Origin of the sequence: Halococcus saccharolyticus DSM 5350, assembly GCF_000336915.1 — an archaeon.
Lineage (GTDB): Archaea > Halobacteriota > Halobacteria > Halobacteriales > Halococcaceae > Halococcus > Halococcus saccharolyticus.
The window spans coordinates 1-55,749 of the sequence record NZ_AOMD01000021.1; the positions used below are offsets into that span (position 1 = coordinate 1).

61 protein-coding genes and 2 tRNA genes (1 of these 63 only partly in view) are annotated in these 55,749 nt (G+C 65.2%); 31 read left to right on the plus strand and 32 right to left on the minus strand.

The genetic code is table 11. From position 1 onward, the window contains the following. From C449_RS08290 to C449_RS18305, 6 genes are all read left to right on the plus strand, one after another. Nucleotides 1-315, plus strand: a 315-nt coding sequence (locus C449_RS08290) for an HPr family phosphocarrier protein (RefSeq protein WP_006077538.1), incomplete at its 5' end; no start/stop codon positions are given. After that, on the plus strand, nt 312-1,988 hold the full coding sequence (gene ptsP / locus C449_RS08295) for a phosphoenolpyruvate--protein phosphotransferase (RefSeq protein WP_006077539.1): 1,677 nt from the start codon (nt 312-314) through the stop codon (nt 1,986-1,988). The genes C449_RS08290 and ptsP, both read left to right, overlap by 4 nt. Nucleotides 1,989-2,226: 238 nt before the next feature. Further along, nucleotides 2,227-3,228, plus strand: a complete 1,002-nt coding sequence (dhaK, locus tag C449_RS08300) for a dihydroxyacetone kinase subunit DhaK (protein ID WP_006077540.1) — start codon at nt 2,227-2,229, stop codon at nt 3,226-3,228. Nucleotides 3,229-3,364: 136 nt separating this feature from the next. Then, a complete protein-coding gene (gene dhaL, locus C449_RS08305; protein ID WP_006077541.1) occupies nt 3,365-4,114 on the plus strand; it encodes a dihydroxyacetone kinase subunit DhaL in 750 nt (249 codons plus the stop codon). A gap of 3 nt (nt 4,115-4,117) precedes the next feature. Next, nucleotides 4,118-4,498, plus strand: a complete 381-nt coding sequence (gene dhaM / locus C449_RS08310; protein WP_006077542.1) for a dihydroxyacetone kinase phosphoryl donor subunit DhaM — start codon at nt 4,118-4,120, stop codon at nt 4,496-4,498. A 53-nt stretch (nt 4,499-4,551) separates the two neighbouring features. After that, nucleotides 4,552-4,698 (plus strand): DUF7557 family protein, encoded by a 147-nt coding sequence (locus C449_RS18305; protein ID WP_006077543.1) that lies wholly within the window; start codon nt 4,552-4,554, stop codon nt 4,696-4,698. Here C449_RS18305 and C449_RS08315 read toward each other — a convergent pair. The 3 genes from C449_RS08315 to C449_RS18310 all read right to left on the minus strand — a co-directional run bounded on the left by C449_RS08315 (nt 4,695) and on the right by C449_RS18310 (nt 6,504). Beyond that, nucleotides 4,695-5,150 (minus strand): DUF5799 family protein, encoded by a 456-nt coding sequence (locus tag C449_RS08315; protein WP_006077545.1) that lies wholly within the window; start codon nt 5,148-5,150, stop codon nt 4,695-4,697. The genes C449_RS18305 and C449_RS08315 overlap by 4 nt on opposite strands. Before the next feature lie 386 nt (nt 5,151-5,536). Continuing rightward, complete coding sequence (gene psmB, locus C449_RS08320; protein ID WP_006077546.1) at nt 5,537-6,250, minus strand: archaeal proteasome endopeptidase complex subunit beta; 714 nt, start codon at nt 6,248-6,250, stop codon at nt 5,537-5,539. Nucleotides 6,251-6,330: 80 nt separating this feature from the next. Continuing rightward, a complete protein-coding gene (locus C449_RS18310) occupies nt 6,331-6,504 on the minus strand; it encodes a hypothetical protein (protein WP_006077547.1) in 174 nt (57 codons plus the stop codon). 295 nt (nt 6,505-6,799) lie between these two features. On the opposite strand from C449_RS18310, the gene C449_RS08325 reads away from it, so the two are divergent. Then, nucleotides 6,800-7,165, plus strand: coding sequence for a DUF555 domain-containing protein (locus tag C449_RS08325; protein ID WP_006077548.1), 366 nt, complete (start codon nt 6,800-6,802; stop codon nt 7,163-7,165). A 328-nt stretch (nt 7,166-7,493) separates the two neighbouring features. On the opposite strand, the gene C449_RS08330 is transcribed toward C449_RS08325, so the two are convergent. Next, a complete protein-coding gene (locus tag C449_RS08330; RefSeq protein WP_006077549.1) occupies nt 7,494-8,036 on the minus strand; it encodes a CBS domain-containing protein in 543 nt (180 codons plus the stop codon). A gap of 303 nt (nt 8,037-8,339) precedes the next feature. Here C449_RS08330 and C449_RS08335 point away from each other — a divergent pair, with 303 nt between their 5' ends. Beyond that, nucleotides 8,340-9,230 (plus strand): DUF7282 domain-containing protein, encoded by an 891-nt coding sequence (locus C449_RS08335; protein WP_006077550.1) that lies wholly within the window; start codon nt 8,340-8,342, stop codon nt 9,228-9,230. 69 nt (nt 9,231-9,299) lie between these two features. Then, on the plus strand, nt 9,300-10,604 hold the full coding sequence (locus tag C449_RS08340) for a DUF7405 family protein (protein WP_006077551.1): 1,305 nt from the start codon (nt 9,300-9,302) through the stop codon (nt 10,602-10,604). 203 nt (nt 10,605-10,807) lie between these two features. On the opposite strand, the gene C449_RS08345 is transcribed toward C449_RS08340, so the two are convergent. The 7 genes from C449_RS08345 to C449_RS08380 all read right to left on the minus strand — a co-directional run bounded on the left by C449_RS08345 (nt 10,808) and on the right by C449_RS08380 (nt 19,659). Further along, nucleotides 10,808-11,482 carry an HD domain-containing protein gene (locus C449_RS08345; protein ID WP_241430096.1) on the minus strand — a complete coding sequence of 225 codons (675 nt, stop codon included), beginning with the start codon at nt 11,480-11,482 and terminating at the stop codon, nt 10,808-10,810. Between the two features lie 230 nt (nt 11,483-11,712). Then, nucleotides 11,713-12,717: a phosphoribosylformylglycinamidine cyclo-ligase gene (purM, locus tag C449_RS08350; RefSeq protein ID WP_006077553.1), complete on the minus strand. Its 1,005-nt coding sequence runs from the start codon at nt 12,715-12,717 to the stop codon at nt 11,713-11,715. A gap of 66 nt (nt 12,718-12,783) precedes the next feature. After that, a complete protein-coding gene (locus C449_RS08355; protein WP_006077554.1) occupies nt 12,784-14,472 on the minus strand; it encodes a hydantoinase B/oxoprolinase family protein in 1,689 nt (562 codons plus the stop codon). After that, nucleotides 14,469-16,601 (minus strand): hydantoinase/oxoprolinase family protein, encoded by a 2,133-nt coding sequence (locus C449_RS08360; protein ID WP_006077555.1) that lies wholly within the window; start codon nt 16,599-16,601, stop codon nt 14,469-14,471. Before C449_RS08360 ends, C449_RS08355 begins: the two co-directional genes overlap by 4 nt. A 42-nt stretch (nt 16,602-16,643) precedes the next feature. Then, nucleotides 16,644-17,282 (minus strand): hypothetical protein, encoded by a 639-nt coding sequence (locus C449_RS08365; RefSeq protein WP_006077556.1) that lies wholly within the window; start codon nt 17,280-17,282, stop codon nt 16,644-16,646. 16 nt (nt 17,283-17,298) lie between these two features. Beyond that, nucleotides 17,299-18,816: a TraB/GumN family protein gene (locus tag C449_RS08370; RefSeq protein ID WP_006077557.1), complete on the minus strand. Its 1,518-nt coding sequence runs from the start codon at nt 18,814-18,816 to the stop codon at nt 17,299-17,301. 402 nt (nt 18,817-19,218) lie between these two features. Further along, on the minus strand, nt 19,219-19,659 hold the full coding sequence (locus C449_RS08380; protein WP_006077558.1) for an acyl-CoA thioesterase: 441 nt from the start codon (nt 19,657-19,659) through the stop codon (nt 19,219-19,221). 118 nt (nt 19,660-19,777) lie between these two features. Between C449_RS08380 and C449_RS08385 the strand changes: the two genes are divergently transcribed. Beyond that, entirely contained in the window at nt 19,778-20,233 is a 456-nt protein-coding gene (locus tag C449_RS08385; protein ID WP_006077559.1) for a hypothetical protein, read from the plus strand. Here C449_RS08385 and C449_RS17805 read toward each other — a convergent pair whose 3' ends face one another. Continuing rightward, complete coding sequence (locus C449_RS17805) at nt 20,234-20,377, minus strand: rubrerythrin-like domain-containing protein (RefSeq protein ID WP_006077560.1); 144 nt, start codon at nt 20,375-20,377, stop codon at nt 20,234-20,236. Between the two features lie 264 nt (nt 20,378-20,641). Between C449_RS17805 and C449_RS18315 the strand changes: the two genes are divergently transcribed. After that, a complete protein-coding gene (locus tag C449_RS18315; protein WP_006077561.1) occupies nt 20,642-20,809 on the plus strand; it encodes an HEWD family protein in 168 nt (55 codons plus the stop codon). A 137-nt stretch (nt 20,810-20,946) separates the two neighbouring features. Further along, nucleotides 20,947-21,243: a PRC-barrel domain-containing protein gene (locus C449_RS08390; RefSeq protein WP_006077562.1), complete on the plus strand. Its 297-nt coding sequence runs from the start codon at nt 20,947-20,949 to the stop codon at nt 21,241-21,243. Here C449_RS08390 and C449_RS08395 read toward each other — a convergent pair. Then, entirely contained in the window at nt 21,240-22,679 is a 1,440-nt protein-coding gene (locus C449_RS08395; protein WP_006077563.1) for a DHH family phosphoesterase, read from the minus strand. The genes C449_RS08390 and C449_RS08395 overlap by 4 nt on opposite strands. 121 nt (nt 22,680-22,800) lie before the next feature. Here C449_RS08395 and C449_RS08400 point away from each other — a divergent pair. Further along, a tRNA-Lys gene (locus C449_RS08400) sits at nt 22,801-22,874 on the plus strand. On the opposite strand, the gene C449_RS08405 is transcribed toward C449_RS08400, so the two are convergent. Further along, nucleotides 22,875-24,515: a restriction endonuclease gene (locus C449_RS08405; RefSeq protein ID WP_049913981.1), complete on the minus strand. Its 1,641-nt coding sequence runs from the start codon at nt 24,513-24,515 to the stop codon at nt 22,875-22,877. It lies immediately after the preceding tRNA gene. Between the two features lie 65 nt (nt 24,516-24,580). After that, a complete protein-coding gene (gene guaB, locus C449_RS08410; protein ID WP_006077564.1) occupies nt 24,581-26,065 on the minus strand; it encodes an IMP dehydrogenase in 1,485 nt (494 codons plus the stop codon). Between the two features lie 151 nt (nt 26,066-26,216). Between guaB and C449_RS08415 the strand changes: the two genes are divergently transcribed. Genes C449_RS08415 through C449_RS08425 form a run of 3 tightly spaced genes read left to right on the plus strand, consistent with a single transcriptional unit; the run spans nt 26,217 to nt 27,696 of the window. Then, nucleotides 26,217-26,429 carry a hypothetical protein gene (locus tag C449_RS08415; protein ID WP_006077565.1) on the plus strand — a complete coding sequence of 71 codons (213 nt, stop codon included), beginning with the start codon at nt 26,217-26,219 and terminating at the stop codon, nt 26,427-26,429. Then, a complete protein-coding gene (locus tag C449_RS08420; RefSeq protein WP_006077566.1) occupies nt 26,426-27,430 on the plus strand; it encodes a DUF5794 domain-containing protein in 1,005 nt (334 codons plus the stop codon). Before C449_RS08415 ends, C449_RS08420 begins: the two co-directional genes overlap by 4 nt. Before the next feature lie 32 nt (nt 27,431-27,462). Then, nucleotides 27,463-27,696 (plus strand): DUF5795 family protein, encoded by a 234-nt coding sequence (locus C449_RS08425; protein WP_006077567.1) that lies wholly within the window; start codon nt 27,463-27,465, stop codon nt 27,694-27,696. Between the two features lie 33 nt (nt 27,697-27,729). On the opposite strand, the gene C449_RS08430 is transcribed toward C449_RS08425, so the two are convergent. After that, the gene (locus C449_RS08430) at nt 27,730-28,158 is read right to left on the minus strand and encodes a GNAT family N-acetyltransferase (protein ID WP_006077568.1); all 429 of its coding nucleotides are present in this window, start codon (nt 28,156-28,158) and stop codon (nt 27,730-27,732) included. A 167-nt stretch (nt 28,159-28,325) separates the two neighbouring features. Here C449_RS08430 and C449_RS08435 point away from each other — a divergent pair. The 5 genes from C449_RS08435 (at nt 28,326) to C449_RS08455 (ending at nt 33,420) form a co-directional block, all read left to right on the plus strand. Continuing rightward, nucleotides 28,326-28,503 (plus strand) — tRNA-Trp (locus tag C449_RS08435). A gap of 489 nt (nt 28,504-28,992) precedes the next feature. Continuing rightward, entirely contained in the window at nt 28,993-30,354 is a 1,362-nt protein-coding gene (locus C449_RS08440) for a DNA polymerase Y family protein (protein ID WP_006077569.1), read from the plus strand. 30 nt (nt 30,355-30,384) lie between these two features. Next, nucleotides 30,385-30,945, plus strand: coding sequence for a DUF420 domain-containing protein (locus tag C449_RS08445; RefSeq protein WP_006077570.1), 561 nt, complete (start codon nt 30,385-30,387; stop codon nt 30,943-30,945). A gap of 118 nt (nt 30,946-31,063) precedes the next feature. Continuing rightward, entirely contained in the window at nt 31,064-32,698 is a 1,635-nt protein-coding gene (locus C449_RS08450; protein ID WP_193790585.1) for a hypothetical protein, read from the plus strand. A gap of 95 nt (nt 32,699-32,793) precedes the next feature. Beyond that, a complete protein-coding gene (locus C449_RS08455) occupies nt 32,794-33,420 on the plus strand; it encodes a uracil-DNA glycosylase (protein WP_049913982.1) in 627 nt (208 codons plus the stop codon). 174 nt (nt 33,421-33,594) lie between these two features. On the opposite strand, the gene psmA is transcribed toward C449_RS08455, so the two are convergent. From psmA to C449_RS08485, 6 genes are read right to left on the minus strand one after another with little or no spacing between them, the layout of a single operon-like run. Further along, on the minus strand, nt 33,595-34,344 hold the full coding sequence (psmA, locus tag C449_RS08460) for an archaeal proteasome endopeptidase complex subunit alpha (protein WP_006077573.1): 750 nt from the start codon (nt 34,342-34,344) through the stop codon (nt 33,595-33,597). A 3-nt stretch (nt 34,345-34,347) separates the two neighbouring features. Further along, nucleotides 34,348-34,824, minus strand: coding sequence for an Rpp14/Pop5 family protein (locus C449_RS08465; protein WP_006077574.1), 477 nt, complete (start codon nt 34,822-34,824; stop codon nt 34,348-34,350). Then, complete coding sequence (locus C449_RS08470) at nt 34,821-35,507, minus strand: class I SAM-dependent methyltransferase (protein ID WP_006077576.1); 687 nt, start codon at nt 35,505-35,507, stop codon at nt 34,821-34,823. The genes C449_RS08465 and C449_RS08470 overlap by 4 nt, the downstream gene beginning before the upstream one ends. Further along, a complete protein-coding gene (locus C449_RS08475) occupies nt 35,491-36,219 on the minus strand; it encodes an RNase P subunit p30 family protein (protein ID WP_006077578.1) in 729 nt (242 codons plus the stop codon). Before C449_RS08475 ends, C449_RS08470 begins: the two co-directional genes overlap by 17 nt. Next, nucleotides 36,220-36,645 carry an RNA-binding protein gene (locus C449_RS08480; RefSeq protein WP_006077579.1) on the minus strand — a complete coding sequence of 142 codons (426 nt, stop codon included), beginning with the start codon at nt 36,643-36,645 and terminating at the stop codon, nt 36,220-36,222. Between the two features lie 37 nt (nt 36,646-36,682). Then, on the minus strand, nt 36,683-36,865 hold the full coding sequence (locus C449_RS08485; RefSeq protein ID WP_006077580.1) for a hypothetical protein: 183 nt from the start codon (nt 36,863-36,865) through the stop codon (nt 36,683-36,685). A gap of 181 nt (nt 36,866-37,046) precedes the next feature. On the opposite strand from C449_RS08485, the gene C449_RS08490 reads away from it, so the two are divergent. Beyond that, complete coding sequence (locus C449_RS08490; RefSeq protein WP_006077581.1) at nt 37,047-37,604, plus strand: NUDIX domain-containing protein; 558 nt, start codon at nt 37,047-37,049, stop codon at nt 37,602-37,604. A 47-nt stretch (nt 37,605-37,651) separates the two neighbouring features. Here C449_RS08490 and C449_RS08495 read toward each other — a convergent pair whose 3' ends face one another. The 7 genes from C449_RS08495 to pyrB all read right to left on the minus strand — a co-directional run bounded on the left by C449_RS08495 (nt 37,652) and on the right by pyrB (nt 43,012). Beyond that, nucleotides 37,652-38,467 (minus strand): MOSC domain-containing protein, encoded by an 816-nt coding sequence (locus C449_RS08495; protein WP_006077582.1) that lies wholly within the window; start codon nt 38,465-38,467, stop codon nt 37,652-37,654. 73 nt (nt 38,468-38,540) lie between these two features. Further along, nucleotides 38,541-38,924: a hypothetical protein gene (locus C449_RS08500; RefSeq protein ID WP_006077583.1), complete on the minus strand. Its 384-nt coding sequence runs from the start codon at nt 38,922-38,924 to the stop codon at nt 38,541-38,543. Nucleotides 38,925-38,994: 70 nt separating this feature from the next. Further along, the gene (locus tag C449_RS08505) at nt 38,995-39,816 is read right to left on the minus strand and encodes a hypothetical protein (protein WP_006077584.1); all 822 of its coding nucleotides are present in this window, start codon (nt 39,814-39,816) and stop codon (nt 38,995-38,997) included. A gap of 44 nt (nt 39,817-39,860) precedes the next feature. Next, the gene (locus tag C449_RS08510) at nt 39,861-40,067 is read right to left on the minus strand and encodes a hypothetical protein (RefSeq protein ID WP_006077585.1); all 207 of its coding nucleotides are present in this window, start codon (nt 40,065-40,067) and stop codon (nt 39,861-39,863) included. 270 nt (nt 40,068-40,337) lie between these two features. Then, nucleotides 40,338-41,519 carry an MFS transporter gene (locus C449_RS08515; protein WP_049914017.1) on the minus strand — a complete coding sequence of 394 codons (1,182 nt, stop codon included), beginning with the start codon at nt 41,517-41,519 and terminating at the stop codon, nt 40,338-40,340. Nucleotides 41,520-41,579: 60 nt separating this feature from the next. Next, nucleotides 41,580-42,047: an aspartate carbamoyltransferase regulatory subunit gene (pyrI, locus tag C449_RS08520; protein WP_006077587.1), complete on the minus strand. Its 468-nt coding sequence runs from the start codon at nt 42,045-42,047 to the stop codon at nt 41,580-41,582. Beyond that, nucleotides 42,044-43,012 (minus strand): aspartate carbamoyltransferase, encoded by a 969-nt coding sequence (gene pyrB / locus C449_RS08525; protein ID WP_006077588.1) that lies wholly within the window; start codon nt 43,010-43,012, stop codon nt 42,044-42,046. Before pyrB ends, pyrI begins: the two co-directional genes overlap by 4 nt. Nucleotides 43,013-43,253: 241 nt before the next feature. Here pyrB and C449_RS08530 point away from each other — a divergent pair, with 241 nt between their 5' ends. The 5 genes from C449_RS08530 to C449_RS08550 all read left to right on the plus strand — a co-directional run bounded on the left by C449_RS08530 (nt 43,254) and on the right by C449_RS08550 (nt 49,165). Then, entirely contained in the window at nt 43,254-46,319 is a 3,066-nt protein-coding gene (locus tag C449_RS08530) for an oligosaccharyl transferase, archaeosortase A system-associated (protein WP_006077589.1), read from the plus strand. Then, nucleotides 46,316-47,266: a DUF368 domain-containing protein gene (locus C449_RS08535; RefSeq protein WP_049913983.1), complete on the plus strand. Its 951-nt coding sequence runs from the start codon at nt 46,316-46,318 to the stop codon at nt 47,264-47,266. The genes C449_RS08530 and C449_RS08535 overlap by 4 nt, the downstream gene beginning before the upstream one ends. A gap of 216 nt (nt 47,267-47,482) precedes the next feature. Then, nucleotides 47,483-47,893 carry a hypothetical protein gene (locus tag C449_RS08540; RefSeq protein ID WP_049913984.1) on the plus strand — a complete coding sequence of 137 codons (411 nt, stop codon included), beginning with the start codon at nt 47,483-47,485 and terminating at the stop codon, nt 47,891-47,893. 68 nt (nt 47,894-47,961) lie between these two features. Beyond that, nucleotides 47,962-48,603, plus strand: a complete 642-nt coding sequence (gene gfcR, locus C449_RS08545; protein WP_006077592.1) for a transcriptional regulator GfcR — start codon at nt 47,962-47,964, stop codon at nt 48,601-48,603. Between the two features lie 82 nt (nt 48,604-48,685). Continuing rightward, entirely contained in the window at nt 48,686-49,165 is a 480-nt protein-coding gene (locus tag C449_RS08550) for a hypothetical protein (protein WP_006077593.1), read from the plus strand. Between the two features lie 19 nt (nt 49,166-49,184). Here C449_RS08550 and C449_RS08555 read toward each other — a convergent pair whose 3' ends face one another. The 3 genes from C449_RS08555 to C449_RS08565 form a co-directional block, all read right to left on the minus strand. Continuing rightward, complete coding sequence (locus C449_RS08555) at nt 49,185-50,561, minus strand: alkaline phosphatase family protein (protein ID WP_006077594.1); 1,377 nt, start codon at nt 50,559-50,561, stop codon at nt 49,185-49,187. Further along, complete coding sequence (locus C449_RS08560; RefSeq protein WP_006077595.1) at nt 50,558-51,787, minus strand: inositol-3-phosphate synthase; 1,230 nt, start codon at nt 51,785-51,787, stop codon at nt 50,558-50,560. The genes C449_RS08555 and C449_RS08560 overlap by 4 nt, the downstream gene beginning before the upstream one ends. 202 nt (nt 51,788-51,989) lie before the next feature. Beyond that, a complete protein-coding gene (locus C449_RS08565; RefSeq protein WP_049913985.1) occupies nt 51,990-52,352 on the minus strand; it encodes a group I truncated hemoglobin in 363 nt (120 codons plus the stop codon). A gap of 99 nt (nt 52,353-52,451) precedes the next feature. On the opposite strand from C449_RS08565, the gene C449_RS08570 reads away from it, so the two are divergent. The 4 genes in view from C449_RS08570 to C449_RS08585 are tightly spaced (at most 31 nt apart) and all read left to right on the plus strand, a layout consistent with a single transcriptional unit that may run on beyond the window. Beyond that, entirely contained in the window at nt 52,452-53,255 is an 804-nt protein-coding gene (locus C449_RS08570) for a TatD family hydrolase (RefSeq protein WP_006077597.1), read from the plus strand. Continuing rightward, a complete protein-coding gene (locus tag C449_RS08575; RefSeq protein ID WP_006077598.1) occupies nt 53,252-54,082 on the plus strand; it encodes a sugar phosphate isomerase/epimerase family protein in 831 nt (276 codons plus the stop codon). The genes C449_RS08570 and C449_RS08575 overlap by 4 nt, the downstream gene beginning before the upstream one ends. 4 nt (nt 54,083-54,086) lie before the next feature. After that, the gene (locus C449_RS08580) at nt 54,087-55,004 is read left to right on the plus strand and encodes a UbiA family prenyltransferase (protein ID WP_006077599.1); all 918 of its coding nucleotides are present in this window, start codon (nt 54,087-54,089) and stop codon (nt 55,002-55,004) included. A gap of 31 nt (nt 55,005-55,035) precedes the next feature. Continuing rightward, nucleotides 55,036-55,749: the 5' portion of a sugar phosphate isomerase/epimerase family protein gene (locus tag C449_RS08585; RefSeq protein WP_006077600.1), read on the plus strand. 135 nt of this gene lie beyond the right edge of the window; 714 of the gene's 849 nt are visible here — the first part of the coding sequence; it begins with the start codon at nt 55,036-55,038; the stop codon falls past the right edge of the window.

The window sequence follows — 55,749 nt, forward strand, 5'->3', positions numbered from 1 at the left end:
GTCCCCGAGGCCGGGCTGCACGCCCGCCCCGCGTCCACGTTCGTCCGGACTGCAAACGAGTTCGACGCGGACATCGAAATCGCGCCCATCGAGGGCGAACCGGTGAACGCCCGGAGCATGCTTGCAGTGACGGGACTCGGAGTCGAGAGCGGCGAGGACGTCAGACTCTTCGTCGAGGGTGCAGACGCGGCGGCCGCGCTCGACGCGCTCGAAGCCGTGCTCTCGACGCCGGAGGAAAGCAGTGGAGAACGCGAAGACGGTGACGGGGGAACGGACGAAGTGGTGGAAGACGGGAACGGGACGGAGAAGGGATGAGGACGCTCGACGGCGTCGGGGTCACGCCGCAGTCCGGCATAGGCACAGCAACGTGGTACGACGACCGTGCGGACCTCCCGGAGCCTCCGGACCCCCACGACATCGATCCCGAAGCAGAGTGGGACCGCTTCGAGAACGCCCGGAACGAGGCGCGGACCGAACTCGAACGCGAACGCGAGCGCGTCGAACGGGCGGTCGGCGCGGAGGAGGCCGCGGTCTTCGAGGCGCACGTCCAGTTCCTCGACGATCCTCAGATCACCGAGAACATCGAGAGCGGCGTCGAGGAGGGACTGCCGGCCGAACACGCCGTCAAGCGGGCGTTTGTCGACGGCATCGAGCAGTTCGAGAGCATGGCGGGACGGACGGCCGAGCGCGCCGACGATCTCCGGGACGTCCGTGACCGTCTGCTCCACACCCTGACCGACGGCGAACGTGTCGACCTCGCCAGTCTCCCCGAGGGAACAGTGCTGCTCGCCGAGCGGCTGACGCCGAGCGACACCGTCCAACTCGACCCCGAGAGGATAGCGGGCTTCGCCACAGCACTCGGTGGGCGGACCTCGCATGCGGCGATCTTCGCGCGCGCTATCGGCCTACCGGCGGTGGTGGGCGTCGGCGACGCGCTCGCCGACGTCGAGGCAGGAACGGGGGTCGGCGTCGATGGCGAGGCGGGCACGATCCTCGTCGAACCTGACGACGAGTCGAGCGAGCGCCTCGCCGACGCGCGCGAGGTCACGATCCGGCACGAACCGGTCTCGACGACCGATGGGACGCACATCGAGGTGGCCGCGAATCTCGGACGGCCCGCGGAACTCGACGGCGCGCGCGCGGCGGGTGCGGACGGCGTCGGGCTCTTCCGCACCGAGTTTCTCTTCCTCGATCGCGACGCGCCGCCCGACGAGGATGAACAGTACGAGGCGTATCTCGAAGCGTGCACGGCGTTCGACGGGCGGGTTGTCGTGCGTACACTCGATGTCGGGGGCGACAAACCGATTCCCTACCTCGATCAGCCCGAGGAGACGAACCCGTTTCTGGGCGAGCGCGGCATCCGGCGCTCGCTCGGCCTCGATGGAGAGCTGTTCGAGACCCAGCTCCGGGCGCTGCTGCGAGCTGGCGCTGGGGCGGAACCCCTCTCGGTGATGTTTCCGCTCGTCGCCACAGTTGAGGAGCTCGACACGGCGCTCGACACGGTCGAGCAGGTCACCGACGACCTCGCGAACGAGGAAGTCGAACACGCGATGCCGGAGCTGGGCGTGATGATCGAAACGCCGGCGAGCGTGCTCGTGGCCGCGGAACTCGCCGCACGCGTCGACTTTCTCTCCATTGGGACGAACGACCTCGCGCAGTACACGATGGCCGCCTCGCGGGAGAACGAGCGCGTCGCGACCCTGCACGACGCGCGCCAGCCATCCGTACTGCGCGCGATCCGCCGGACGGTCGAGGCGGGCCACGAGGCGGGCGCGTGGGTCGGGATGTGCGGTGAGATGGCTGGCGATCCCGCCCTCACCGAACTGCTCGTCGGACTGGGACTCGACGAACTCAGCATGAGCGCCGTGACGATCCCGGACGTGAAGGCAGCAGTAGCGGAAATCGATCGCGAACGGGCGCGTGAGCGGGCCGAACGCGCGCTCGTGGCCGAGACGAAAGACGACGTGCTTCGGGTTCTCGACGACTGACTCTCCTCATTTCGAGACCAACGCGCCGGCTGCGGACGAGTGGCCGACGGCCCGAACGGACAATTTGGGAGTTACCGTATCGGGGGTGTGCTTACCGTGCTCACCCGCTTTCGAGGGTGGAAAACCGACGAGGTTGCCACAGAAAAGACGGAAACGGCTGTGTTTTCTCGAAACGGCGGTGGAAGAGCCACGAATGCTCGCAAGAACTTTGATCCGCCGGTCCGTGAGAAGAAGTGGCATGAAGAAACTGATCAACGAACCGTCGGCCGTCGTCGACGAGATGCTCGACGGGATGGTCGCGGCCCACCCCCAGCAAGTACGACGACTCGACGGGGCCGAGGTGCTCGTTCGGAACGCCGCGCCGGTCGAGGGGAAAGTGGGGATCGTCAGCGGCGGCGGGAGCGGCCACGAGCCGACCCACGCGGGCTACCTCGGCCCGGGAATGCTCGACGGCGCGGCTGCGGGCGAGATGTTCACTTCGCCCACTGCCGACCAACTGGGAGAGATGATCGGGGCCTGTGACGGCGGCGAAGGCGTCCTCTGTGTCGTCAAAAACTACGAGGGCGACGTGATGAACTTCGACACCGCCGCGGAGATGGCCGACATGGAGGGCGTCGAGGTCGTACAGGTCGTGGTGAACGACGACGTCGCCGTCGAGGATTCGCTGTACACCTCGGGTCGGCGTGGGGTCTGTGGGACGATCTTCGTCCACAAGATCGCGGGCGCGAAGGCCGCACAGGGAGCGCCGCTCTCGGCGGTAGCGACGGTCGCCGAGAAAGCCATCGACCGCGTCGGGACGATGGGGATGGCGCTCACCTCGTGTGTCACTCCGGAGAAGGGCGAACCCACGTTCGAGCTGGGTGACGACGAGATCGAACTCGGCATCGGCATCCACGGCGAGCCAGGGACGGAGCGCACGGACGTGATGACGGCCGACGAAGTCGCCGATCACCTCACCGAAGCAGTGCTTGCGGACCTCGACCTCGACGCGGGCGCGGAGGTGGCGACCATCGTCAACGGGATGGGCGGGACGCCCCTCTCGGAACTCTACATCGTCAACCGCCGGGTGCAGGAGGTGCTCGGCGAGCGGGAGATCGAGACACACGAGGCGTGGGTCGGCGACTACATGACCTCGCTCGACATGTGTGGCTGTTCGGTCACCGTCATGGAACTCGACGAGGAGCTGAAGGAGTTGCTCACGTCCTCGGTCGACACGCCGGCGCTGACGGTGGCCGAGTGAACGCGCTCGGACCGTCCGGACGACGGGCGTCGAGCGGAATCGTGCCCGGAACCGGATCAGGACCGGATATGGGCTGGAGCGGTCTCCACCAAGCGCCCGGCACAAACGCTTTGACGCTCTCCCGACAGTAGGCGGTATGGCAGACGAGGACGCACAGCGCGAGGCGCTGCTTGACGCCATCGAGAACGTCGCTGCGCGGTTGGCCACGGAGAAATCACACCTCACCGAACTGGATTCGGCCATCGGCGACGCCGACCACGGGGCGAACATGGACCGCGGGTTCGCGGCCGTCGTAGAGGAGGTCGAGGGGGTGGACGATGCGTCGGTCGCCGAAATAACCAAGACCGTCGGGGTGACGCTCGTCTCGACGGTTGGCGGGGCGTCGGGACCGCTGTACGGCGGGTCGATCATGTCCGCGAGCGGGGAGTTGGAGGAAGGGATCACCGCCGAGACGGCCGTCGCGTTCGCGGAGGCCTACCTCGAAAAAGTACAGGATAGAGGCGACGCGCAGGTGGGAGCGAAGACGATGGTCGACGCGCTCACACCGGCGGTCCACACGTTCAAGAAATCGATAGAACAGGACGACCTCGATCCCCTCGAAGCGCTGGCGAAGGCGGTCGACGCCGCCGAGCGCGGGGCGCGATTCACGACCCCGATTCGAGCGAAGAAGGGCCGCGCGTCGTATCTCGGCTGGCGCTCCGTCGGGCATCGCGATCCGGGCGCGACGAGCACGCTGTTCATCCTCGAAACGCTGCTCGCGACGGCCGAAGACCACCTCGACGGCGGTGTGGAACGCGACGCGGTCGCGCCGACGACGCCCGACGAAACTCCCGACACCGACGGTGATAGAGTGGATGGCGAGGGAACGGACGCGGAGGGCGGGTAATCGATGACCGGACTCGTGGTGGTTTCACACAGCACGAAGGCCGCAGAGGGCATCGTCGAGATCGCCGCCGAGATGGGTGGCGAGCGCGCGCGCATCGAACCCGCCGGCGGCGATCCCGAGGGGGGCATCGGAACCACCGTCGAGAAGATCGCGTCGGCCATCGAGCGCGCGGCCGACGGCGACGGGGTCGTGGTGTGCTGTGACCTCGGCAGCGCGGTGATGAACGCCGAGATGGCGATCGAGACCGCCACGATCGACGAGGAGATCGTCATCGCCGACGGCCCGATACTGGAGGGGGTGCTCAACGCCGCCGTCGAAGCGACGAGTCCGCAGGCCACGGTGGAGTCGGTCGTTGCGGCCGTCGAGGCGGCACGCGAACACTGAGAGGGCGACGACCACCGGTGTTTAAGCGCCTCGCGCGTGTGGGTTGGTCCGCGATGCCAGACGTCCATCTCGACGAGGACACCGTCGACCGGCTCGATCGCCTCCGCGTCGACGAAGAGTCCTACGACGAGATCGTGACCGAACTCATCAATATCTACGAGACAGAAGAGCGCACGCTGTTTCGTGGCGGTAGTCCCTAGCTCTTCGCGCTCGCGCGGATGTCGTCCCACTTTCCTCGCTCTTCGAGGCGTTGCTGGAGTTCGTCGGCGTAGCGTTGGGTCAGTCGCTCGGCGTCGTCGATCCGCTCTTGGTCGGTGCCACCGTCGCCGCCACCCATCCCGAGCGCGCTCTTGATCGAGCCGAAGACCCCACCGTCGTCGCTTCCGCCCGATCCCTCGTCGCCCATCGCACCCATTCCGCCCATCCCGCCACCCACGTTGTCGAGTTCGGGCATGATGTGCGGGAGATTATCGGTGTTCGCGACGAGACGATCTTCGCCCCCTGTTGACTGTTCGACTTCGAACTCGACGGCGGTCATGATGAGTCCCCACTGCTGGCGGGAGAACTGGGAGTTCTCGACTGTCGAGGCGAACTCCTGATCGACAGCCATCCGATCGCCGGCGATCCTGTCGCTCCACTCGCGGTCGCTCATGACCGGGGTTGGACGGGGGTGCGTATCAGGCTTCCGTGCACGGCGGGTACGGTTGCGGTAGTGGTGTGGTTGCGGTGCGGGCCTGGCGGATGAAGGGCGAGCGAACGGAGTGAGCGAGCGGGTTTTTTAGTCCACCGGAAGATTCGCTTCGCTCGTCTTCCGAGCCTTGCTTCGTTACGCTCAGCAAGACAGGTTTTTACGAGTAGCGAGGGACGCGAAGCGTCCCTCGTACCGTGCGAGCGGGCCGAGGGCCCGCGAGCAGAGAGCGGTGCCCGCAGCGCGAGCGAAGCGAGCGCGAGGACACCCGACGTGGTTCGAAAGGCGCTTCGCGCCTTTCGTCATGCCGAGACGGCTTCGCCGTCTCGTAGCAAAATAAAAAGTGGGCCTTAGAGTACCTGGTCGATACTCTCGTACTCTTCGGTCGTGACACCCTCGTCGGTGATCGTGGAGACGATGATGCCGTTACCGCTGGCGGTGTCGCGCTCGACCGCACTCTTGACAGCGTGTGCGGCGACCGTTTCGGCCTCGTCGTTGCTCAGGCCCTCCTCGTACTGCTGTTCGAGGACACCGTAGGCGAACGGCGAGCCCGAGCCGGTCGCGTTGTAATCCTCTTCCATGACGCTGCCCGAGGGATCGATACTGTAGATATGACTCCCCTCGTCGTCGACACCGCCGAGGATCGGGTGCACGATGAAGAAGGCACCACTGCGGAGGAAGTTCGAGGTCAGCGTCGAGAGCGCCTGCATACTCATCTCCTCGCTACGGCGGGCCTCGTAGAGGTCGACCTCCGCCCGGAGGTTGCTGATGAGCGCTTGGGCCGGACTCACCGCGCCGGAGATGGTGAGCGCCCCGCGAGGGTGGATCTCGGCGATTTTCTTCGCCTGCTTGCTCGACACCATGTTGCCGAAGCTCGCGCGGCGGTCGGTGGCGAGCACGACGCCCTCGCTGGTCGTGAGGCCAACGGTGGTCGTGCCCGTCTTGGTCATCTCCGATTTGTCCATCTCGGGCTCGGGGAGCGTGCCGAGCTCCGGCCCGTAGACGTCCTCCGACGTCTGCAGACTAGGCTGAGAGAGGTTCTGGCCGTCGGGAAGCTGAGGCATACGTCTCGTTCGTCCCGGACGCTGATAAAGCCAGTCTTTCACACTCGGATTGCCGATTCGGGCCGCAGGAGCGAGTGGTGTTACTCGTCGGTCGCGCCTTCGTGGGCCTCGCCGAGTCGGTCGACGAGTCGTCCGATCGGGAGCGTCATGCCCAGTCGTTCGGTGAGTAGTGCGAGCGGGAACGTGACGATACCGAGCACGAGGGCGCTCTGATACGCGGCGAACAGGGTCGTGCGGCGCAGCCGTTCGATCATGTCGTCACCCGAGGGACCGACAGAGACCTATATAACTATTTCGAGTCGCTGAACCGCTCGTATCGAAAGTACACTGCCGCAGTCGTGCGATTCAACTATTTTTGATCGCACCACAAGTACACCTGACCTCGGTGACGTCCGATCCGAATCGCTGGTGTTGATCACCGTTGTCGTCGCGATAACTTATGGACAGCATCGCGTTCACGTGCGCGTCGGAACGAATCACGTCGCACCGGATCGTCACGACCGGCGACGGAACCGCAAGGCACGTCACGCCCCGGAGCAGATGGGAGATATGAGCGATTATCTCGTGGCGATGGAGGCGGCATGGTTGGTCCGGGACGTCGACGACGTCGACGACGCGATCGGGGTCGCGGTCAGCGAGGCCGGCAAGCGACTCAACGAGCGCGATAAGTCCTACGTTGAGGTCGATGTCGGCGCGACTGGTTGTCCAGCCTGCGGCGAGCCGTTCGACTCGGCGTTCGTCGCGGCCGGTACCGCGATCGTGGGGCTCGTCCTCGAAATCGAGATCTTCAACGCTGACGGCCGCGAGCACGCCCAGCGGATCGCGAAGAGCGAGGTCGGCGGCGCGCTGCGGGACGTGCCCCTCGACATCGTCGAGACCATCGAACACGATCCAGAAGAAGACGCGGAAGCGTAGGCCATTGAATGCGGTGCGGCGGTAGTGCGGAGCGACGGGAACCTGACGGATCGAGGGCGAGCGCCTGAGCGGTTCTGCGGTGCTGTGCGGTGGCGGTAGCGGAGAGCGTAGCAACTGCACCGCGAACGAGCCGGAGGCGAGTGAGCGGGGTTTTCGATCTACCGGAAGACGTTCGCGTCTGCCGAGCCTTCGCTCGCTTCGTCTTCGCGCGGCAAAGCCGCGCGAACAGTCCGCGGGACCGGAGATCCCGCGCTACTCACGAAGACATCTTTGTGAGGAGTTGAGCGCGACCGCAGGGAGCGCGAACCCCTGAAGTAAATAGGTGGGATCAGGAGAGGTGGGCGGCCACGTCGGCCTCGGTGATGATCCCAGCCATTCGCCCGCTCTCGACCACGATCACGGCGTCGTGGTGATCGAGATGGGTATCGACCGCGTCGAGCGTCGCGTCGGGGGCCACAGTGGTAATCGACTCGCGCATCACGTCGGCCACCGGGAGCTCGGCGGCGTCGTCGGTTCCGGCGCGGCGGATGTCACTGTTCGAAATGATCCCAACTGGGTACTCGTCGTGGACCACCGGAAGCTGGGAGTAGCCCGCCTCACCCATCCGTTCGATGGCCTCTCGAACGCTGTCGTCGGGGGCGACGTGAACGACCGACTCGCCCATCAGGTCGCGCGCACGGCGAATCCCGCCCTCGGCGGCGTCGAGCGCGGTCACGATCCGCCGGAGCGTCGAGAGCCGCGGATCGACATCCCCGCTCTCGATCCGCGCGATCAGCGGCTGGGAGACCCCTGCCCGCTCGGCGAGCGCACTCTGGGTGAGATCGACCTCGTGACGGCGTTCGCGGAGGTCGTCGGGCGTCGGCAGCTCCATGTCCGGCGATAACTACGGGTAATGAAAAGCCTTCCGGGTCTCCACTTTCTTCGTCGGGTACGCTCGATTCGTTCGCAGCCCAACACCTGACACTCCACGCGACCGCAACCGCCACCGCACGACACCGTCCGAGCCCTCGATCCACCAGGAGAGCTTGCTCTCCTGAGCCTCGACTCGCTTTGATCGTCGAGACGCCGAGGTCCGCCCTGCGACCGCACCGCTACCGCAACTCACCGCCACCGCACCCGCCGGCCGACGGCCGGCAGCGACGCGCCTTTGATCTCCACCGACGAAGGGAAGCCAATGCGTCGAGCGCTCGCCGTCGCGGCCTGTTGCGTTCTCGTGATCGGGGCGACACCGGCGAGCGCGCACGGCCAGCACCTCTCGGCGGACGCACAGTACGCCGACAACGGCACGGTCGTGATCGAGTCGCTGTTCACCGCGACCGGCGGCTTCCTCGTGCTCCACGCCGACGACGGTGGCGAGCCCGGCGCGCCGATCGGCCACACCCCGATCGAGTACGGCTACGAGACCGGGCTCACGGTCAACGTCAGCGACGAGGCGTGGCAGGCGTGGAACGGTCCGCGGACTGTGTGGGCGGTGCTCCACCTCGACGACGGCGACGGTGAGTTCGACCCAGCCGACGACGAACCGGCACCGGCCTTCGGCGGCAGCGCGAAACAGTCGTTCGCCGTCGGCAAGCGCGCAGCCGGTCCGGCGAGTGTCGTCGCGTCCGGATTCGGTAGCCAGCCAACGAACAGTTCAGTAACGATCGAACGGGTCGCGCTCGGTCGTGACGGCGCGGTCGTCGTGCGCGCCGATCGAGACGGCGAGCCGGGCGCGGTCGTCGGGCGCACCGCGCTCGCCGCTGGCGTCCACGAGAACGTCAGCGTCACTCTCGATCGGTCGTACTACCGTGATCAGGACTCACGCTTCGGGCTATGGGCTACCGTTGCGGAACGCGGATCACCCGTGATGATCGATAGTGGGCCCGTGGCGAGCGACTTCACCGTCCGAAAGGCCGCCAACACCACCGAAACTGACGCGACGACGGCCACAGCGACGAGCGCCCGCTCTACGACTGGGACGAGCGAGGCGTCGACGACTGAAGGACCGGGATTCGGCCTCGCGGCAAGTGTGCTCGTGATCGCCGGAACTGTGGCGCTCGCGCTGGCCCGCAGACGACGGCGGTGAGTCGACGGACTGGGGACGTTCGACGCCCGTACCAGAACCGGCTTTTGGCTGTGGTCCGTAGTTCGGGCGATGCCGTCCAGCCCCGATCGTGGTCTATCGCGACGCGAGTTCGGCAAGGCTGCCGTCGCGCTCGGCGGGGCGAGCGCGCTCACGGCGTGTCTCGACCGCTTCCGGAACGAGCCCGAAGAACCCGTCCCGAGCGGCGTCGCCAGCCTCGAACAGCTCCCGACGCGTCAACATGCGTGGCGCGACCGCATCCGACTCGACGATCACGGCAACGCACTCCTTCCGCGCCACCAGATCCTGCTCTATCTGAACCTCGGTGTGGATGGTCCCCCGGGAACGGACGCCCGCAACACCGTCTCGGCGGCGCTTTCGACGCTGGACGAGGCCTACGAACGGAGCCACGAGGGACTCCTCCACTCGATGGCGTACTCGCCGGCGTACTTCGATCGGTTCGACGCGTCACTTCCTGACGACCTCGACCTCCCGCCGCCGCGCCGGCTCTCGGCGTTCGAACAGCCCGATCTCGACACCCAGGACGCCCTGCTCCACCTTGCGAGCGACCGAGCGGACGTCGTGCTCGAAGCCGACGAGGCGCTCACCGGCGACCGCGAGACCGCGAACGGCGTGACCGTCGATGCTCGCCTCACCGATGTCTTCTCGGTCGATGCACGCCGGACCGGATTCGTCGGTGCGGGGATGCCCGCCGAGCGCCAGGGAGAACTCGAAGGGATTCCCGATTCGGGACCAGTACCCGAAAAATCGCCGCTGTTCATGGGATTTCAGGCGGGTTTCCGGAAGAACCAGGCGAGCGAGGACTACGTCACCCTGAACGAGGGCCCCTTCGCGGGCGGCACCACCAAGCACGTCGCGAACATTCGCCAGCGCCTCGACGACTGGTACGGCGAACAGGACTTCGACGAGCGCGTGATGGAGATGTTCTCCCCCACCCACGCCGAAGAGGGTCTCGTCGAGGGTGTCGGGAGTAGTTTGGGAGCCGACAACGGGCTCACCCCTGCGATGATCGACAACATCGACGAGGCCGCCCGCGAGTTCGGCCGTGTCGGTCACGCCCAGAAGAACGCGCGTGCGAACCGTGATCCCGACGGGAACGTCCGCCTGCTGCGCCGGCACTTCGAGTCGACCGACGACGACATCGCGAGCCTCCACTTCCCGACGCTCCAGCGGGGGATCGGGGCGTTCGAGGAAGTGCGGAAAGCGATGAACGGTGTGGACCTCACGGCAGCGACGCCAGCAGTCCGTCAGCGGGTCAACAACGGCATCCTGGAGTACATCTTCGTCGAACACCGCGGGAACTTCCTCGTGCCGCCAATGGCGCTCCGCGCGCTGCCGACGCCGACTGGCGAGTGATTCATCCGCCGGCCTCGGGCGTGCCGCGCCGCTCGACAGAGCTTCGGATCAAGCTATGGATGCATCTCGTAACCAAAATGTCGAATTGAGATTGTTTTTGACACCGTACGAGATATAGGATGCGTATCTTGCATATTGAATACGCTCAATGGCGGAAGTAAGATCGGCGACAACTGGACGCAGAACCACGCGGCTTCGCGTATTTACACCTCGCCTGCGGCTTCCAGTTTGAACCGCTCAATGAATTCTTTGACAACGGACATGCGACTTTCAGCGATACGGTGACCAGGCTCCGTATACATTCGGTCTGGAAGTGAGAGAATCTTCTTATGAAAATGGTTCAGTTGTGTTTGGCCAGCTACAGTCTTGTCCGATTCAATCGGTAACTCTGGATCGTAGAGCGCTTGACCATGCTCTCCACCAAAAGAAAAGCAGCGGGCGATTCCAACTGCTTCAAGCGCGTCAAGATTATCAGCGTCACACAGCAATTTTGCCTCTACCGTCTTCGGCTCGATATCGTTTGAGTAGCGGTGTACTCGGATGCAGTGATTCACCTGCTCGATTTTCGTTTGCTCCAAACCAACATCGGAAAGGATGGTATCTGCCTCCTTAGCACCCCAGATAGCGTGATCATCAATCTGTCCCTGATCTTCGCGCATGCGTCCGATGTCGTGTAGCAACGTTGCTAACCGAAGAACCTGCTCGTTAGCATCGCTCCGTTCGGTCAATAGTGTTTCAGCGAGTCCTTCGACCCGCTGAACATGATACCAATCATGGGATGGAGAAGCCCCCTCAAAATAATTCTGAGCACAGTCGCGGACGGTTGCAATCGTCTCCATATCTCCATGCCTCAATGGTTTCTCATCAAAGCCTGCCATGTACAGTGAAAGTAAATTCTGCGTTCTGAGAGTACTTTTCCAACACTGTTCTCGGTCGGAGCCAAGCAGTTGTTGGCAAGAGTCAGATCAATGAATAAGAGGCAAGAGATAGAGACAGTGGCCAGGTGCGAGATACACGCTCTCCATCTTGCACGAGATTTATGTCAGGGAGAATTTCTTACCCTAGTGCACAGTGCGATCGACTCATGATCTGACGGTTGAAACTCCACTCAGTCGAGTTCGAGATCGCGAACAGCGACACCGGAGCCATCCTCGACGTGGCCGACCACGTGCCCGTCGGTCGCGTCGGCGAGGCGGTCGGCGTCGTCCGGATCGAGCGCCGCGACGAACCCCATCCCCATGTTGAACGTCCGGTACAGCTCCTCGTTGCCGACGTTGCCGGCCTCCGCCACGAACTCGAAGACATCCGGGACGGGTAGTGGGTCGGTGATCTCGTACCGGAACGACCCCATTCGCGAGAGGTTCGTCCAGCCGCCACCGGTAATGTGGGCGGCAGCGTGGGCCGCGTGGTCGTGGAGCGGGTCAAGCAGGTCGGCGTAGATTCGCGTCGGCTCCAGCAACACCTCGCCCACCGTCCGGTCGGGATCGGGTGGGAACGGATCGTCGTACTCGCCCGCGCGGGTGGCGGCCTCGCGCGCGAGCGTCAGCCCGTTCGAGTGAATCCCCGAGGACGGGAACCCAACGAGCGCGTCGCCGGCCTGTGCACCATCGAAGAGGTCGGACTCTTCCGCGAGGCCAGCGCACGTCCCCGCGATGTCGAGACCGCGAACTACCTCGGGCATTACGGCGGTCTCACCGCCGACGAGCGCCACGCTCGCGCGCTCGGCCCCAGCCGCGAGCCCCTCGCCGATCGCGGCCGCGGTCGCGTCGTCTGGCTCGTCGACCGCGAGATAATCGACGAACGCTACCGGCTCGACTCCGGCGGCCACGAGGTCGTTCGCGTTCATCGCGATGCAGTCGATCCCGACTGTGGAGTAGTCTCCCATTGCCTCGGCGACGAGGAGTTTGGTGCCGACGCCGTCGGTCGCCAGCGCGAGATACTGGTCGCCGAGATCGACGAGACCGGCGTAATCACCCTCGGCGTCGTCGTCTCCCACTGCCCCGACGAGCGCTGCGGTCGCGGCCTCGCTCGCCGCGATGTCGACGCCCGTTTCGGCGTAGGTGAGTTCCTCCTCGTCGGTACTCGCAGGCGGCTCGTCGGACTCGTCGGTCATGGCGGAAGCGGCGCGGAGCGCGGACAAAAGCGCACCGGTGGCGGGCTCTCTCGACCTCTGTCCGAGTCACGACGTTTTTCCGTCCCGACGGTCACGCTCGTCGCGTTCCGGATCGCGCTCGGCGGGGTCGCCGTGACCGCCGCCGCCAGGCGTCCGCACGATCACCTCAGTTCCTGCCGCGACGTCCTGAGTGGTTTTCGCCGGCACCGTCTCGCCGTCGATCAGGTTCTCGCCAGTCGCGCCGTCCTCGCCGCCGTCGATCCCCCGAGGCGCGACCCGACGGCGCTCGGTGAGCAGCGAGACGGTCGCGTCGACGCCGAGCGTGACGACACGTTCGATCCCCAACCCGCCGCGATAGCGCCCCGCTCCCCCGCTCCCCGGCCGGAGCGCGTAGCGCTCGACGCAGAGCGGGTAGGCGGCTTCGAGCGCCTCGATCGGCGTGTTCAGCGTGTTCGTCATCCCGACTTGGACGCCGTCCATCCCATCCCCGTTGGGCCGTCCGCCTGCGCCGCCCCCGATGGTCTCGTAGTAGGTGAACCCGTCGTCGGGGTCGTCTCCGTCCGCCCCGGATCGACTGCCGACGACGAGGTTGTTCATTGTTCCCTGGCCGGCGGCCGGCACGGTCTCGGGTGCGGCGTCGGCGAGCGCGGCGAAGATCACGTCGGTTACGCGCTGGCTGGTTTCGACGTTGCCCCCGACGACGGCGGCCGGTGGCTCGGGGTTTAGCACCGATCGCTCGGGCGCAGTAATTGAGATTGGATCGTAACACCCCTGGTTTGGCGGGATTTCCGGGTCGGTGACACAGCGCAGGACGAAGTAAACCGCGCTTTTCGCCACCGCGAGCGGTGCGTTCAGGTTGCCAGTGACTTGGTCTGCCGTACCGGCGAAATCGACGTTCAACTCCCCGCCGTCGATCGTCACCTCGACCTCGATCGGCACGTCCTCGTCGGTTACACCGTCGCCTTCGAGGATATCGTTCGCCGCGTAGGTGCCGTCCGGCAATCCTTCGAGTTCGGTTACCATCCGGTCGTGGGAGTAGTCGATCACGGCGTCGAATGCCGCGAGCAGCCGATCGTGGCCGTAGTCGGCGAGCAGCGAGCGGAGGCGCTCTCCGCCCCGGCGGTTGGCTGCGATCTGAGCGCGGAGGTCTGCCCGGCGTTCGCGGGGGTTCCGGACGTTCGCGAGCACGAGCGCCATCACGGCAGCGTCGATCTCACCATCCGCGACGAGGCGCGTCGGGGGGAGCCGGAGCCCCTCCTGGTGGATTTCGCGCGCGCCGGCTGGCATGCTTCCCGGGACCATTCCGCCGACATCGGCGTGATGGGCGCGTGAAACCGCGTAGCCCACGATCTCACCTGCGGCCGATCCGCGCTCTCCATCCGCTCCGTCCCCTTCGTTGACCTCGTCGTGTGCAATCGGCGAGACCATCGTCACGTCCGGGAGATGGGTCCCACCTTCGAAGGGGTCGTTGAGCACGAACACGTCGCCCGGTTCGGGATCGTGTTTGAGGACGGCGTCGACCGCCTCTGGCATCGCACCGAGATGCACAGGTATATGTTCAGCCTGAGCGACGAGCCGTCCGTCCGCGTCGAACAGCGCGGTCGAGCAGTCCTGGCGTTCCTTGATGTTCGGCGAGTACGCGCCCCGGATGAGGACGTCGCCCATCTCGTCGGCGATGCCTTCGAGCTGGTTCCGCACGATTTCGAGCGTCACCGCATCGAGATCGTTCACATCGTCGGTGCTATCCGTGCTCACGATCCGTCCTCCTTGGTGCAGACGAGCGCTCCGTCGTCGGCAATCACGCCACTCCACGACGGCAGCACGACCGCGGTGCTCTCGTCGGCTTCGAGGATCGCTGGCCCGTCGATCTCGCGACCGGTCGCGAGCCCATCGCGCGCGTAGACCGGCGTGTCGTAGCGTTCGTCGCCGAAAACGGCCGTTCGATCGCCCGTTCGTGGATTGCCCTCGCCGGCGTACGCCACGGTCTGCGGCTCGCGCTCGACAGTGGCGGCCGTCCGTAGCGTGACGAGTTCGACTGTGTCGTCCATCCGGTAGCCGAAGGCGGTCTCGTGGGCGGCGTGGAATCGGGCTTGGAGGGCATCCGGATCGAGGGGATCGTCGACCGGAACAGTGAGCTCGAAGCTCTGACCGACGTACCGACAGTCAGCCACCCGCTCGATCCGGGCGGCCGATGGATCGGCGATGTCGGCGCACACCTCGTCGACGAGGTCGTCGTAGATCTCTTCGACCGCAGCGGCGTCGAGTGCATCGAGCGGTGTCCGGTGGGTCCGGACTGCGTCGTGTTTCTCGTCGGCCGCCAACAGCCCGTAGGCCGAGAGCACCCCACAGGCGCGCGGGATGACAATGGTCTCGATCCCGAGTGCGTCGGCGAGCGCGGCTGCGTGCATCGGCCCCGCGCCGCCGAATGCCGCGAGCCCGAACTGCCGGGGATCGTGGCCGCGCTCGACAGTTACAGAACGGATCGCCCGCGTCATCGCCGCGTTCGCCACTCGATAGACGCCGCGGGCAGCAGCCACTGCCCCGTCGAGGCCGGTAGAACGCGCCTCGCTACCGAGATCCGCCTCCTCGGCGAGTGTGGCGAGCGTCTCGCGAGCTGCCGCCACGTCGAGTTCGAGTTCGCCGCCGAGCGCGGAGCCCTCGCCGATGTAACCGAGCACGACCGCGGCGTCCGTCACCGTCGGATCGGTTCCGCCGCGGCCGTAACACACCGGCCCGGGATCGGCACCCGCACTCTCGGGGCCGACTCTGAGCGCGCCGCCTGCGTCGACCCACGCGACCGAACCGCCGCCCGCGCCCACGGTGGTGAGATCGACCATCGGCGTGCCGATCGGCCGGTTCCCGATCGTGGCGTCGGTCGTGCGCTCGATCTCGCCGTCGCGGACGAGACTCACGTCCGATGACGTGCCGCCCATATCGAACGTGATCAGCCCGCGAAGGTCGCTCGTGTGTTCGTCGAGGTGTGTGCCCGCGGTCGCGTCGGCTCCGACGACGCCGGCTGCCGGTCCCGAGAGCACGGTGGTGACCGCGTGCTCGCGCACCGTGGCGGCGTCGGCGATCCCGCCGTTCGACTGCATCACTTTGGGTGCCGGTACGCTGAGATCAGCAGCGCGGGATTCGAGTCGGCCGATGTAGGCGTCGATCGTCGGCGTGACGTATGCGTCGGCGACGGTGGTCGCGGTGCGCTCGTACTCGCGGAATTCGGCGAGCACCTCGTGAGAGGCCGAGACGTGGACGTCGCACTCCCCGCGGAGCACGCTCGCGACCCGCTCCTCGTTCTCCGGGTGGGCGTAGGCGTGGAGCAGACAGACCGCAACGCTCTCGATATCGTCATCGTCGAGTCGGTCGGCGAGATCGCGGATGTCGGCCTCGTCCACCGACGTTTCGATCCCGTCGACGGTCGCGCGCTCGTCGATCCCGTACCGCCGCCGACGGGGGACGAGCGGTGCGGGCTTCTCGGCGTCGAGATCGTAGAGCGCGGGGCGGTCCTGGCGACCGATTTCGAGGACGTCGCGGAACCCCTCGGTCGTGACGAGTGCGGTCTTCGCGCCGGTCCCTTCGAGAAGTGCGTTGACCGAGACCGTCGTACCGTGGACGAACGAATCGATGTCGTCGGGATCGATGCCGGCCTCGTCACAGGCTTTCCCGATCCCATCGACCACCCCGACGCTCTGGTCCGCGGTGCTCGGAACCTTCGCGGTCGTGAGTCCGTCGTCGGTCAGCACCACCACGTCGGTGAAGGTACCGCCGACGTCGACAGCGAGACGGGCTCCGCGGGTCTCGGAAGCGAGACGTGCTTCGTGGGCCTCGATAGCCGAACGTGTTCCATCGTCGGCATCGGTGTCGGTGGCCCGATCGGCCGTCATGACCGACCGAACGACGGCAGTGGGTATGGGTTTTGGCCTCTCTTAGAAACCGAGACCGAACCGGAAGAGGACGAACACCGCCGAGCCGGCGCTCACGACGAACGCGATCACGAAGACGACGACGCTCCACGAGAGCACCTTTCGGCCGTCGAGCGGACCGAACGGGAGCATGTTGAACCCTGCCAGGAGAAGATTGATCCCGACGCCGAACGCGCCGATGTCGCCGAGAAAGTCTCCCGAAAAGAGCGCGAGCGGCGCGAACCCGGCCGCGAGCACGAGGTTCGTCACCGGGCCGGCGAGCGCGATCAGACCGTTCTGTCGTTCGGTGATCCGGCCGCGGTGATAGACCGCGCCGGGGGCGGCAAACAGAAAGCCTGCGAACGCACTCGCGATCGCGATGAACAACATCCCGTAGTCGGCGCGGAAGTGGGCGATCTGGCCGAAGCGCTGGGCGACGATCTTGTGGGCGAGTTCGTGGAGCAGAAATCCGATCCCCGCCGTGAGCATGCTGAGCGCGAACGCGTCGACGATCACCGGTGAGACGAGCGACCGCGGGCGTCCGGTTGCGAGCCCGGCTCTGACGATCCGCCCAGCCTGCGGATCGAGAAAGAGCGCGAACGCGAACCCGAGCGCGATCCACGCGATCGCGAGGTCGATCAGCTCTCGTCGGGCGAACCTCACGCAGAATCCCTCCGGCTCACGTCACTGTCTCCCAGATGAGATCGGCGCTGTTTCGCGCCCCCTCGAGCATCAGTTGGGTGATGTCGACGCTGGCGGAGAAGTAGGGGAGCACGACCGAGAGGAAGAGGAAACTCGCGACGATGCTCCCGACGTTGGTCAGCGCGACCACCGCGATCAATCGGAAGAGAGCGACCTCCTGGAGCCGATCGAGGAGTTCGGGGATCGGGGCCTCCTCGTCACCGAGGATCTCGTTCAGCGTGCTGATGTCGCCGATGTTTACGTCCAGATAGCGGAGCTCGACGTAGCCCGCGAACCAGCCGGGTGCGAGCAGCGGGTTCACGCTGGTGAGCCACGCCACCAACCCCCCGACACCGGCACTGGTCCAGTGTGCGCCTGCGACGCGGGCGAGTGCGGCCGCAAAGACGCCGTTGATGAGGAACCACGCGCCGAACAGCCGGAGGAGGAACTCGTTGCGCGCGCCAGCCATCGCGAGCAGGACGAAGAAGGCGAGAAAGCCGAGCGTGAACAGGTAGCCGACGATCTTGTAGGGAGAGAACCGGACGCTTGATTCCCGACCGACGAGTTCCTCCTGCGGTGGCAGGAGCTCCGGATCGTCGAGGTAGCGCTCGATCCCGCTTTGGTGGCCTGCACCGACCACCGCGACCACGCGGTGGCCCGCCTTGCGGAGTTCCACGAGCCGGTGGGCGATGAACGCGTCGCGCTCGTCGATCAGCGCCTCCGCACCGCCCGGCGAAAAGGCTCGGAACTCCTCCAACATCGCGCCGACGACGTCCGCGTCGGTCAGGTCCTCCATCGCCAGCTCCTCCTGTTCGCCCTCCTCGGGGGCAGTCAGCACGAACAGGCCGAGAAAGAGCAGTGCGACGCCGAGACCCAGGGCGCTCCCGACCAAGAGGAAATCGACCGCCGAGGCGACGAATCCGGGCAGTGCGAGACCAGATGGGATGACGAGTGGGCCGAACAGCGCCTCCAGCGGAAAGCCGACGATCGCTCCCACCGAGAGGCCGAGTCCGAGCGCGACCGCTGATGGCGGGGCAAACGCCAGCGGGAGGCTCGACAACATCCGGAGTTTCTCGATCCCGGTCATCCGGGTCCAGAACCGTTGGACCGTCACCTGGATATCGCGATCGACGAGCGCTATCCCGAGGCCGAGGTCTTCGGCGGTCTCGATCGCCGCGAGCATGTCCGCCCCGGGCGTGATGTCGAACTCGTCGCCGAGCCTGGTCTGCACGTACGAAAGCAGCCAGTACGCGAGGAACTGAAAGACGGTGTTCCCGCGGAGGAGGTCGCCGGCGTCGAGATCGTCGGGCTCTTCGCCTTTCATCTGGCGGTAGCGTCCCTCGTCGATCTCGACCGCCACGATGTCCGGCCGCTCGTCGGCGATGGTGCGCTCGACCTCGTCGACGCTGTCGGCCGAGACGTGGGCAGTGCCGACGACCCGGACGCTGCCCGGTCCGGCTCCAGCGGCGGAGCCGGAACCGGAATCAGCGTCCCCGGTCGTCGCTGAATCGCTCATTGGCGAATCCATGGACCCCGGTTTCTTACCCCTGTCGGGATCGATGTTCGCCGTCGGTTTGCCGTTGCCGGCGAACGGGTTCGTCGTGCAGGCGCTCGGCCGTCACCGAGTCAGCAGCACGATCCGGGATGTCGTGGAATCGGGATCACTGACGATGGCACGCGACAAGCGGAAGCCTACGGCTGTCGCTGCGGGATCTCGTTTCGTGAAAGCGCGGGAGGGATACGGACAGACGATGCCACGCCGTCGTCACCTCCCGCGTTCCGACTGGCGATGACTACGCCAATCGGGTACGTTCATATTTCGTATACTGTGAAGAAGTTTTCGACACAGTACGGCAGCGAGTAAGACGATACGTGGACGAACACAACGGCGAGGGGCAGGGATTCGCGTGGTCGTCGCTTACTGGCCCTCGCCGGCGAGGGCTTCATCCCGTAGGCGTTCGCCCCTGTCGGAGCTGACACCGAGTTCGGGGACGGTCGTCGGCTCGCGGTCGTCGTCGATGGCGACGTACACGAAGTACGATTCCGTTGCTTTCTGCTGCTTTCCGTTCCGGAGGTTTTCCCGGTAGACCTGTAGCCTGACTCGCACGCTCGTTCGCCCGGCACGGTAGACGTACGACTTGATGAGCGACGTATCGCCGACCTGGATCGGTCGCTCGAAATCGACTTGATTGATCCGAGCGGTGACACACGAGTTGCCGGCGAACCGCATCGCGCTCATCGCGCCAACCTCGTCCATCCACTTCAGGACGTGACCACCGTGGGCGGTCTGGAGGTTGTTCGCGTGGTTCGGTTGGACCATGACCCGGTTCTCGATGTACGTCTCTTCCACGTCGATCATGACGGCCGTTCGGCCACGATCGGAATGAGCCTGCTGGATTCCGCCGGCGTCCGTGTTTGGTCGCCGTTCGCCGACCGTGGCGAAGAACGCTTATCCGCAACGCTCGCTACGCTCCGGTATGAGCCTCGACGTCGAGACGCCACCACCGCCCGAGCTCGCCACCGGCGTCGACGCCGACGCGTACGACGATGCCGACGTGGGTGGCGACGAGTACCGCCGCGAGGAACTCGCCGGGTTTCTCGCCGAGGGCGCGTGGGAGGAGGCGTTCACGGCGTGGCGGGCCGAGACAGACGTGACCGAGACCGAGTTCGCCATCGTCCGCGACCTCGATCTCCTCGCCCGATTCGACTTCTTCTGGGATGACTTCGCCGATCGGGTGGGGTATCACGCGCCCGGTCTGCCCGAAGACTGGAAGGAACGCGACCTCCACCCTGATCTCGACTCGTGGCAGCGGGTGTCGTCGATCAACGCCGGGCTGACCGAACTCGGTCAGACCGTCTGTGACGTGCTGAAGAGCGAGTACATCGACTGGGAGGCCGACTACGACGCACCCGACGACCTTCCGGATTTCTGATTACTCACGCGAGACTGCGAGGTTTTGGAGCGGACCACCGCACTCCGGACACGGTCCGCTCTCCTCGTTACCAGCCACCCGGTTGTGACAGTCCATGCACTCGTGGTACGATTCCTCCGGGCGATACGGGTCGGTTCTGACCATGCATCTCCGACGACACCGATCAATTAAAGTGCTATGCTATAACACGCCAATGATGTGCAAATTCACTAAACATGTATACACATCATAGAACACCGACAACGACGTTCATCTCTCGACAGACGACGGAAAATAACTGTCATTCGTTCAATGCTCGTCGGGTTGGATACGACTTTGAGCATCTCCGCACTCCTGATGGGAGTCGTGACCAGCGTCGGCGGATGATCCGACCGAGTGGTTAAGAGCTATCGTGTCGTACGGAAGCACATGAGTGCTGATCTCGTACCGCCACGCGAACGCGAGTGTGTACGGTGTGGCCGACAGGAAGCCTGGGATGAGGACGCGTCGACGTGGACGATCGACGACGATGCGGTCGGTCGCGTCTACTGCGTTCACGAATGGGATATCAACGGAGAGTACAGTCCGTTTCGATAGCACTGGTGGTTGTGCTCCGCTCTGACGTGATTCTTGCCAACTTTCGACACCTTGTGGATGTTCCTGAGACGACAGCGGTGTCTCGCTGCCACGTCCAGTCCGCCAACAGTTAAGTCCCCGTCGGCGTATGGCCGGGTATGGATGCGACGCCAGCGGAGATCGGCTCGCTTGTCGGCCGCGAGGTGTATTCGAACAACGGTGTGTTCGTCGGTGAGGTCGAAGACGTCCGTATCGACCTCGATCACGAGGTCGTCACGGGGATCGCGGTCGGGGGACTCAATCGGGAAGTGCTCGGCGGACGCGCGCGCAACGCCGGCGGCGTCATCGTCCCGTTCCGGTGGGTGCGCTCGGTCGGTGACATCGTGCTCGTCAACGACGTCATCGAGCGCCTCCGCGAACCCGAGACTGAAAGCGAGACGGAAGCGACCGCCTAGCTCCCGTTCTCGTCGACGCCCATCGCCGCGAACAGCTTTCTCCGGACTGCTTCCTCGGTGAGCTGAAGCAGCGTCTCGCGGTTGTCGTCGCTGGTCTCGATCCCGGTGAAGATCCCGAGCGGGATGGCGACGGTCGCGTCGGTCGAGTGGCCCACGGCCTCGCCGATGTCCTCGAAGGCGTCTTCGAGGATGTTCCGGATGTTGAGCCGGATGTCCTTCGAGCGCGCCGAGAGGGTGATGCGCTCGTCGTCGATCGCGAACACCGCGGTCGTGGTGACACCCTCCAGATTCAGGAGATGTTGGGCGGCCTGGCTGAGCGCGTCACGGTCGTGGATGAACCCCGCGTTCGAGACGAGATGCGAGCCCCGCACCTCCCGATTGCGGATGGCCTCGGCGAGCACGTCGAGCGTCTCGGGGCTCATCGATGGCGACTCGACCTGCTCTAGGGTGTCGTGGTCGGCGAACGGGTAGAGATACGAGGCCGCCGTCAGATCCGCTGGAGTCGTATCGCGCTTGAAGTCCAGCGTCTCGGCACGGATGCCGTAGAGCAGCGCGGTCGCGACGGTGTCGTCGAGCCCGAGGTCGAACTCCTGGACGTACTTGGTCAGGATCGTCGAGGTCGAGGAGACGTTCGAGCGCACGTCCGTAAACGCCGCCTCGTAGTCGGTGTCGGGTTCGTTGTGATCGATCAGGATGTCGACCGGGCGCTCGATCTCGCGTTCCATCGAGCGGGCGTGATCGACCAGCGCGAGCGTGTCGTACCCATCGAAATCGACCTCGTCGCGCGCGAGCAGTTCGACGCCGATCAGGTTGACGAACGCTCGATCCTCCTGGTGGCCGATCTCGCCGTCGTAGAGGATGTCAGCCTCGATCCCGCGGGCCTCGGCGATCGCCCGGAACGCGACCGCGCTCGCGATCGAGTCCGGGCCCGGGTTGTCGTGGGCGAGGATCGCGAGTTTCGACTCGGTCGCGTCGATGACGTCCGCGAGCTGGCCCGCCTTGTGTTCGAGTTCGCCGGTTTCGAGCGCCCGGAGCGCGGCGTCGGCGATCACCTGGGAGGGGTTGATGACGGCGTCCGCGCCCGCCTCCCGGAGTTCGTCGGCGGTGACCGGATCGGAGGCCCGCGCGACGACGAACTGGTCGTCGCCGCGGTCGCGGATGCGTTCGACCGCGGCTTGGTTCGCCTCGATGTCGGTCGAGAGGATCAACACCACGTCGCGGTCCGCGACCGCCTCGGGAACCTCCTCGTCCGCGATGTCCGCGGTCTTCGCGTTCAGGTCCTGGTCACGCAGCGCCTCGACTCGGCCGTCGTCGGCGTCGATGATGAGAACGTCCTTGCCCTCGTCGGCGAGTTCCTCGGCGACGGCGTAGCCGACGCTGCCACAGCCGAGGATCGCGTACGTGGACATCGAGGCCATCGTGATGCCCGTGCTCATTACCTCCGGTCAGTCGTGGGGCTACTTTATTCCTGCAGTTCGTTCCGGCCCGTCTCGTGCGTGGCGGGCACGACTTCAAAGGAAACGTATTTGACTGGGGCCGGGTAATTCCGAATCGTCAGGGCCGGTAGCTCAGTTAGGCAGAGCATCTGACTCTTAATCAGACAGTCGGGGGTTCAAATCCCTCCCGGCCCGCTATGTTGTCCGAATGTGGTCTTTTTCGGGTTCGTACACCTCACCACGAGTTCGGAACTTCTCTATTAGATTTTTAGCCATTTCACGTTCAATACCCGCGTTTGCTGCGCTGTCGAGCACGTTCTCTATCGGTGCTCCATTGCTGGTTTCATCTTGAATCTCGGTGATTATTCTCTTCATTCCTTTTATTTCATCTCGATTATCATCTACAACCCCTGTTCCGACAGTATCGGTGTCAAATGGTACGGTTTCACAACTTATTTCGAGTGGAGAGAGCGTCTGGCTAGCAACTTCGACATCTTCCACAGTGACTGTGTCTGAGAGACGCATCCGAGCACTTGCCTGCGCAGAAGCATGCAACGAACGGCTAGTCGAAATGCTCACATCTATGACGTCTGCTTCATTCCATCTTTCGATGATCTCTTCGGCTTTCATTTGGGCCTCGTCAGTCATTTGTGGCTTCGGAAACTTCCGAATAGAATAGGCGATATAGGCAGTCAAGTCGCTGATTGACAGAGTTTCGATTTTGGATGATTCCAGCCCAGTAAAGTTGCGGGGAAGTGTAATTTCACCTCGATCCGTGTTCAACCAGGCTTTGGCGTCGAACACCTCAAAAACCGCAGGCTGAAGTGGGATTTGTTCATCAAGTGATTCGTATTCGTCGACTTTTCCGTATTTTACTGTGGACGTTGCCAAACAAGAGAAATTGGCCTCATATTCATTATGATGGTCCGCTTCAGTTGCAGTTACTCTCTGCTGTTCAAGTGGCTCAATGAGAGAATCTTTTCCGCTCAACTGAGCTATTCTGTCAAGGGCGACTACTCCGTTTGGACATTCAGTAAGTACGCCTCGATGTGTTCGTCCGCCGGAGTTGTATTTGCCGATAAGCCCACCTCTAGTCGCGGTACTGTAATTCACATACGTTGAAGGCTCTGCGAGGTTGAGCACCTCATCAAGCACTTCGGTTGCTCGGTCTCCTGCCTCGGTAATCAACAAAACGTGGAATGGATTGTCTCCACGAAAGAGTTGAAACGCAATCGCCAACTTAGCAGCCGGAGAGACAGGGTGACCAGATGGGATACTCTGAGTTAGGATCGAATACACATCATTGGTTTCGGCTAGTTCCGTGAATCGGATACGTTCTCCCTCAGTAATCGGTTGTTTGTCATTTATTCCTTCATTCGATTTATTGGCCTTTTGACTTCGGAGATTGATGTCTGAAGTGGCGTACCGCTCCAGTATATCGTTCGCGTCGGCCTCATTGACCAGAGAGATGATTGTATCGGGACCAACGAGCTTGACGTTTGCTTCCTTGGCAGACTCATGTGCTCCATCAGAAAATCCGCTCGTCGTCACCAGCAGAACTTCGTCTACATTTTGTTTGTGGTGCAGGTACGAATACTGCTGTACGTGACGGCGGAAAAGCTGGCCGCTTCGCTGCTTGGCCTGAATTAGCTTCTTTTGGCGATATGGTTCATCTCGCGTGGCGATAACGTCTATTCCGTCATCACCTGAGGCGACAGTTGTCGCCGTCTGCCACCCCAATCGTTCCCACAGTTCCGCAACAAAATCCTCGAAATCACGAGGGGTGATGGATGAAAGTGCCTCATAGAAATTTCCGACAGCTTCGTTCTCAGTCATGAATGCTACATGAACGAGCAGACACAATAAACGATAGGGCGTCAGGTGTAGGTGATATTTCTGTACTAACTATCCGGGCTGTAGTTCGGCGCTTCGTCGGTAATCACGACGTCGTGGGCGTGGCCCTCGGTCTGGCCCGCCGAGGAGACTCGGACGAACTCCGCACGGCGCTTGAACTCGGGGATGGTTCCAGCACCCACGTAGCCCATCCCACTTTTCATCCCGCCGACGAGCTGGAAGAGTTCGCTCTCGACGCTGCCCTTGTACGGCGTCGCGGCCTCGACGCCCTCGGGAACGAAGTCCTCGTCCTCGTCGGCCTCCTTGAGATACCGATCGCCGCCGCCGGACTGCATCGCGCCAACCGAGCCCATCCCGCGGTACTGCTTGTAGCGCTTGCCGTTCATCGTGACCACGCGGCCGGGCGCTTCGTCGGTCCCAGCGAAGTACGATCCCAACATGACGGCGTCCGCACCCGCCGCGATCGCCTTGATCGCGTCGCCCGAGTAGCGGATACCGCCGTCGGCGATCACGGGAATGTCGTGCTGGCTGGCGACGTCGGCGACCTGGGCAACGGCGGTGATCTGGGGCATTCCCGCGCCCGTGACGACTCGGGTGGTGCAGATCGAGCCCGGACCGATGCCGACCTTGATCCCGTCGGCGAACTCGACGAGCTCTTGGGCGGCCTCACGCGTCCCGACATTGCCAACCACGACGTCGGCCTCGACGCCGGCGGCGAGTTCGCGCGCACTGTCGATCACGTTGCGGTTGTGGGCGTGCGCGCAGTCGATGAACAGCACGTCGGCGTCGGCCTCGTCGACCGCGGCGGCGCGCTCTTTTTCGAAGGGACCGACGGCGACCCCGACTCGCAGACGACCATCGGCGTCGCGCGCGGCGGTGTCGTACTCGCGGCGCTGGAGGATGCCCTGCATCGTCACCAATCCGACGAGTCGGTCGCCGTCGTCGACGATCGGGACGCGCTCGATCTTGTGCTCGTACATGAGTTCGAGCGCGTCGCGCGCGTCGACGTCCTCGGGAGCGGTGATGACCTCGTCGGTCATCGCCTCGCGGACTTCGTCGCGGTCGCCGACTTCGAGGTAGGGACGGATGTCGGTCCCGGAGATAATTCCCAACACCTCGCCGTCGTCGTCGACGACTGGCGCGCCGCTGACGCCCTCCTCGTCCATCATCTCGTCGACCGCTCGCACCGTTTGATCGGGGCTCGCGGTAACGACCTCGCGGATGATGAGATCGTCGGCGCGCTTGACGCGCTCGACTTCGTCGACGATCTCGTCGATGTCCATATTTCGGTGGAGCACACCGAGCCCGCCCCGGCGTGCCATCGCGATCGCGAGATCGCTCTCGGTGACGGTGTCCATCGCGGCCGAGAGCACAGGAACGGAGAGTTCGACCGATGTCGAGACACGCGTGGCCGTGTCGGCGTCGTCGGGCTCGACACGACTCTCCTTCGGCCGGAGCAACACGTCGTCGAACGTCAGCGCTTCCGGAACGCGGAGTTTCTCGGAGAAGGGTTCCGCTCTGTCGCTTACCATGTAAACGGTCACCGTCCCGGCATGAAAAACGTTGCGAGACCGGGTGTCGAATCGATCCGTTCTCGGACGACTGTGGCACGCAACCCACTCTCCAGGGTCGTGTGGCCACGCCTCACGGAACGTTTATTCACGTCTCCCAGTATTTCCTGGTATGGACGTCGCCAGTCCACTCACCGCGCGCAGCGCCGATCAGTCGAACCCCGACATCACGGAAGGCACACTCTTTACACTCGCGCGCAAATTCATCGCTCTGGCGACGATTCCGGTCGGCAAAGCGTGGCATCCGTGGATGGCTGCCAGCGATCCCGACTCATACCATCCGTCCAACCCCTCGGCGACGGGAGACGGCCAGCCCGCCCCGTGAGCCACTCCCAACACCCGGTCGCGCTCGGACTCGAACAGCGAGTCGGCGGTGCAGCCCGCCTGCTGGCGACCGTGATGGCGCTCCCGCTCGTCGACGGGATCTTCCCCGCGCTGGTGCTCGCCGGGGCGCTCGACGGCCCGCTGGGTATCCTCGAAGTCGGACTTCTCGTGTTCGGCGGCAGCGCGACCGTCGCCGTGATCCTCGCCGAGATGGACGGCACCTGGCGAGACCAGGTCCGGACGACGCTCGTGGTCGGGGTCGTCGTAATCGCGATCGCCGCGATCGAGTCCGCGCTCGCACCCACGATCGCGAGCCTGCTCAACCTCGCGATCTTCGAGCGGTTCGCGGCGGTGGTCATCCTCGCAGTCGCGGCCAAGACCGCGAGCGCGCGTGTCGGCGAGTATCTCCCGCGTCCGGCGGTCATCATCGGGCTCGGGGCGCTCGCCAGCCTCGATCCCGCCGGCGCACGGCTCGTCTTGGTCCCCGACCCGGCGCTGGTGATCAAGGGCACGCTCGCTGCCGGCGTTGGCGTGGCGTTCGCGCTCGGGGTCGCGGTCTGTGGGCCGTGGCTCCGGACCGCGGTCGACGTCGATCGGTTCCGGTTCGGCAGCGCGGTCGCGCTCGGCGTGCTCGCGCTCTCGGTGCTCGGGTTCGTTCCGGACGACGCTCCGCTCGCGCTCTCGGTCCTCGTGGTCACGGGGCTGCTCGCGTTCGATCCCGGCGAGGCGAGCGACGACCCCGGGACGGCGAGGCGGAACGGATCGGACCGGAGTGAGCCGTCGGAAAACGATCAGGCGGTCGGCACGATGGCCGACGGTGGCGAGCCGAGTGGAACGAGGCGAGCCTCGTCGGACGAGCAAGACGAGGCGCGACCGGAGGAAACGACTCGAAACAGCGAACGGCGAAGCGGTGAGCGAAGCGAGTCCGACGGTGGCGACACGTCCACCACGGACGCGAGTACCGATACCGATATCGGTTCCGACCGCGCGCCCTGGCTGTAAAGGTTTAGGGCCATCGCTCCCCGCGTCACGGTATGGCCGACAACCGCGTCGTCGAAGGGCGGATGGTCACGCCGGAAGCGCTCGCCGAACTCATCGAGGACGACGACGTGATGGACGCCGAACCCATCACCGACGCCGACCGGGAGTGTCCCGACTGTGGGGGCAACGTCCTCGAAGTCGGCTACATGCCCCAAATTACCGAGTTCGTCACTGGCCGGAAATGCCAGGACTGCGGATGGAAAGAAACCGACACGGACGAGGACTGACGCGAGCGGGCCGTCAACGACCGTTTTTCGACACTACTGTGCGTGCGATGACTCGGATTCGGTCGGCAAAGTGAGGTCCATCCCGACGAGCTCGGGCGCACAGGTCTCGAAGTCGAACTCTTCGTAGAACGCCGGTTCGCTCGCGATCAGATTGATGAACGCCGACGGTGGTACGTTCGCTTCGAGCCACGACACGAGTTCATTCATGATGCGGCTTCCGAGACCGCGGCCTTGATGATCCGGTGCAACCGCAATGTCGACGATCTGAAAGACCGTCGCGCCGTCGCCGACGATGCGCCCCATCCCCACGAGGTCGCCGTCCGCGCGGATCGTCACCGCTGCGCACTCGTCGCCGATCCCCGCCCTCGCGGCGTCGAGTGATCGCTCGCGCATTCCTGCCGCCGATCGGAGGTGGACGAACTCGCGCGGCGTCGGTGGTTCCATGACGATGTCGTACTCCATACGAAGCGCTCGACGGATGGGAGGATAAACGGCTCGCCGTCGTTCGAGAACGACCGGACCGACCGCGGCGTGTCCGCTCGGTTCTGCTCGGTTGGACCCAGCTGTGACGACCGGTATCGACGCGAGACCGAAATCGGTTTACCCGCGCCCCCGTTGGGTTCGGGCGCGGGGTCGTGGCCAAGCCAGGTATGGCGACTGACTCCAGAGGCACCGCGCCCGGTGACGAGACTCCAGACTGATATACAGAGCGGGCGGCTGATCACCGCCTGCCGTGACGACCCTCTGGAGGACCGAGGCGCAACCGGAGATATCAGTCGATCGGGGGTTCAAATCCCTCCGACCCCATTTCTTCGCGGCGAGCAACTCCGCGAGCCGCGAGAATGGAACGCGGAGGGATTTGAATTAGGGAATGAAGCGAGCGGAGCGAGCGAAACGACCGTGGTTCAAAATCCCTCCGACCCCACTTCCTATGACCCGTCGCTCTTCGGCGAACGAATGAAATGAGCAGCGCAAAGAAACGAATAGAACCAGGTGACGATTCTCAAACCGAGTGACGACCTGCCACCACGATCACCGCTTATCTATCCACGCTGTATTGCTCTCCTCGGTCGTGTAGCCGAGTCCCAACGCACGCCGGAGCCGCCGGAGGGAGTTCGATATAGTGGTCATAGCGTCTGACGCATGTCACACTTTGACAGTATTTGTAATAAGCTTTGTCCCGCTGCGAGAAACGGCAGCTTCGACGATACGTCGGATCGCGGCTCGGCTCCGACGCGTGACCTTCCACTCTCGGCGAGTCCGAACGCTCATGCCGACCGCCGGCCTTCTCGATGTATGGCCGAGCGTGGCGATCCGCGCCTGCCGGGCGTCACCGACGACGACCCCGACCGCGTGATCTGTCACGTCGACATGGACTGTTTTTACGCCGCGTGCGAGCGCCTCCGGAAGCCGGAGCTGCGGGGCGAACCCGTCGTCGTCGGGATGGGCTACGAACCCGGCGAGTCCCACGGTGCGGTCGCGACAGCGAGCTACGAGGCCCGCGCCCACGGAATCGAGAGTGCGCAGGGAATCGCGGCGGCGCTCGACCGTCTTCCACGCGTCGAAGACATCGACGATCCCGACGACACCGACGCAGTAGGTCACTACTGTGCGGTCGACATGGAGTACTACGAAACGGTGAGCGACGAGGTACGATCGGTTCTCGACGACTGCGCCGGCACCGTCCGAGCGGTGAGCATCGACGAAGCGTATCTCGACATCACCGACAGAACGAGTTGGCAGCGCGTCGACGGCCGGACGCTCGCCGAGGGGTACGCCCGCCACGTCAAAGAGCGCATCCACGAGTCGGTGGGCGTGGTCGCGAGCGTCGGCGTCGCACCCACGATGAGCGCCGCGAAGGTCGCGAGCGACCACGACAAGCCCGACGGCCTCGTGGTGATCGAACCCGGGGAGGTCCGCGAGTTCTTCGCCCCACTCGACGTCGAGGCCGTCCACGGGGTGGGCCCCGTCACGGCGCGCGAACTCCGCGAGATCGGAATCGAGACCGCAGGCGACCTCGCGGCGGCCGATCCCGACGCACTCGCCCCTTTCGGTGAGCGCGGCCGGGAGATCCGATCGTTCGCGCGTGGCGACGACCACAGGTCTGTAACGCCCGTCGGTCGGCCGAAGAGCCTCTCGCGCGAGTCGGCGTTCACCGAAGCCACCGCCGATGTCGAGGCAAAGCGCGAACGGGTGGCGACGCTCACCGCCGCGGTCGCCGACCGTGCCGACCGCGAGGACGCGCTGTATCAGACGATCGGCATCAAGGTCGTGACGCCACCGTTCGACGTCAACACCCGCGCGCGCTCGCTGCCCGGTCCCGTAGCCGACGCCGATCTCGTTCACGACGTCGCGCTCTCCTTGCTTGCCGAGTTCCACGAGGCCGACGTCAGAAAGCTCGGCGTCCGAGTCTCGAACCTCGCGTTCGCTGCGGGCGAACAGTCCGATCTCGACGGCTGGGAGACGGTCGAGCCCGTCGACAAACAGGCCGACGGCCGATCGGACGGCGGAACCGATCCCACCGACGAAAACAGATCGGTGGGCGCGACTGAACTGACTGAGTGGACGAACGAGGAACCGACCATCGACGAAGGGGATTCCGACTCTCGGTCGGACCAAGGACAGCGAACCCTCGGTGAGTTCGACGCGGACGGGTAGGTACATAGGTTCCGCGAGCCAACCGCGACTATGGAGTTCCGTGCACGCGATCACGTGCCCGCACTGACCGGTGTGCTCTCCGCGATATCGCTCGCGCTCGTGTTCGGAGCGGTTCTCGGAACGATCCCTGTCGAGTCACTCCCGCGCGTTCCCTCCGGGATCGTCGACGCGATCCCACACGTGAACGCCGCCATCAGCCTCGTCGCCATCGGCACCATCACGACTGCGTGGCGCGCCATCCGTCGCGGCAACGTGGACCGCCACCGCGCGCTCATGCTGGCGTCGCTCGTCCTGTTCGTCGCCTTTCTCGCCCTCTATCTCTACAGGGTCGCACTCGTGGGCACTGCGCCCTTCCCAGGCCCCGAGACGATCTACCAGTTCGTCTATCTCCCGATCCTCGCCATCCACATCACGCTCGCGATCGTCTGCGTCCCGCTGCTGTACTACGTGCTCCTGCTCGCGCTCACGCGACCGATCGAGGAACTCCCGCAGACGAGCCACCGCCGCATCGGGCGCGTTGCCGCGAGCCTCTGGCTGGTTTCGTTTGGCCTCGGCGTGGTGGTGTACGCGATGCTCTACGTGATCTACTGACGGTCGTTCCGGTTGGAAAGTATTTTGTCCGAGCTTACACGACCGGGTGCATGGCCGATCCACCCGATAGCACGTCACGAATGCGAGAGGGTCGCTGTAGACCGGCTGAGGCGTGGCCGTGACGACGCTGCCCTCGATCCGCAACGCACGTCTCGTCGCACGGGTCGAGATACGGCGGTCGTGGCGCAAGCTCCGCGCGAACCCCGGTCGGCTCGTGCTGCTCGCGCTCGCGATGATGTTCCCGGCGTTGCTCGTCGTCGCTGCACCGTTCGGAGCGTACTTCCTCGGGCGCGCGCTTCGCGGCGGTGGATTCGTACTCCCGCTCCGGCCGATCCGGGGGACTGCGACGTTTTTCATCCTGCTCAGCGTCTTTGGTAACGCCTACCGCGTGCTCCAGCAGACCGGCAATCTCGACGAGCGAGAGGGGATCCTGACTACGATCCCTGCCCGCGACGCCGCCACCGGAGTGCTTCTCGCTGAATTCGGGCGGCTGCTCGTGATCGGCATCGTGCCCGTCGTCGGTGTCGTAGCCGGGTTCGTGCTCGGCGCACACTCTCCACTCAGCGCAGTGGTGCTTCCTGTAGCGGCACTGGGGCTCCTCGCCCTCGGAGTCACCGCCGGCTTCGCGCTCGGAATGGCGCTGAAACTCGGGTTCGCGCGATCGCAGTTCCTCGCGAGCCACAAGACCGCCATCGGCGCGCTCGCCTTCCTCGTCTACATGGCTGTCGTCTTCTTCCCACAGTTCGCGAGCATCACGGGCAGTTCGTTCGACCTCTACGCGCTGCTCGGCGGGCTGCCAACGGGCTGGATCGCGGATCTCGCACTGCTCGGCGCACCCGGTGTGAGTGTGAGCTCACTGCGGGCCGGACTCGCCGCAAGCACGCTACTCGTCGGCGTTCCGGCGTTCACCGGCCTCTCGACCCGGCTCGCAGCCCGGTACTGGTACGCCGACGCCATTCAGCCCGACGACGGCAACGCCGTGAAGCCGACGACCGACGATACACCAGTATCGATTTTCGAAGGGATCGTCGCACGGCCCACGCTCGCGGCCGCGAGGAAGACGTGGCTGCGCGCGCGGCGTGCGCCGATCACCCTCAGCTACGTGCTCTACCCGGCGTTCGTGTTCGTTGTCCCGCTCCAGAACGCCGTCCGCACGGGCGCGATCCCGCCGACGCTCCCCGCGCTCGTCGCGATCTACGGCGCGTGGATGACTGGCGTGGCGTTCGCGCTCAACCCGATCGGCGACGAGGGTGCGACGCTTTCCGTCACGCTCACCGCGGCCACACCCGGCACGCAACTGGTCCGGGGGAAGATCCTCCCTGGAGTCGCGATCGGCGCGCCCGCAACGACGATCGCGACGGTCGTCGCCGGCGCTTTCAGCCCGCTCGATGTTGTCTCGGTCGCTGCTCTCGCCGTCGCCGCAGTGGCGTGCTGTGTCGGTGGTTCGGGGCTCGCGGCCGGTATCGGGGCCGCCTTTCCCCGGTTCGGGAGTGTAAACATCACAGGGAACCGCGAGGTGGTCGTCCCAAGCCTCACGGCGTTCGCAGTGTTTTCACTCGGCTTGTTCGTGTTCGCGCTGCCCGCTCTCGTCGTTAGTGTCCCATCGATCGCACCGGGAATCGCCACAGCGATCGACGTCTCTCCCACGGCGGTAACGACCGCCGGAGTTCTTCTCACCGCGCTGTCGATCGGTGTCGTGGGCTGGCTCGCCTCCCGGTACGCCGGACGGGCGATCGACGGGTACACGCTGTAGCTCTCGATCGCGCGCTCCCGATCGATCCCTCCGTCGTCGTTCGGCTCACCGTCGCGAACCGTACCATATTTTGACTGGGACCGCGGATAGCGACCGTGCAGAACGTTACCGACCGCACGAGCAACCCTTTCGGAATGCGCCCGCCGTGCGAGCAGTTCGTCCCCGGCTACGGCGACGCTAACGCCGATTTCCACGTCATCGGCGATCATCCCGGCGTTCACGGTGGCGTCGAAACCGGCGTTCCTTTCACGAACGCCGCCGGCCGTCGCCTCCAACGCGTTCTCCATGCAGCCGGACTACTCGACGAACCTGACTCCGACGCCCCAACGACCGACGATGTCTTCTTCTCGTATCTCCACACCTGCGTCGCCGAGCACCCCACACCGGCGTCGTACGCCGACTGCGAGCGCTTTTTCGACGCCGAGCTCCGTGCGATCAGCGCCCACGTTCTCCTCCCGGTCGGCGAGCGTGCGACCCAATACGTCCTCGAACACTACACCGCCCGCCCGGTGTCCGACGACCTCGATATGGACGCACTCCACGCGACCGAACTCCGCGGCGGCGGCTGGCTCGTTTTGCCGATCGCCGAACCTGCCGAGTGGACTGAGGACGAAGCCGATCGAATGACCCGTGCCCTCGATACGCTCCTCGCGACCGACTACCGGCGCGAGACCGATCTCGGCCGGTTCATCCCCGGCGGCGACTCCTACCGCGTTCGGTGACTGATCTATCGACGGTTGTTAAAATCCGACAGTTGTGAAGCTACTACGGCAGAGCAATGATAGACGAGACCCATCTGGCAGTCACACTGCTCGATGAATCGGTGAGGACTGCGACGATCGCTCACGACCCAAAACAGGACGGTAAACCGAGAAGGGAACCGGGAACGTGGTTCGTTATTCGTCGTCCGACTCGTCGACGTCCAGATCTTGCTCGTCGAGATACGACTCGATCTCGTCGTCGTCGAGCTGCCTGAACCGTTCGGTCTCGACGTCGATGGTGGCGACGCCGGTCCCCGACGCCTCGATCGCGTCGTCGGTGGCGGTCGCGAGGGTTTCGAGCGCGAGCCCGATCCCGCCGTCGAGATCCATCTCCTCGCGGTAGTTCTCTTCGAGGTGATCGAGCATCTCCGAGCGACCCGATCCGACCGCGAGCGCCTGCCACTCGGTGGGCGTGCCCGAGGGATCGGTTTCGTAGAGACGGGGTTCGCCGTCCTCGACGCCGCCGATGATCAGCGCGACGCCGAACGGACGCGCGCCGCCGACCTGGGTGTACTGCTGGATGTGGTCGGTGACGTCTTTGGTGAGCGTCTCGACGCCGATCGGCTCGCCGTAGCGGAGCTGGTTGACCTGGGCCTGGCGGCGGGCGAAGTCGATGAGTTGGCGGGCGTCGGCGACGTGGCCCGCGCTGGCGATACCGATGTGGTCGTCGGCCTTGTGGATCTTCTCGACGCTGGAGCGCTCTTCGAGCGGCGAGCGAAAGCGCTTGTCGACCGCGAGCACGACGCCGTCCGGCGTTCGGACGCCGATACTCGCGGTGCCGCGTTTGACTGCCTCGCGAGCGTACTCGACCTGGTAGAGTCGCCCGTCGGGCGAGAAGATCGTGATCCCGCGATCGTAGGCCTGCTGTTGGGATTGTCCCTGCATAGTTCAGATATCGAGCGACGTCGTCCCCACGAACCCGGGTTCCCCGTGAACGTCGAATCGCCCGTTCCGCACGACAGCGGGCCGCTGTGAGTCCGCGAACACGACGTTTCTCTCGGCCACTTCTCGGGACGCGCGACCTATATACCTTTCTTCACAGGCACGAACCGTCCCGCTCACCCCCAGCACTCGAACGCCGACCGGCGATCCCGAGACCTCGTCGACGCACGCGATCGCGGCCCGCGCCCGTTCGACTTCCTCGCGTCGTACGCGGACGATCGCCGTCCCGTCCCCGTCGGCGAACGAGAAGTCGAGAACTCGGAGATCGACGTCCGCGGCCCCCGGATCGCCGAGCAGGTTCTGGGCGGCGTACCAGCACGCGCGCTGAAACGCGTGTTTACCGAGATCGGCGTCGGGCCACGACTCGATCGCGACCGCGAGGTAGCGCCGCCGCGGCCGGAGATGCTTCGGGAGGTGTTTCATTCCTCTTCGTTCGCCCCGTTCAGTCCGAACCCGCGCGCCGCGCCCTCGTTCGTCGTCGATTCGGCGTCGTCGGTCGCTGCGGCGCGCTCGGCGACGAGGACGCCGACCTGGTCGTGGACGCGCTCGACCGTGGTGAGCGAAAAGCCCGCGTCGGTCAGCGCGTCCGCGAGCATCCCGACGGTCGCGGGATCGTCGACCTCGGGCGAGTAAAACGGTGCGTCGGGATCGGCCTCGCCGAAAAGCATCACGTCGCCGAGGACGAACTTTCGAGGACCGAGCCCGGCGATGGTCTCGATCGCCTCGATCTTTTCCTCGTTGCCCAGATGGTGCATCGCGAAGTTCGAGACCACGACGTCCACCGGATCGTCGACGGCGGGCTCTCTGAAGCTTCCCTCCGCGAGCGCGAGGTTGTCGATCCCGACCTCCTCGGCCTTCGTTCGGGCTTCGTCCATCATCCCTGCGGAGATGTCCCGGCCGATGACGCGCTCGGCGTCGGGCGCGAGCGCGAGCGCGATCGCTCCCGTCCCCGTCCCGAGATCGAGCACGGTGTCGTCGGGTTCGTGACTGGCGTGTTTCACGACGAGGGAGGCCGCCGCTCGGTACTCGTCGCTGTCCTGGCTCTCGTCGTAGGCCGTGGCGTGGTCGTCGAACCGCGCTGCGTGCTCCTCAATCGTCTTCTTCATACCGCCCCCTACGGACCCCCGGCTCAATGAACGACTCGCTTAGGCGCTCACGATTGCGCGCGGCGAGTCGGCCCCATTCAGCGAGCCCCCGCTCGATCTGCTCGCGGTCGAACCCGATCGCCTCGCCGACCGCGAGGAGTTCGCGCGGCGCGCGGAGCTGGAGGTGGTTTTCGGGGCTCGCGCTCACGACATACGGCGTGTCGTATTGGAACACGATCTCGCGGAGCTTCCGGAGGTCGGCGAGCGCCTGGACCCGCCGACCACCGCTCAGTCGGAGCACCCGCCCGAGATCGAACTCGAAGCGGACGCCGTTCCGTGCGGCCGCACGCGCGAGAACGTGGTTCACGTCGCCATCGGCCATCGGACTGGTGAGCACGTCGACGCGGGGCTCCTCGCATGCAAAGCGGTTCAGCGTGCGCGATCCCTCGACCAGCACCAGGGTACGCTCTCCGCGGCAATCCTTGACGCGTGCGCTCGCCGCCGAAGCGTCGTCGGCCTCGATCTCGACCGCGTCCACGACATCGATGTCGTACTCCGCGGCGATTTCCTCCCTGCCCGGCCCGTCGCGATCGGGTTCGTCGACCATCCCCGTCTCGGGTGCGTTTCGGACCACGATCCCGTCGAACTCGTACGCCGCCGCGGTCAGGGCGAACCGTGCGACGGTGCTCTCGCCAACGGGGTACGCCCGAACTGCCTCGTAGCAATCGGCCATCTACGACCGGGCTTCGAGCGCATCGGCGGCGTTCTCGACCGCCGACTCCTTCTTCGCGGGGTAGGCTTCGATCTTCCCGCGAAGCTCGAGACCCTCGCCTCGCTCGACCCGTCCCTTGTAGGCCGCCTGCTTGTCGAGGCGCATGAACAGCGCGCAGTTGTCGTTCACCCGCTCGTCGAGCTCGTCGCGGATGCGATCGAGATCGAGGTCCGCGAGGCGGTCGAGGACGTGGCGAACGTCGTCGGCGTTCTCGGCGCGCGCCGACAGCACCACGATCCGGTCGCCGTGATGGCCCTCGCTCGCGACCCGGTCGATTGCGAACTCCTTGGGAAGGAGTGTCCGGAGCGCACGCTCGACGCGGGCCTCGTCCTCGGTGGCATAGCAGAACGCACGAAGATCGACGTAGTGGAAGGGGGTTTCAGTCATGCAGCCAGTACGGTGGCGCGGGTAAAAGGAACTGCGTTCAGTCCTCGGCGGGTTCGAGCGAGTCCTCGGGAACGCCGGACTCTTGGCCGTCCTCGAAGTTGACGGTGTAGGTCGCATCGCCGAACATCGTCTCCATCACCTGTGTGACGGTACCGGTCTCGCCGTCGTACTCGCTGTGCTCGTCGTGAAAGAGGACCTGATCGTCTTCCTCGAAGCTCATGGCTCCGCTACCGCTCGGTCGGATAAAAACGGCGTGGATTCGCCCGGTCGGGTTGTCTCGCCGGCTGAACGTTTATGTTAGGGGCCGACGAACCCGTCCCCATGATTTTGCATGTTCGATCGCTTGCGTCGTCGAACGATCGCGGTCCGTGGAGCCCACCGCTCCGCCACGACGCCGCACGATGACCCTCGACGAGCTCTGGTTTCTCGCTGACGAGGCCGACCAACGCGCGGCACGAGCCTACCACGACCTCCTCGACGGCCGCGAGCCGACGATGGAGACCACCCACCACCGTCGGGTATCGCGAGGACGGTTTCGCACTCTCGCCGAGCGCATCCGTGAGACCGGCGCGCCGTACGGCGCACACACCATCGTCTACCGCCCGTCGGGCGAACTCCTGCTGTGTCGTCACGACGGCGTCGGGCTGTGGGTGCTCCCCGGCGGCGAGATCGACGGTAACGAGGGGTTCCGAGCGGCTGCCGAGCGCGAACTCGCCGAGGAGGCTGGGATCGAAGCGAACTACGACGGCCTCGCCATCGCCGCACGGATCGAGGTCCGGTGTGACGATCACGCCACGTGGGGCGTGATGCCGGTGTTCGCCGCCGCGGCCGAGACCACAACCACCACCATGGTGGCCGATCCCGACGACGAGATCTCGGCCGCCGAGTGGTTCGACAATCTGCCCGACGACACCCGCGATCGCGAGGATCTGGTTGCGTGGCGCGAGCGAGTGCTATGAATCGATTCGCCGTCGGCCGGGTGCAGCGGCGGCACGATGCCGTCTCCTTACGCTGACTCGGAACGCTCCTCCACCGGCCGCTCGCCGAGAATCTCGACCTCGTCGCCGACCGCGAGCTCCGCTCCCCACGCTGATTCGGGAACCTGTGTGTTGAGCATGAGACGGAAAAAGTGGTCGAATCGGTCGGAATCCGTCCACTCGGGCAACATCTCCTCGCGTTTCTCGACGAAGACTCGCTGGAACTCGTCGTGGGCCTCGCCGGTGTGTGGATCGCGCGTCGGCACGACACACCGCTGGCACGGGTTGATTCCCTCGAACAAGACATCACCGATCTCGAACGCAACGAGATGGTCGTGGTCCGCGAACAGACGATCCTCCCAGAACGGCGGCACGCCGTCGATCTCGAGGTTCGCCCGTAGCCGGAGGCGCAGCTCCTCGACGCCGATGTCGGGGAACCACGAGGCGACTTCACGGAGCGTCCCGGTGCTGATGAGCGTCGGTCCCGAGAGGGTGGTGTCGTCGGGAAAGCCGCCAGCAGTCTCTCGTTTCAACTGGACTGGGGGATCGAACTGGCTGCTCAGCCAGCTCTCGGCCGATTCACGATCGGTTTCGAGATCGAACCGCTCGGCACCACCGACGTCCTCCCGGTGGAGCGTGACCGCGGAGAATCCGGGATCGAACGTCGAACGAATCCGATGGACCTTCGGTGTGCGCTTCCCGTTAATGTAGCGGTCGTCCGCATCGACCATGGCGTACTCGCGGTCGTGTTCGAGCCCACCGTTTTCGACGATCCGCGCCGTGTCGCACGCGACGGGATCGAGCGATTTGATCGGAAAGACGGCGATGCGTGCTAGTCGGGCCATCCGTGTTCCACGACGATTTCTCTGTGACTCACTACCGCGTTTCGATTCGGTGTCGGCAACGGTCGTGTTCCGCTTAGACCGTCTCGTCGGGATCGATCCCGACGTGCCGTCCGCCGCGCGCGATGTCGACGCCGATGAATCCGAGTACGAGCGCGAAGCCGAACATCCCCGCGGTGGACACCGTCGCCCCCTCGCCACGGAGGAAACCGGACGTGACGTTCAGAAAGAGTGCAACCGCCATCAGGAAGTAGGCGGCTCCACAGAGACGGTGCCAGCCGACCAGCGCCGTGAGTGCGGTGTCGAAGCCGGCGAGTACGAACAACACACCAGCGACGAGAAACCCGCCCAGCGGGAACGCAATGTCGATCGATTCTGGCACGCCAACGACGGCGAGAAACCCGCCCACCACCGCGAAATCCACGAGGCCGAGCCATCGCGACATTCGACGATACTTCATGGACTCATGCTCGCTGCCGATGAAATAGTGCTGTCGCCCTCGCGATCCGCTTCCGTAGACCGGCACTCGATTACCCGTACGATTTCCCTTCTCGCGTCTCGGCGTTCAGCCGTCGGATCGCGGCCTGAGCGTTGCTCGCGTCGTACCCGAAGAGGACGTCGGTGGCGTAGGCGTCGGCGACCTCGGCGGCATGGACCAGGTTCTCGATGTCGACATCGACGGCGTACAGCTCGATCGCGAGCGGCGCGTCGAGCGCGTCACGAAACCCGCTTGCGAGTGATTCGAGCCAATAGGTCGTGCCGTAGGCCGTGTCGTACAGCGGGACCACGAATTCGTCGACGTACTCGGAAAGTGCATCGAGATCGAGTCCCGATCGCCCGTGGAGGTGGCCGGGGTAGGGATCGGGATGGAGCGTGAGCGAGAGATCCCCACCTACCTGGTCGGCGGCTTCGCTCACGAACTCGGTGACGACCGACGCGCGCCACGCGAAGCGGTCGTCGTACGCGCTTTCTTCGAACTGCTCGACGCAGCGATCGCAGAAACAGTATTCGGGTCTGGGAAAGCCGACATCGTCGAGCCGGACGTCACCGCTCGCGTCGGCTGCGTCCGCGATGGTTTCGAGCAGTCCCTCGCGGTAGTCGGGGTGGGTCGGACAAACATATCCCCAGTCGAAGTACTGGCGCTCGCGGGTGGCGATCTCGCCGTCCTCAGTCACGGGGACGAGTTCGGGACTCGCGTCGGCGGCCGCGGTGTCGGCGTGACACGAAATCATGCTCGTCGCCGCGGCGATCGGTTCCCGTGCCTGACCGCTCACCGACTTGACCTCGTAGCACCGCCGATCGAATGTCGGCCAGTCGAGCTCCTCGGCGTTGCGCGTCACGACCCCGAACATACCCGTACTGAGAGCCGCCACGGGGTAAGCGGTTCGTTCGGTCGCTACTTCGATCCGGTGGCGGCGAGCACGATACCGAACAGGAGACCGACGACGAGCAACCCACCACCGCCGAGGGCGTAGAGCTCGGTGGTCGTCCACTGGAACCGATCGCCATAACGGATGATTCCTGCCGTGAGCAGTAGTGTGAGTCCGGACCCGACGAGCGTCGTCACGAAATCGAACCCGAATCGAGCACCAGGATCGGCCATGTTTTCCCGCCTCTCCGGCGTGAGTTCGTTCTTCGGGTGGCTGTTGCAAGCGACCGATCCGCCTGCAGAACCATTGTCACCACTATGCGTCGAAACCGGACGGATCGCTCCGGCCGCGTCAGCCTATCGACGCGCGACAGCGACCGCGAGAACGATTGCAAACAACGCGACCACGGCAGTGATTTTTCGGGACATCACCAGGTAGGACAGAACAACGGAACATAATCGTTGTGGCATCACGCCACGGATCACTTCGAGAGTCGGGTTCGATCATCGCATCAGCACCACCAGAACGACACCGAAGACGAGCGCGCAGACGCCGGCCAACAACAGTAGAATTCGGTAGCCACTCCGCACCGCGAGTGCTGCGAACAGGATCGGACCGGCCGCCCGGCCGACGAAACTCGCACTACCGCGGAGGCTCAGCGCTCCGGCCCGAAACTGCGTCGGGACGAGATCGCTCACGCCGGCGTCGATCGATGGCAGCGCCAACCCCCATCCGGCACCGAAGCCGAGCGTCGCGACGGCGATCAGCAGGGGCGTGGCCGCGAGCCACGCACCTACGAGTCCGATCCCGATCGCCACGAACGCCACTGTGAGTATCTCGTGGTCCGAGAGCCGTTTGGCGAGACGACCGTTTTGCGTGGCGGCGACCGTCGACGCCACCTCGCCGGTCGTCACCACGAGGCCGATCAGTACCGGCGACAGCTCGTACGTCGCCGCCAGTAGGAACGGGAGCGCGGTGAAGACCGTCCCGACGAGCAGGAAGTCGACCAGAAACGCCGATCCGTACAGGACGATCGCTTCTCGGGCCGAGAGCGCGCCGACCACCCGCCGGAGATAGACGAGGTTCCTGGTCTCGCGCTCTCCGGAGGGTTCTTCGAGAACCAGGTGGGCGAAGAGCGCGACCGGCACGCCGAGGAGGTACATGGCGAACGGGGCGTTCCACGAGACGGCGACGAGCGCCCCACCCACGAGCGGGTACGCAGCCGCTCCGGCCGAGAGCGCCGCCGTGTTCGCGCCGAGAACCGCGTTCCGCTGGACATCCTCGAAGGCGTCGCTGACGAGCGTGACGGTGGTGATACCGATACCGGCGAGGGCCGTTCCCTGTACGAACCGGAGAGCTAGCACGACCGGGAACGCCGGTCGAAACACGACGACCCCGCCGGCGAGACTCCAGACGAGGAGGCTGGCGACGAGGATCCGCCGTCGGCCGACGCGGTCCGTGAGGAGCCCCATCACCGGCGAGAGGAAGATGCCGGGGATCAGTACCGCGGAGAGCAGCAGGCTGGCTCCCGTGTCGGTGACGCCGAACGCATCCCGGAACACGGGGAGCCCCGGACTGATGAGCGCCACGCTGAAAGGGGCCAGCAGCGTGCTCAACAGGACGGCCTGAACGGTGGACGACCGCCACGGCACCGATATGTCCCGGGACGCGTCGGAAGTCGCCAACTGAAACACCGACGAGTACGAAACATCCCACAAGCTTGTCGTTTGTGGGCGTGGGACCGATCAGACGCTGATGTGTTCGGTGAGGTTCTCGCGGAGGATCGTTTCGCAGTACGCACATCGCACGCCGTCGTCGAGCACCTCGAACCGTGAGGTCACGGGCTCGCCGTCGGTGGTAATGCAGTCGTGGTTCGGACACGAGAGCACGCCTTCGACGACGGCGGGCCGCTCAACGCGGTGTTTCTCCGCGACGCCGTACTCCCGGATGATGTTGATCGACGCCGCGGGCGCGATCAGCGAGATCACGTCGACCTCGTCCTGGCTGAGTTCGCGGCCCTCGATCTTCACGACGTCCTTGTGGCCCAGCCGATCGGACGGGACGTTCATCCCGACGCTCACGACCTCGTCGGTCGAGCCGTCGATCCCGAGGATGGCGAGCACGTCGGGCGCGTGTCCGCCCGCGATGTGGTCGATCACGGTGCCGTCCTGAATCTTGCTGATCCGGAGTTCGTGGTCGTCGCGCTCGCTCATCGAGACCCTCCGTTCGCGCTGTCGTCGGTCGCGTCCGCAGCCTCCTCACCGTCGGTGTCGTCGAGCAGCAGATCGAGCAGCGCCATCCGGACGGGAACACCGTTGTGGGCCTGCTCGAAGTAGTGGGCGTGCTCGGTCGCGTCGACGGCGGGCGCGATCTCGTCGACCCGGGGAAGTGGATGCATCACGATGCACTCGTCGCGGGCGCGCTCGAGAGTCTCGGCGTCGATGCGGTACTCGCCCGCCACCGCGCGGTACTCGTTCTCGTCGGGAAAGCGTTCGCGCTGGATCCGAGTGACGTAGAGCACGTCGAGTTCGGAGAGAACCTCGTCGAGATCATCGTGTTCGCGGACCTGTGCACCGGCCTCGTGGAGGTCGTACCGCACGGAACGGGGAAGCCGGAGACTTTCCGGACTCACGAAGTGCTGGCTGGCGTCGAACTTGGTGAGCGCGTACGCGAGCGAATGCACCGTCCGCCCGTACTTCAGATCACCCATGATCCCGACCGTGAGATCGGCAAGTCCGCCCGCGTTCTCGCGCATGGTGTAGAGATCGAGCAGGGTCTGGGTGGGGTGTTGGCCCGCGCCGTCGCCGGCGTTCAGGAGTGGAACATCGACGAACTCGCTCGCCATCGTCGCCGCACCCTCGCTGGGATGGCGGAGTACGAGGGCGTCTGCGTACCCCTCGATCACACGCACGGTGTCGGCGAGGCTCTCGCCTTTGGTCGCACTCGAGGAATCGACCGGTCCCATATCGAGCGCGTCGCCGCCGAGGCGCTTGATCGCGGCCTCGAAGCTCATCCGGGTGCGCGTGCTCGGTTCGAAAAAGCACAGGCCGAGCAGCCGCCCCGCGTGGCGGTCACGATCCGGGGGATCGCGTTCGATAGCGGCAGCACGATCGAGCACCGTCTCGATGTCGGCGCGCGAGAGGTTCTTCGCGGTGATGACGTGGTCACGATCGTCCATTGGTTGTGGGGAGACACCTCCGTTGTGCGGCTCGGTGGGCCATTCTCGTGTCGAGTCGAACGGCCGATCGTCTTGTAGTTGTGGATACGGCGGTCGCGGAGCTGTGGGGATGGCGGTCGCGGCGCTCGAACCGGTCGAGCGGCACGCTCGGTCGGGATGGTCGACCGTGCGAACCGTCGCCGTCGGGCGGTGATCGGACGTTTCACAAGCCTTATGCGCGTCTCGGGGGTGGATAGCGCCAATGAGTCAACGCCGGGAGCAACTCGCCGAGCGACTCCCCGCGCTCGACGCCCTCGAGTCGTGGTATCACGTTCCGCTTCTGGTCGTGCTCGTTGGGTTCATGTTCTGGATCCGGGTGCGAAACTGGCGGCGATTCCTCGTCGACGGCGAAGTCCTCTTCAGCGGCAACGACGCCTGGTATCACCTCCGGCAGGTGGAGTACACGGTCGTGAACTGGCCATCGACGCTGCCGTTCGAGCCGTGGACCAGTTTCCCCACGGGGACGGCCGTCGGCCAGTTCGGCACGCTGTACGATCAGATCGTCGCCACCGCGGCGCTCGTGATCGGGCTCGGCAGTCCTTCGGAGCAGACCACCGCGCTCACGCTGCTGTTCGCGCCCGCAGTGTTCGGGACGCTCGTCGCGATCCCGGCGTACTTCCTCGCCAAACGGTTCGGCGGCCGGTTCGGCGGCGTGGTCGGGGTGGCGATCCTCGCGCTCTCGCCGAGTACGTTCCTCGCACGCTCGGTCGCGGGGTTTTCGGACCACCACGCCGCGGAGGCGTTCTTCCAGGTGCTCGCGGTCGCCGTGATCGTGATCGCACTCACGGTCGCCGAACGCGAGAAACCCGTCTACGAGCAGTTCGTCGAGCGTGACGCGTCCAGCCTGCGCCGACCGATCGGCTGGGCCGTCCTCGCCGGCATCGCCATCTCTGTCTACATCTGGGTGTGGCCGCCCGGCCTCCTGCTCGTCGGGATCTTCGGCGTCTTCCTCCTCATCGCGCTGCCGGCCGCGTATCTGCGCGGCGAGAGTCCGGAACACGTCGCCATCGTGAGCGCGGTCACGCTGTCGGTCGTCGGTGTTCTCACGCTCGTCACCTTCCAATCGACCGAGATCAGCGTGACCAGCTTCTCGCTGCTCCATCCCGCGCTCGCGTTCCTGGGGGCGATCGGCTGCGTGTTCATGGCGTGGCTCGCCCGGACGGTCGAAGCGCGCGACCTACCGGGGCTCGCCTACCCGGGGACGATCCTCGGGCTGTTCGTTCTCGGCGCGGTCGTGATGGCGATCGTCACGCCCTCGCTGTTCGAGTACTTCCTGAACCAGCTCGAACGCATCGTCGGGCTCGGATCGAGCGCGACTGCGCTGACCGTCGGCGAGGCTCAGCCACCCTTCCAGGCCGGCGTGCCGTTCGGTGAAGCAGTCAACCAGGCACTCGGCTTCTTCCGGAACTCCTACGGGCTCGCCTTCTTCACCGGGATCGCCGGCGCGGTAGTGTTGTTTGTGCGGCTCGTACTCGGGCGGAGCAAACAGCAAGCGGCTGCGGTGTTCATTCTTGTCTGGACCGCACTGATGGTCGCGGCGACGCTGACCCAGACACGGTTCAACTACTACCTCATCGTCCCGATCTGTGTGCTGAACGCCGTCCTCGTCGGGGAGTTGATCCGGTTTCTCGCGTCCACCGATACAGCCACGGGCCTCCGGAACCTTGAGGCCTATCAGGTGCTCACGGTGCTCGCGGTCGTCCTGCTCATCACCGCACCGCTCGTCGTGGGCAGCGGCGCGGCGTTGACGAGCGCCGGCGGCTACGCGGACGAGCGTTCGTACCCCGGCTCCACCGTCCGTGGCTGGAGCGGGAGCCTCGACTGGATGGCGAACAACACGCCCGCGGAGGGGACCTACGGCGGGTACAACAACTCGATGGACTACTACGGTGAGTACGAGCGTACCGACGACTTCGATTACCCCGACGGAGCCTACGGCGTACTGTCGTGGTGGGACTACGGCCACTGGATCACGACGCTCGGCGAGCGCATCCCGACGGCGAACCCCTTCCAGCAGAACGCTCGCCAGGCCGCGAACTTCCTGCTCGCCGACAACGTCTCGCGAGCCAACGAGATCGCACGGACGGAGGATGGTGAGGGCGTGCGCTACGTGATGATCGACTGGCGGATGGCCGATCCCGCCGGCGGGGCGCTGTTCACCGCACCGTTCACGTGGTACAACGACGGTCCGCTGTCGGTCTATGACGACGTGACGCCGATCGTGACTCAGCAAGCGGGGAGCCAACGGCCCTCGCTCGCGTTTTACGCCTACGAGCAGCGCCACTACGAGACGATGCGGACCAGGCTGTACTCGTTCCACGGAAGCGCGGTCGAACCCGAGCCGGTCGTGGTCGACTACGAGAGCCCGATTCCGCAGGGCGGCTCCATAGCACAGGCGTCCCCCCCATCGGGCAACGAGTCGGCGATCAAGCGCTTCGACAACATGTCGGCCGCACGGGCGTTCGTCGAGGAGGACGGCTCGGCCCAGATCGGTGGCGTCGGGGCCTATCCTCAGGAGCGCGTGGCAGCGCTCGAACACTACCGGCTGGCCGACGCGAGCCAGCGGCTTTCGAGTCAGCTCACCCAAACGCTGTTCCAGCGACTCCAGGCGACGGGCCTGAACGCGAGCGAACTGGTCCCCACGTCGCCGAGTTGGGTCAAGACGTTCGAGCGGGTGCCCGGCGCGGCGGTCGAGGGCACCGGTCCGGCGAACACGACTGTCGAAGCCACCGTCGAAATGCGCATGCCCGGCTCCGAAAGCACGTTCAACTACACCCAGCAGGCCACGACCGACGACCAGGGCGAGTTCACGATGACGCTGCCGTACTCCACCACCGGCTACGAGCAGTGGGGGACCGAGCAAGGTGCGACGAACGTCTCGGTCCAGGCGACCGGGCCGTACACCTTCCAGACGCCGGTCGAAGGTGGCAGTGACAACGCGAGTCGGTGGAACGCGACCGCCGAAGTCTCCGAGGGAGCGGTGATCGGCCGGACCAACGAGAGCGTCACAGTCGATCTCCAGCAGGAATCGGTATCGATCCCGGCGGACACCTCGGCCGGGAACGACACGGCGAGCGGCAACGCGAGTGCCGCGACGAACGCCTCGGCCACCGAGAACGGCTCTGCCGACGCGAACGCGAGTAGTGCCGGAGGCGGTACGAACGCCACCGGTGCGAACATGACGAACGCGAGTTCGATGGCGGCTCCCGGCGAGCGTGTCGCCGATGCGACTCGGGCAGCATCGCCGCAGGCGGAGGGAGCACGATGAGCGGGCGAGAGTCGATGCGTGAGTGGTTCGTCGTCTACCTCAAGGGGATGTTCATGGGGGCTGCGGACGCAGTGCCCGGCGTCTCGGGTGGAACGATCGCGCTCATCACCGGGATCTACGAGCGGCTGATTGCCGCGATCACGGCGCTCGATCCGGGCGTGCTGCGGTACCTACCGCGGGTCCACCGTCGGACGGAGCGCGCCGAACTCCGGGCCGCGCTGGTGGCAATGGACATCCCCTTCCTGCTCGCGCTCGGGGCAGGGATCGTAACGGCACTGGTCACCGTCGCGCAAGTCATGCACTACGCCTTCGAGACCTACCCAGGGCTCGTGGCGGCGCTGTTTTTCGGCTTGATCGCGGCCTCAGCGATCGTCCTCTACGACCACGTCTCGCTCGACACGCCGCGGCGAGTCGCGGTCGCGGTGTTCGGGTTCGTGCTCGCGTTCGCACTCTCGGGGCCGGAAGTCAGCAACTCGATGCCGAACTCGCCGCTGTTCGTCCTCGTCGCCGGCTCGATCGCGATCGCCGGCATGATCCTGCCCGGAATCTCAGGGGCCTTCTTCCTCTACGTTCTCGGCCAGTACGAGTACCTGACGGGCACTCTCACGGAGTTCACTGACGGGTTCGTCGGTCTGCTGTCGGGCGGCAGCCTCGATGTCCTGATCGAACCGGGCATCGTGATCCTCGCGTTCGGCATCGGCGCACTCGTCGGCCTCTTTTCGATCGCCTACGCCATCCGGTGGGCGCTCGCAAACTACCGGGAGGCGACGTTGACGTTCCTCGTGAGTCTGATGGTCGGCGCACTCCGACTGCCCGCTACTGAAGTGATCAACAACACGCCCGTTGTGACACCGACCGCAATCGGATCGATCCTCGCTGTCGCCGCGGTCGGTGGCGCGCTGGTGCTGCTCGTCGATCGCTACACCGCCGACATCGATTTCTCCTGAAGACGGTTTCGACCGCCCACTTCGTCGTTGATGTCCTCGTGAGGGGTGGCCGTTCCACAGAAATCGCCATGTCGGAACGGGAAATCACCGATCGCGAACACACGAGACTGGCGGTGGTGTCGGGAGCGAGGACGGGGGGCTATATAGTATACTGGCAGCCGCAGGCAGAACGTCAAGACAGTTGCTGTGTGTTTACTGGGATAGGGGGAGGAAGCCATGAGTCCACTATCCGAAGACGTACGGCTACCGTGCGGGTGGGTATGCAAACACGTCGAGGAGGACGAACTCGTGTTCGCGTACGATACCTTCGAGGTAGAAGCCACGAAGGCCGACAGCTCGGACCCACTATCCTTCGATATGGCCGGGCGCTGGCAGCTGACGTGTCGCGAGCGTGCTGGCGGGACGGTAAACGAGCGCTCGATCGGCTACGTCACGAGTCGTGGAGCCGCGACCGAGACGCTGCTGTCGTGTATGGAACACGCGAGCGCGAACGCCAGACGGAGCGATTCGGGCGAGCCGTTGACGCTCGATACCATCGCCGCGGGCGCGGATCGCTGTGACGGCACGGCACCGATGCGAGCCGATCGGACCCGCTACGGCGGTGGGCGGCGAGGACGCACGCACTGATCGTCCGGCCGCGTCGTGGCGGATCCAACGACAACACACCTATTACACGCCGGGCGCAACCCCCGGCGATGAAGAACGTCGACGACCTGATCGGCAGCGCGAACGAACTGGCTGACCAGGGGCTCTCGAACGGCGAGATCGCCGACGAGCTCAACGTCTCGCGCGAGACCGCGAGCTGGCTGGTCGAACGTGGCGGCGGCACGGCGACCCGCGAACCCGCACCGACCGACGCGCTCGAAGACATCCACATCGACTGGAGCGCGTTCGGCCGCGACAGCACCCGGCTCTCGTACGTCGGCCGTGCGATGGCCGACCTGCTTGGCAGTACGGACGGCGACAACGAGGAGATCGATCTCGTGGTCGGGATCGAGAAGGCCGGTACGCCGCTCGCGACCACGGTCGCGCTCGAACTCGACGCCGATCTCGCGACCTATGCCCCACGAAAACACCAATGGGAGGAGGGCGACATCGATGACCTCAGCGGCAACTTCTCGCGAAACTTCGCCGAGATCCGTGATCGGGAGTGTTACGTGGTCGACGACACCATCACGAGCGGCACGACGATGACCGAGACGATCGAGGCCATCGCCGAGGAAGGTGGCACGCCGGTCGGCTGTGGCGTGCTGGTCGACAAGCGTGGCGTCGAGGACTTGGAGGGCGTGCCGGTCGAATCGCTCCTCCAGGTCATCCGCGTCGGTCAGGAGGGATGAGGCCACCTGCCGTGACCTATCGTGGGACACCACCGCACGGCCAGTAGTAACATGTATCAACTGCCGGAATAAATCGAGAACAGTGTCGCCGGATAGCGGATCGGATAACGCCACCGAACGGCGCAAGGCCGGACCACGAACCGCCGAGAAAGTCGGCGTCGAGCGGTGGATCGAAGGCGTCTTCTTCGGTTGTGCGGAGGTCGCGGTACTCGGCTTGCCGGCACTTTTCAGTCTGCTCGACGCGTCCGCCAACGCCGAAGTAAAAATCGCCGCTATCGTCGCGCTGTCGACCGCCGTGATCGCCATCGGGACGATCCGAACCGGATGGACGAGGCTTTCGTGGCCGCCGCTGACGCCACGACTGCTTCTCGCTCGCGCCGTCATCCACAACCTGCTCGTCCTGGTCGCGGCCTACGGCGGTGCGACGATCGATCTCTTCTCGGGATCGGCACTCGGCTCTGCCGTGTTCGCCGTCATCGTCGCGGCCGGCACGGTGTGGGTGTTCCCGCAGATCGCCGACCGTGTCTCGGTGCTCCCGCCGTGGTGGCAATGGGGCCAGTAGCAGCCTCGAACCGAGTCTCTCAGAGCGGGTCGGTCTCGAACGCCATCTCGACATCGATGTCGAGGACGTCGACGAGCGTCGGCGCGACCGTCCGCGCGTCGACCGCCTCGGGCACCGATTCGGGTGCGGCCGGGCCACCGAGCCCGTAGAATCCTTCACAGTCCCGGCGGCCGTGCGATCCACCGACGAGCGTGGGATCGAGCGAAGCGAGGCCGCTGTCGCCGAAGAACAGTTCACAGGGGTCGAAGCCGGGTTTGGCGTGGATGTCCATGTCGGTCGCGTAGTACGGTGCATCGCTTTCCTCGCGCCACCAGTAGTACTGGAACCACGCCGACGGCTCCGCGACGAGCACCAAGTCGCCCGCGTTCGGATGGTCGACACCGTACTCGACCTTCCCCTCGTCGCCGAGCACGCGCTCGACGCCGTCCAGCGGGGCGAGCGCCTCACGAGCGTCATCGACACACCCCTCGTCGGCGTAGACGTGTGTCACCTGGTGGTCGACCATCGCGAACGCCCTCGAAGAGCGGAGATCGATCTCTTCGCCACCCTCGCCGTCGTGCATCACCGAGAGCAGTCCGGCATCCCGGAGCGCACGGTTCGGGAACACTGGTGTGTCGACGTCGTGGAAGCCGTACTCGCTGACGACGTTCACGACGGTTTCGGCCCACCGGTCGTCGCCACGGAGTCCGTCGATGAACTCGCCGATCAGGTCGTCGACCACGCCGATCGCGTCGTCGAGTTCGTCGCTGGAGCCGTGCCGGAGACCGTCGTAATCGAGGTGGGGAACGTAGATCCATAGGAGATCGGGATCGTAGCGTTCGATCGCTTCGCTCGCGGCGTCGAGGATCCACGTCGACGATTCCTCGTTCGCGCCCGGCCCCCAGTAGGTGTGCAGCGGGAAGTGGCCGTACTTTTCTTGAAGATCGTCGTAGAAGCCATCTGGATTGGTCCAGCAGTTCATCTCGAGGATGTTGTTGTCCTCGTCCTCGATCGGCGAGGGCGTGAGCGCGATGTCGGCGGTCGTGTCGATGAGATGCTGGAAGCAGAATACTCCAGTAGTAAGGCCGGCGTCGCTCGCGGTCTCCCAGAGACGGTCGCGGTCGGCACGGTCGCGTTCCCAGAACGCGACCTCGTCGTTCGCGCGGTCGTACTCGCCGCTGGAGACGTCGCCGTGGGATTCGGGCGAGCGCCCGGTCGCGAGCGTGGTCTGGACCGGGAGCGTGACCGCGGGGAACGGCGGTTCGAGCGTCGCCCGGGCCGGCTCGCCGACGAGATCGGCGAGGTTCGGCGCGAGCCCCCGATCGAGGTGGTCGGGTTCGAGGCCGATGACGTCAAGGACGATCGCCCGGCTAGCCGTCTCGGCGATTCCATCGTTATCAGGAGTTTCGGTTGTCATGGTGTGTTCTCCGTCTCCTCGTTGGCCGTCGATGTGTTCCTGTGTTGGTCAGCGTACTCGTAGAGTCGATCGAACTGCCGCGAGAGATCGTGTTCGTCGACGCCGAGCGGGTCCTTGAAGAAGGACGCGAGGTGGGGTTGGAGCCCACCTTCGCCCTGTTCGTCGGCGTGCGCGAGCAGTCGCACGAGATCGAGCACGAGCGGTGCGGCGAGTGCCGAGTCCGACCCTTCCCACGTGAACTGCAACTTCATTTGCGTGCCGAGAAAGCCCTGAAATCGGATGTCGTCCCACGCAGTCTTCCAGTCGCCGAGCGCGGGCGTGTAGTCGATCCGGACCCGATTGTGGGTGTCGTACTCGAGAATCTCGTCGAGGACGCCACCCTTGCTCTGGAGTTTTCCGGCCTTGTTCGCGTCGTCTTCGAGCACCTCACCGTCACGATTGCCGAGGATGTTGTGGCCCTCCCACGAGAGTACTCGGAGGTTCCGCCCGGCGAACATCGGCGCGAGCGCGCTCTTCAGGAGCGTTTCGCCGGTTTTGCCGTCACGACCCATGTGAGGGACGTTCTCCCGGTCGGCGAGCTCCCGAATCCCACCGAGCGCGTTCGCGGCGTTCGGGGTGAAGTTCACGAACGGGTGGCCGTCATCGATGGCGGCGTAGGCGTAGAGCGCGCTCGCCGGGAGGGGATCGTCGGCGTCGAGTCCGGCCTCGATCGCCCCGACCGAGTCGTACTGGTCGGGATCGGCGGGCATCGGCTCCGCAGAGGCGACGTTCACCACCACGACCCGATCGAGATCTTCGTTTTCCTGGAAGGCGGCGTAGTCGGCACGGATGCGCTCGACGATCTCTCGAAGCGAGAGCGTCTCGTCGTCGAACGCTGCATCGTCGGTGAGCTCTGCGACGGTGCGCCCACAGTTGCGTGCGGTGCCGGTCACGATCCGGTCGTCGATCGTAGCGAGATCGTCCCGAACCGCGTCGAGGGTATCGCGGTCGGGAACGCCGTTGCGTTCGTGGAGGCGTTCGGCCGTCTCGACCACGCTGCCGGCCTGGATGTCGTGACCACCGAAGACCAGCGACCCGACCGCCGGGAGGTCGAGGTCCGTCAGCGGAGCGCGCTCGGTCACCATCCCGTCGGTGACGGTCGCCTCGCGAGCGATCGCGCGCGCGCCGATCATTGCGGTCGTGGCGACGTTTCCGCGTGCCCCGATCAGCCACACGCCGGTGGTCACGTGGACCTCCCGCGCGACGTGTCAGTGACCGCTGGCACGTCGTCGCTTCCCTCCGTGTCGGCGACGGACGCCGAAGGTCGAGTCGGCAGTGGCGATACTGTGCTCCGCGCCGAACGATCGCCGGCAGTTTCCAGTGACGTCACTACGAGAGATCGTCGTCGGCGACCCCTGTACCTTGTGATGCTGAACGAACGGTCGGGCGTTACCGACCCACGATGGGATCGCGCAGCGCCGCGACCTCCTCGACGATCGCCGCCACGTTCTCACTACGGACACCGTTCTCGCGGAGCGCGGCTTCGAGGTGGCCCGCGACGGCGTCGAAATCCTCGTCGGCGATGTCGAGATGGGCGTGGGCCGCGCGCATGTCGTCGCCGGTGTACTCGACCGGTCCGCCGGCGACCGAACTCACGAACGCGATCTGGTGCGCTCGGAGGTCGTCCATCGCGGTATCCTCGAAGAATCCGGCGAGGCGGTCGTCGTCGAGCACGCGGTCGTAGAAGTCGTCGACGACCGCTACGACGGCGTCTCGACCGCCGATCTCGGTGTAGAGGCTGGACTCACTCATCCGTGTCACGATCCTGACGGGCACCCCACATGAAAATATCGACGATCGACGGGTAGGGTCAACCAGAACGCAGTAGTACGATCGGGCCGCAGGATCGCCATGGAGATCATCGACCCGCACATGCACATGGTGTCGCGCTCGGCCGACGACTATCGACGCGCGCGCCGTGCCGGCGTCGAGTGCTGTATCGAGCCCGCGTTCTGGAGCGGGACCGACAAGCAGTACGCCGGTTCCTTTTTCGATTACTTCGAGCAGATTATCGATTTCGAGACCGACCGCGCCGAGCGCGCGGCGGGGATGGACCACTACGTGACGATCGGGCTCGAACCCAAGGAGGCGAACTACCGCGAGATGGCCGAGGAGGTGCTCGACCGCGTCCCCGAGTACCTCGACCGCGAGAACGTCGTCGGCGTCGGCGAGATCGGGTTCGATCAGGGGACCGACGACGAGGAGTGGGCTCTTCGCGAGCAGCTCCGAATGGCCGAGGAGCGTGAACTCCCGGTCATCATCCATACACCACACACGAACAAACCGGAGGGCACCGAACGGATCGTCGAGATCATCGAAGACGAGGGCGTGACCCAGGAACGCATCGTCATCGATCACAACACGCCCGAGACGATCGAGACGTCCCTCACGACGGATTGCTGGGTCGGGTTCACGCTCTACCCCGGGAAGATCGAGGACGAGAAAGCGATCGATCTCCTCGAAGAACACGGCACCGACAAGATGCTGTTCAACAGCGCCGCCGACTGGGACCCCTCGGACCCGCTCGCGGTGCCGAAGGCTCGCGACAAGATGCTCGATCGGGGCTGGCCGCGCGAGGACGTCAAGAAGGTCGTCTTCGACAATCCCTACGAGTTCTTCGACCAGTCGCCGAACTTCGAGTACGACCCGCGATGAAGTTCGGGTTCTCGGCCAACGCGTTCCGCGAGTACGACTGGAAGGAAACCATCGAGATCGTCGCTGACGCGGGCTACGACGGGATCGAACTCCTGTTCGACCGGCCGCATCTCTACCCCCACGACGTCGACGACGGGACGGTCGCCGACGTGCGCGACGCGCTCGACGAGCACGGACTCGCCATCAGTAACTGTAACGCGTTCATGTTGACGGCGATCGAGGGGTTCCACCATCCCTCGTACATCGAACCCGATCCCGAGTACCGCCAGGAGCGCATCGACTACACGAAGGCCGCGCTACGAACCGCCGCCGCACTCGATCACGACTACATCTCGATCGAGCCTGGCGGGCCGACTCCCGAGGAAAAATCCCGTGAGTGGGCGCTCGAAACGTTCGCCGAGAGCCTTGAGGAAGTGCTCCCGGTGGCCGAGGACGTCGACGTGGATCTCCACGTCGAACCCGAGCCCGACCTCCTGATCGAAACTAGTACCGAGTTCCGCGAGTTCGCCGACCGGATCGACCATCCTCGGATTCGGTGTAATTTCGACGCCGGCCACCTCTTTTGCGTCGGCGAGGACCCCGTCGAAGCCTTCGACGCACTCGAACCGTTCGTGGATCACGTCCATCTGGAAGACATCCCCGAAGACCGGAGCCACGAGCACACCCAGCTCGGTGACGGCGCGATGCCCATCGACAAGTTCCTCGGCGCGCTCGACGATCGTGACTACGAGGGATTCGTCACGGTCGAACTCTACCCCTACGAGGAAACCGCGGCCGAGACCGCCCGCGACGCGATGACCTACCTCGAAGACGGCGGGTGGGTCTGAGAGGGTGGCCGTCGGCGAGTCCGGTTTGAGCGAGCGATTCACGACCTACGCGAGCCTGGTGCGCGTCCCGAACCTCTTCAGCGCGCCCCCGGACGTCCTGCTCGGTGCGGCACTTGCGAGTGCGGCCGGCGCGGCGGTCTCGCTCCCCGCGCTCGCCGGCCTCTGTCTCGCCGCCGTTCTGCTGTACGCCGGTGGCACCACGCTGAACGACTACTTCGACGCGCCGATCGACCGATCCGAGCGACCCGAGCGCCCGATTCCCTCCGGCGAGGTGACGCGTCGGACGGCGGGCGCGCTCGGTGGATCGCTGCTTGTGGTCGGCGTCGCGCTCACGTTCGTCGCTGCCGGGACGCGCGCCGGTGCGATCGCCGCCGGACTCGCGGCCGTCATCGCGCTCTACGACGGCGCGCTGAAGGGCGGCCCCGTTGGCTTCCTCGCGATGGGGGGCGCGCGCGGGTTGAACGTCCTCCTCGGAACGGCTGCCGCGGGCGCGGTCGATTTCCCGACGTGGACGCTCGCGGTGCCGGCGGTCGTCGTGCTCTACATCGCCGCGGTGACGTACATGGCCGCGAACGAGGCGACCGCTACCCCACGGAAGGCGGTCGCGACCGCGGCCGCTGGAGTCGTCGTAGCTGCCGCAACGGTGTTCGCAGTGATCGCGACGGTCGGTCCGCCGACCGTTCAAGCCGGACTCGCAGCCGGGCTCGTCGCCGGTTTCCTCGCGTGGACCGGGCGTGCGCTTGAACCAGCGTACGCCGATCCTCGTCCCCGAACTGTCGGTCCCGCGGTCGGTACCTGCGTGCTCGCGCTCGTGGTGCTCGATGCGGCGTTCGCGGCGATCGTCGGCGTCGGGTGGGCGCTTGCTGTGCTCGTCTTTCTCGTGCCCGCAGTCGGGCTGGCCCGATTGTTCGATGTCTCGTAAGGTGTTTCGGGGTGGCGGCCGTTCGACTGGCATGGTCGATCTCGCGTTCTCGACGAACGCCTACACCCGCCACGCACTCCCCGAGGCGATCGATCGAATCGCCGACCACGGCTATGCTGGCGTCGAAATCCTGGGAGACAAACCCCACGCCTACTTCCCGAATTTCGACGACGCCGACGAGGGGGACCTGATCGCGGCGCTCGACGACACAGAACTACAGATATCGAACGTCAACGCCAACACCGCGACGGGCTACTACGACGACGCACCGCCCTCGTCGTTTTTCGATCCGAGCGTGATCACCGCGGACGATGACGACCGTGAGTGGCGGATCGAGTACACGAAACGCGCGATCGATCTCGCTTCTATAACTAGTGCGCCCGCAGTCTGTCTCGCCACCGGCCGACCACTCCCCGGGACGCCGCCCGAACGCGCCCACGAGTATCTCCGTGACTCGCTCGATTCGATTCTCGACTACGCCGAGGATCGTGGAGTGAGCGTCGGGATCGAGTACGAGCCCGAACTCCTCGTGGAGTGTACCGAGGAAGTGCTCGCGCTCATCGACGACGTCGGTCGCGACTCGCTCGGGATCAACCTCGACGTCGGCCACGCCGCGGTCTACGGCGAGGATCCCGCCGAAGCGATCCGGCAGAGTGCGGGCCACATCACGGGCGTCCATCTGGAGGACATCGTCGGCGGCGTCCGAGGAAAGCACTACCACCGGATCCCCGGCGAGGGAGACCTC

Coding starts and splice junctions, on each gene's coding strand:
- ptsP (WP_006077539.1), top strand. CDS start 312: ATGAGGACGCTCGACGGCGTCGGGGTCACGCCGCAGTCCGGCATAGGC.
- dhaK (WP_006077540.1), top strand. CDS start 2,227: ATGAAGAAACTGATCAACGAACCGTCGGCCGTCGTCGACGAGATGCTC.
- dhaL (WP_006077541.1), top strand. CDS start 3,365: ATGGCAGACGAGGACGCACAGCGCGAGGCGCTGCTTGACGCCATCGAG.
- dhaM (WP_006077542.1), top strand. CDS start 4,118: ATGACCGGACTCGTGGTGGTTTCACACAGCACGAAGGCCGCAGAGGGC.
- C449_RS18305 (WP_006077543.1), top strand. CDS start 4,552: ATGCCAGACGTCCATCTCGACGAGGACACCGTCGACCGGCTCGATCGC.
- C449_RS08315 (WP_006077545.1), bottom strand. CDS start 5,150: ATGAGCGACCGCGAGTGGAGCGACAGGATCGCCGGCGATCGGATGGCT.
- psmB (WP_006077546.1), bottom strand. CDS start 6,250: ATGCCTCAGCTTCCCGACGGCCAGAACCTCTCTCAGCCTAGTCTGCAG.
- C449_RS18310 (WP_006077547.1), bottom strand. CDS start 6,504: ATGATCGAACGGCTGCGCCGCACGACCCTGTTCGCCGCGTATCAGAGC.
- C449_RS08325 (WP_006077548.1), top strand. CDS start 6,800: ATGAGCGATTATCTCGTGGCGATGGAGGCGGCATGGTTGGTCCGGGAC.
- C449_RS08330 (WP_006077549.1), bottom strand. CDS start 8,036: ATGGAGCTGCCGACGCCCGACGACCTCCGCGAACGCCGTCACGAGGTC.
- C449_RS08335 (WP_006077550.1), top strand. CDS start 8,340: ATGCGTCGAGCGCTCGCCGTCGCGGCCTGTTGCGTTCTCGTGATCGGG.
- C449_RS08340 (WP_006077551.1), top strand. CDS start 9,300: ATGCCGTCCAGCCCCGATCGTGGTCTATCGCGACGCGAGTTCGGCAAG.
- C449_RS08345 (WP_241430096.1), bottom strand. CDS start 11,482: ATGGCAGGCTTTGATGAGAAACCATTGAGGCATGGAGATATGGAGACG.
- purM (WP_006077553.1), bottom strand. CDS start 12,717: ATGACCGACGAGTCCGACGAGCCGCCTGCGAGTACCGACGAGGAGGAA.
- C449_RS08360 (WP_006077555.1), bottom strand. CDS start 16,601: ATGACGGCCGATCGGGCCACCGACACCGATGCCGACGATGGAACACGT.
- C449_RS08370 (WP_006077557.1), bottom strand. CDS start 18,816: ATGAGCGATTCAGCGACGACCGGGGACGCTGATTCCGGTTCCGGCTCC.
- C449_RS08380 (WP_006077558.1), bottom strand. CDS start 19,659: ATGATCGACGTGGAAGAGACGTACATCGAGAACCGGGTCATGGTCCAA.
- C449_RS08385 (WP_006077559.1), top strand. CDS start 19,778: ATGAGCCTCGACGTCGAGACGCCACCACCGCCCGAGCTCGCCACCGGC.
- C449_RS17805 (WP_006077560.1), bottom strand. CDS start 20,377: ATGGTCAGAACCGACCCGTATCGCCCGGAGGAATCGTACCACGAGTGC.
- C449_RS18315 (WP_006077561.1), top strand. CDS start 20,642: ATGAGTGCTGATCTCGTACCGCCACGCGAACGCGAGTGTGTACGGTGT.
- C449_RS08390 (WP_006077562.1), top strand. CDS start 20,947: ATGGATGCGACGCCAGCGGAGATCGGCTCGCTTGTCGGCCGCGAGGTG.
- C449_RS08395 (WP_006077563.1), bottom strand. CDS start 22,679: ATGAGCACGGGCATCACGATGGCCTCGATGTCCACGTACGCGATCCTC.
- C449_RS08405 (WP_049913981.1), bottom strand. CDS start 24,515: ATGACTGAGAACGAAGCTGTCGGAAATTTCTATGAGGCACTTTCATCC.
- guaB (WP_006077564.1), bottom strand. CDS start 26,065: ATGGTAAGCGACAGAGCGGAACCCTTCTCCGAGAAACTCCGCGTTCCG.
- C449_RS08415 (WP_006077565.1), top strand. CDS start 26,217: ATGGACGTCGCCAGTCCACTCACCGCGCGCAGCGCCGATCAGTCGAAC.
- C449_RS08425 (WP_006077567.1), top strand. CDS start 27,463: ATGGCCGACAACCGCGTCGTCGAAGGGCGGATGGTCACGCCGGAAGCG.
- C449_RS08430 (WP_006077568.1), bottom strand. CDS start 28,158: ATGGAGTACGACATCGTCATGGAACCACCGACGCCGCGCGAGTTCGTC.
- C449_RS08440 (WP_006077569.1), top strand. CDS start 28,993: ATGGCCGAGCGTGGCGATCCGCGCCTGCCGGGCGTCACCGACGACGAC.
- C449_RS08445 (WP_006077570.1), top strand. CDS start 30,385: ATGGAGTTCCGTGCACGCGATCACGTGCCCGCACTGACCGGTGTGCTC.
- psmA (WP_006077573.1), bottom strand. CDS start 34,344: ATGCAGGGACAATCCCAACAGCAGGCCTACGATCGCGGGATCACGATC.
- C449_RS08465 (WP_006077574.1), bottom strand. CDS start 34,824: ATGAAACACCTCCCGAAGCATCTCCGGCCGCGGCGGCGCTACCTCGCG.
- C449_RS08470 (WP_006077576.1), bottom strand. CDS start 35,507: ATGAAGAAGACGATTGAGGAGCACGCAGCGCGGTTCGACGACCACGCC.
- C449_RS08475 (WP_006077578.1), bottom strand. CDS start 36,219: ATGGCCGATTGCTACGAGGCAGTTCGGGCGTACCCCGTTGGCGAGAGC.
- C449_RS08480 (WP_006077579.1), bottom strand. CDS start 36,645: ATGACTGAAACCCCCTTCCACTACGTCGATCTTCGTGCGTTCTGCTAT.
- C449_RS08485 (WP_006077580.1), bottom strand. CDS start 36,865: ATGAGCTTCGAGGAAGACGATCAGGTCCTCTTTCACGACGAGCACAGC.
- C449_RS08490 (WP_006077581.1), top strand. CDS start 37,047: ATGACCCTCGACGAGCTCTGGTTTCTCGCTGACGAGGCCGACCAACGC.
- C449_RS08495 (WP_006077582.1), bottom strand. CDS start 38,467: ATGGCCCGACTAGCACGCATCGCCGTCTTTCCGATCAAATCGCTCGAT.
- C449_RS08500 (WP_006077583.1), bottom strand. CDS start 38,924: ATGAAGTATCGTCGAATGTCGCGATGGCTCGGCCTCGTGGATTTCGCG.
- C449_RS08505 (WP_006077584.1), bottom strand. CDS start 39,816: ATGTTCGGGGTCGTGACGCGCAACGCCGAGGAGCTCGACTGGCCGACA.
- C449_RS08510 (WP_006077585.1), bottom strand. CDS start 40,067: ATGGCCGATCCTGGTGCTCGATTCGGGTTCGATTTCGTGACGACGCTC.
- pyrI (WP_006077587.1), bottom strand. CDS start 42,047: ATGAGCGAGCGCGACGACCACGAACTCCGGATCAGCAAGATTCAGGAC.
- pyrB (WP_006077588.1), bottom strand. CDS start 43,012: ATGGACGATCGTGACCACGTCATCACCGCGAAGAACCTCTCGCGCGCC.
- C449_RS08530 (WP_006077589.1), top strand. CDS start 43,254: ATGAGTCAACGCCGGGAGCAACTCGCCGAGCGACTCCCCGCGCTCGAC.
- C449_RS08535 (WP_049913983.1), top strand. CDS start 46,316: ATGAGCGGGCGAGAGTCGATGCGTGAGTGGTTCGTCGTCTACCTCAAG.
- C449_RS08540 (WP_049913984.1), top strand. CDS start 47,483: ATGAGTCCACTATCCGAAGACGTACGGCTACCGTGCGGGTGGGTATGC.
- gfcR (WP_006077592.1), top strand. CDS start 47,962: ATGAAGAACGTCGACGACCTGATCGGCAGCGCGAACGAACTGGCTGAC.
- C449_RS08555 (WP_006077594.1), bottom strand. CDS start 50,561: ATGACAACCGAAACTCCTGATAACGATGGAATCGCCGAGACGGCTAGC.
- C449_RS08565 (WP_049913985.1), bottom strand. CDS start 52,352: ATGAGTGAGTCCAGCCTCTACACCGAGATCGGCGGTCGAGACGCCGTC.
- C449_RS08570 (WP_006077597.1), top strand. CDS start 52,452: ATGGAGATCATCGACCCGCACATGCACATGGTGTCGCGCTCGGCCGAC.
- C449_RS08575 (WP_006077598.1), top strand. CDS start 53,252: ATGAAGTTCGGGTTCTCGGCCAACGCGTTCCGCGAGTACGACTGGAAG.